We start from the raw sequence: 55,139 nt of genomic DNA, 5'->3' as shown, positions 1-55,139 counted from the left end.
GGGGAAGGGATCGCCTGCGAAGCGGTCGCGCTGCTGCGTAAGGCCGACAAATGATCGCCTTTGACCAACTGACCTGGCTGCACGGCAAGCCGCAGAGCAGCGGGCTGCTGAAAGCCAATCCGGAAGATTTCCTGGTGGTGGAAGACCTGGGCTTCGCCCCGGACGGCGAAGGCGAGCACGTGCTGGTGCGGATCCTCAAAAACGGCTGCAATACACGCTTTGTCGCCGATGCGCTGGCGAAATTCCTCAAAATCCATGCCCGTGAAGTGAGCTTCGCCGGGCAAAAAGATAAGCACGCCGTCACCGAGCAGTGGCTGTGCGCCCGGGTGCCCGGCAAAGAGATGCCGGATCTGAGCAAATTTCAGCTCGAGGGCTGCCAGGTACTGGAATATGCCCGCCATAAGCGTAAGCTGCGATTAGGCGCGCTGAAGGGCAACCAGTTTACCCTGATCCTGCGCGAGGTAAGCGATCGCCAGGAGGTGGAGACGCGTCTGCAGGCCATCGCTGAACGGGGCGTGCCGAACTATTTCGGCGCTCAGCGCTTTGGCATCGGCGGCAGCAATCTGCAGGGCGCGCTGCGCTGGGCGGAGAGCGGCGCGCCGGTGCGCGATCGCAATAAGCGCAGTTTTTGGTTGTCGGCGGCCCGCAGCGCGTTGTTTAATCAGCAAGTCAGTATTAGATTAAAAAAAACGGAATTTAATCAGGTTGTTGATGGCGATGCGCTACAATTAGCGGGGCGTGGGAGCTGGTTTGTCGTCACACCGGAAGAACTCGAGGTTTCGCAGGCGCGGGTGCATAACCGCGAACTGATGATCACGGCTGCGCTGCCGGGCAGCGGCGACTGGGGAAGCCAGCGCGACGCTCTGGCCGCCGAGCAGGCCGCCATCGCCGAGGAAACCTTGCTGCAGACACTGCTGGTGCGGGAGAAAGTCGAGGCGGCGCGCCGGGCGATGCTCCTCTATCCGCAGCAGCTGAGCTGGAACTGGTGGGATGATGTAACCGTTGAACTGCGTTTCTGGCTGCCGGCGGGCAGCTTCGCCACCAGCGTGGTCAGGGAGCTTATCAATACAACGGGTGACTATGCGAATATTGCTGAGTAACGATGACGGGATCCATGCGCCGGGGATACAGACCCTGGCGAAGGCCTTAAGGGAGTTTGCCGAGGTCCAGGTGGTTGCACCCGATCGTAACCGCAGCGGGGCTTCGAATTCGCTGACGCTGGAATCGTCACTGCGCACCTTTACCTATGAAAATGGCGATATCGCCGTCCAGATGGGGACGCCGACGGACTGCGTCTACCTTGGCGTGAACGCGCTGATGCGCCCGCGTCCGGACATCGTCGTTTCCGGAATCAACGCCGGGCCCAACCTGGGCGATGACGTCATTTACTCCGGCACCGTGGCGGCGGCGATGGAAGGCCGCCATCTGGGATTCCCCGCGCTGGCCGTGTCGCTCAATGGCTATCAACACTACGACACCGCCGCGGCGGTGACCTGCACTCTCCTGCGCGGACTCAGCCGTGAACCGCTGCGCACCGGGCGGATCCTCAACGTCAATGTCCCGGACCTGCCCCTTGACCAGATCAAAGGTATCCGCGTGACCCGCTGCGGCAACCGCCATCCTGCCGACCAGGTGATCCCGCAAAAGGATCCGCGCGGCAATACCCTTTACTGGATTGGCCCGCCGGGCGATAAGCGCGACGCCGGGCCGGGCACCGATTTTGCGGCAGTGGATGAAGGCTATGTTTCCGTTACGCCATTGCACGTCGATTTAACCGCCCATCAGGCGCATGAGGTGGTCACCGATTGGCTGGAACGTGTCGGGGTTGACAGGCAATGGTAAGTAAACGTGTTGAAAGTTTGTTGAATCAACTGCGCACGCAGGGCATCGTCGATGAACGTGTCCTCGAGGCGATCGCGCGCGTCCCGCGCGAAAAATTTGTTGATGAAGCCTTTGAACATAAAGCGTGGGAAAACACCGCGCTGCCGATTGGCCAGGGGCAAACCATCTCCCAGCCGTACATGGTGGCGCGGATGACCGAGCTGCTGGCGCTGACGCCGGAGTCGCGGGTGCTTGAGATCGGCACCGGTTCCGGTTACCAGACCGCCATCCTGGCGCACCTGGTGCATCACGTTTGCTCGGTAGAGCGAATTAAGAGTTTACAGTGGCAGGCGCGTCGTCGCCTGAAACAACTTGATTTACATAATGTTTCAACCCGTCATGGCGATGGGTGGCAAGGTTGGCAGGCGCGGGCGCCGTTTGATGCCATTATTGTGACGGCGGCGCCGCCGGAAATACCGACCGCGCTGCTGGCGCAGCTGGATGACGACGGCGTGCTGGTACTGCCGGTCGGCGAGGAGCATCAGTTTCTCAAACGGATCCGTCGCCGGGGCAACGAATTTATCATTGATACCGTCGAGGCCGTTCGCTTTGTTCCCCTGGTGAAAGGGGAGCTGGCCTGAGACCCGGATTATTCCAGGTTTTTTTTGCCTGACTTTAGGCGTAGGGTGGACACATTTTTCAGTGTCCTGGCCGGGCGTCGCCCGGTAAGCAAGATATTGGCAGTTAACATATTCCTGGGGGATAAATGAGCGCGGGAAGCACCAAATTTACCGTCAGCCGTATTGCGGCTCTTTCACTGGTTTCACTCTGGCTGGCCGGATGTACCAACACCAATAATCCGCCTGCGCCGGTTAGCTCTGCCGGCGGTGCCGCCTCTTCCAGCACCAATTCCGGCATGTTGATTACGCCGCCATCCTCCGGCGTCCAGTCTGCTCCTCAGGCGCAGCCGATCCAGCCGGTGCAGACCCAGACCATTCAGCCGCAGCCAATGGCGCAGGAGCCGGTGCAGACGGTGAATGGCAAGATCGTTTACAACCGCAAATATGGCGATATTCCGAAAGGTAGCTATACCGGCGGCAGTACCTATACGGTCAAACGCGGCGACACCCTGTTCTATATCGCCTGGGTCACCGGCAACGATTTCCGTGACCTGGCGCAACGCAACAATGTCCCGGCCCCGTACGCCCTGAACGTCGGTCAGGTGCTGCAGGTCGGCAACGCTTCAGGCCAGCCGATCACCGGCGAAAACGCCGTTTCTCAGGCCAGCGCAAGGGCGAGCGGCGGTGCGACGGCCACCACAACTTCTGCACAAAAATCGACCGCGGTGGTTGCTTCACAACCGACTATTACGTATTCTGAATCCTCAGGTGAACAAAGTGCTACCAAGATGTTGCCTAATAATAAACCAGCGACCACGACCTCGACGGTTGTCGCGCCGGTGACGGCACCTACAACGGTGAGCACAACCCAGCCGACTGCAAGCAGTACGTCAACCAGTTCGCCGATCTCATCATGGCGCTGGCCGACTGATGGCAAAGTTATCGAGAACTTTAGTGGCGCGGAAGGCGGCAATAAAGGTATCGACATTGCAGGCAGTAAGGGACAGGCTATTGTCGCGACCGCCGATGGGCGCGTCGTCTATGCCGGTAACGCACTGCGCGGCTACGGTAATCTTATTATCATCAAACACAACGATGATTACCTGAGTGCCTACGCTCATAACGATACCATGCTGGTTCGGGAGCAACAGGAAGTCAAAGCGGGGCAGAAAATCGCTACCATGGGTAGCACCGGAACCAGCTCAACAAGATTACATTTTGAAATTCGTTACAAGGGGAAATCCGTCAACCCGCTGCAGTACTTACCGCAGCGATAATTTGGCAAAGTACGGATAAGCGAAGCATTAGCTAACAGGCGCCAGGGCGGTGTCTATGCGCCTCTCGCTGAGAGGAGTAGGGGAAATCGTCCTGGCGTCTTTTGTTGATGCGCCGTGGAAGGTGCTTTGCTCAGGGATCACGGGTAGGAGCCACCTTTATGAGTCAGAATACGCTGAAAGTTCATGATTTAAATGAAGACGCGGAATTTGATGAGAACGGAATTGAGGTTTTCGACGAGAAGGCCTTAGTAGAAGAGGAACCCAGTGATAGCGATCTGGCTGAGGAAGAGCTGCTGTCGCAAGGCGCAACGCAACGCGTGCTTGACGCCACTCAGCTTTATCTTGGAGAGATTGGTTATTCCCCACTGCTGACCGCGGAAGAGGAAGTCTATTTCGCGCGTCGCGCACTGCGTGGTGATGTCGCTTCACGCCGTCGCATGATTGAAAGCAACCTGCGTCTGGTGGTGAAGATTGCCCGTCGTTACAGCAATCGTGGTCTGGCGCTGCTGGATCTGATTGAAGAAGGTAACCTCGGCCTGATCCGCGCCGTTGAGAAGTTTGACCCGGAACGTGGGTTCCGTTTTTCGACCTATGCGACCTGGTGGATCCGTCAGACCATTGAACGGGCGATCATGAACCAAACCCGTACGATCCGTTTGCCGATCCACATTGTCAAAGAGCTGAACGTCTATCTGCGTACCGCGCGCGAGTTGTCCCACAAGCTGGACCACGAGCCGAGCGCGGAAGAGATTGCCGAACAGCTGGACAAACCGGTCGATGACGTCAGCCGTATGCTGCGTCTGAACGAGCGCATCACCTCGGTGGATACCCCGCTGGGTGGCGATTCAGAAAAAGCGCTGCTGGATATTCTGGCCGATGAGAAAGAGAACGGCCCGGAAGACACCACGCAGGACGATGATATGAAACAAAGCATCGTTAAATGGCTGTTCGAACTGAACGCCAAGCAGCGTGAGGTTCTGGCGCGTCGTTTCGGTCTGCTGGGTTATGAAGCCGCCACCCTGGAAGATGTGGGCCGTGAAATTGGCCTCACTCGCGAGCGTGTGCGTCAGATCCAGGTGGAAGGTCTGCGTCGCCTGCGGGAAATTCTGCAGGGGCAAGGACTGAATATCGAAGCGCTCTTCCGCGAATAAGATCTTTTCTCTCAAAAAGGCCCCCTCGAAAGACGGGGCCTTTTTCTTTGCGCTAGCCGAGGCGGGTTTCCTGCAGATGGCGCCAGACAATTTTCCCTTCCGCTTGCTGAAAAATCGCCGTCGACCAGCGTACGTTCTCACTGCCATCCGCCAGCGTTTGGCGTTCACGGTACAGCACGGCGGCGCCGTCGTGCCACTCGCTGATGATTTTCGCCTGATCCACCACAATGTGTAATTTCGGACGGCTTGCTCCCGCCTGGTGGAAAAAACGGCTCACCGTCGGGTAGTCCATCTTCTCGCCGCTCAGAGGGATCATGGTGAATTCGGCGGCAAAGCGGCTCATCAGCGCCTCAGCGCTTCCTTCCCCGTGGCTTAACCAGCGTTCGATAAGGACATGGGCGTCGACGACTTCCTGCAGATAAGGGTTCATGACTTCTCCAGAGTAGTGTGCAGGCGATGGATAATCGCCCGATTATTCAGCCGCAGGCAAAACAGCAGCGGCAACAGGGTTATGGCGGCGGCGCAGCTAAACGCGCCCTGCCAGGCGTAGGCCGGCGGGAATACCCTCAACAGCAGGGCGAGCAGCGCGCTGCCGGCAAAGAAGCTGAGCTGGCGGTTAAGGTTCCACAGCGCGCTGGCGTCAGGCATCTCTTCGCCAGGCGTATGCAGGAAAGCGCTGCTTTGCGCGGTGCTGCTGCATAAGCTGCCTCCGCCGCCCATCAGCGTAAAGGCCAGAATCAACAGCGCCAGCGGGCTGTGTGCATCGACCTGCAGCAGCAGCAGGATCCCCGCCGCCTGTAGCAGGCAGCCGACCATCACCAGCGGCCGCGGCCCGAAGCGGTTGAAATACCTGCCGGTAAAGGTGATGGCGGCAAACGAGGCCAGCGACCACGGCACCATCAGGGCGCCAGTGGCCCCCGGCGCCATCCCGGTGACGCGTTGCAGGTAGAACATTCCCACCACGTTGACGGCAATAAACATCCCCGGTACGCAGAGATAGATCAGCATGGCGAAGCGCAGGAGAGGATCGGCCAGCAATGACAGCGGGAGAAAGCGGGTCGGCCGGACGGGAGCGGGGCTGTCGTTTAGCCATCGCGCCGCCAGCATAAAGGTAAGCAGGGCGACAGGCAGGCTGGCGAAAAAGACCCAGCGCCAGCTGAACGCCTGGACGAGCAGACCACCGATCGCCGGCGAGCAGGCGGGCGCCAGCAGGCCGACCAGCATCACCGCCGCCGACAGCTTCGCCCGCTCCTGCGGCTGAAACAGCGGCCACGTCAGCGCCTGGCCGAGGGGGATTAACAGCCCGCCGCCCATCCCCTGCAGCGTACGCCAGAAAATCAGCTCACCCAGGCTATGGGCCAGCCCCGATGCCAGCGCGCCGAGGCTGAACAGCCCCAGCGAGAGTAAAAACAGCCGTTTTGGCCCACAGCGCTGGCTGAGCCAGGCGCTGAACGGTACGACGGCCGTCAGGCCAAGAATATAGGCATTGCTGACCCACGCCAGCTGCGAGACGGACACCGCCAGCTCGTGGCTGATAGCCGGGAAGGCAATGCTGGCGATAAACATATTGATTAGGTCGAGAAAAAAGCCGAACAGAAAAACGGTGGCAACGCGGTGGCGATAGGTCATGATTCACTCCCTCAGACAGGCGGCTACTGTAAACCCGGCGCCGCGGGGGATAAACGGGGCGAATCGGGATATACTGTCTGAATATTTTTGACAATCATCCGGACGACGATGCTAAACCTTCAGCGCGTGACCATGTTTATCGCCGTGGTGGACGCCGGCAGCTTTACCCAGGCCGCCGCGGCGCTGGGGCAGACCAAGGCGGTGGTCAGCTTTAACGTACGGCAACTGGAAAATGAGCTGGGGGTGACGCTGCTGCTGCGCTCGACGCGCCGTCTGCGGCTCACTGACGCCGGGGCGCTGTTCTATCAGCGTGGGGTGGCGCTGCTCAAAGCGGCGGAAAATCTGCAGGATGAGGTCCGGGCCAGCCATAGCGGTTTAAGCGGAGAGCTGCGGATCACCACCACGCCGGAGTATGGCGCGCAGGTCATCATCCCGGCGCTGGCGGCGTTTTCCCGTCATCATCCGGCGCTACGGGTGCGGCACGTCTCGTCCTCCCATCATGCGGATCTTATCTCCGAACGATTTGACGTGGCGATACGCCTCGGTACGCTGGCCGATTCCCGCTATCGGGCGACGCGGATAGCCAGTTTCGCGATCCTGCCCGTTGCCTCCCCGGCCTGGCTGGCGAGCCATCCGGTGCTGACGCTGTCCGATCTGGCGCAAGCTGACTGGATTATTCACGAGCGTCTGCCGGCCCCGCTGCGCTGGCAGCTGCGAACGGATGAACAGGCAGAGGTGGATTTTACGATAGTCAACGCGCCACGGTTTTCAGCCGACAGCGCCACGGCGCTGATGAGCTTTGCTCTAGCCGGATGCGGCATCGCTTTGCTGCCAGCCTGGCTGGTGGCCGGTAAACTGGCGCAGCGGGAGCTGGTGGCTGTCCTGCCGGAATACCATTTCCCGCCGCAGGGAGTGTATGCCCTTTATCCCGATGCGCAGCATATGCCTACCCGGGTGCGGACGTTTATCGACTTCCTGCGCGAGCAGCTCGGCTAGGCGCTTGCTCAGGGAACCATCATTTTACGCACCAGCCGGGAGAACTGTTCGCGTTCATCATCGCTCAGGCGGCCAAGAAACTCGTCATCGACCTCATTGCCTTGCGGAATGGAACGGTTAAGCAGCGCCTCGCCTTCGTCGGTCAGATAGACAAAACGGCGGCGTTTATCGGCCGGATCGTGCTCCCGGCGCACCAGGCCGCGCGCTTCCATCCGGCTGAGCATCTCCGCCAGCGTGGCCTTCGTACTGACCGCCGCTTCAATCAGCACCACCTGTTCGATACCCGGTTGCTCCGCAACCGAGCGCATCACCGCATACTGAGGCTTAGTCAGGTCCGGTAACGCCTGCTGCCAGCGGGCGGTATGTTGTTGAAAAAGCTGGCGCAGCAGGTGGAATGCTTCGTTTCGTAACTCCATGGATACTCCGTAACAAAACTGTCACCTCTATGATAGCCGTTCGTACGCCTTTTTATACCTTTTCCCTGTTTGATTAAAAATGCGCACGTATACGAACGATCTTGTCATTCGGCTCAGGAGAGGGTAATTTAAGCATAAAGTTCGTGTACGAACAAATTGAATGAGGTCTGGAATGAAACTGATTGTTGGGATGACGGGGGCCACCGGGGCTCCGCTTGGGGTGGCATTACTGCAGGCGCTGCGCGATATGCCGGAGGTGGAAACCCATCTGGTGATGTCGAAGTGGGCCAAAACCACCATCGAGCTGGAAACGCCCTGGACGGCACGGGAAGTGGCCGCGCTGGCGGACTTTTCCCACAGCCCGGCCGACCAGGCCGCCACCATCTCATCAGGTTCATTTCGTACCGACGGCATGATCGTGATTCCCTGCAGTATGAAAACGCTGGCAGGCATTCGCGCAGGCTATGCCGAGGGGCTGGTGGGACGCGCGGCGGACGTGGTGCTTAAAGAGGGGCGCAAGCTGGTGCTGGTCCCGCGGGAAATGCCGCTCAGCACGATCCATCTGGAGAACATGCTGGCGCTGTCCCGTATGGGCGTGGCGATGGTGCCGCCGATGCCGGCTTACTATAACCACCCGGAGACGGTTGACGATATCACCAACCACATTGTGACCCGGGTGCTGGATCAGTTTGGCCTCGACTATCACAAAGCGCGCCGCTGGAACGGCTTGCGCACGGCAGAACAATTAGCACAGGAGATCGAATAATGGCTTTTGATGATTTGCGCAGCTTTTTGCAGGCGCTGGATGACCAGGGACAACTGCTGAAAATCAGTGAGGAGGTGAACGCTGAGCCAGACCTGGCGGCGGCAGCCAATGCCACCGGACGCATCGGCGACGGCGCCCCGGCGCTGTGGTTCGATAATATTCGCGGCTTTACCGACGCCCGGGTGACGATGAACACCATCGGCTCGTGGCAGAACCATGCCATCTCGCTGGGCCTGCCGCCCAACACGCCGGTGAAAAAGCAGATTGATGAATTCATCCGCCGTTGGGATAACTTCCCGGTGACGCCAGAGCGCCGCGCCAACCCGGCATGGGCGGAAAACACCGTGGATGGCGATGATATCAACCTGTTCGATATTCTGCCGCTGTTCCGCCTCAACGATGGCGACGGCGGGTTCTACCTCGACAAAGCCTGTGTCGTTTCGCGCGATCCGCTTGACCCTGACAACTTCGGTAAGCAAAACGTCGGTATCTACCGTATGGAAGTGAAAGGCAAGCGCAAGCTCGGCCTGCAGCCGGTGCCGATGCACGATATCGCCCTGCATCTGCATAAAGCGGAAGAGCGCGGGGAAGACCTGCCGATCGCCATTACCCTCGGTAACGACCCGATTATCACCCTGATGGGCGCCACGCCGCTGAAATACGATCAGTCAGAATATGAAATGGCCGGCGCGCTGCGCGAGAGCCCGTATCCCATCGCCACCGCGCCGCTGACCGGCTTTGACGTGCCCTGGGGTTCGGAAGTGATCCTCGAAGGGGTGATTGAAGGCCGTAAGCGTGAGATAGAGGGGCCGTTCGGTGAGTTTACCGGCCACTACTCCGGCGGTCGTAACATGACGGTAGTGCGCATCGACAAAGTCTCGTATCGCAGCAAACCGATTTTTGAATCGCTCTATCTCGGTATGCCGTGGACCGAAATCGACTATCTGATGGGCCCGGCCACCTGCGTGCCGCTGTATCAGCAGCTGAAGGCAGAGTTCCCGGAAGTGCAGGCGGTCAACGCTATGTACACCCACGGTCTGCTGGCGATTATCTCCACCAAAAAACGCTACGGCGGTTTTGCCCGCGCGGTGGGTTTGCGGGCGATGACCACTCCCCACGGCCTTGGGTATGTGAAGATGGTGATCATGGTTGATGAAGACGTCGACCCGTTCAACCTGCCGCAGGTGATGTGGGCGCTCTCCTCGAAGGTTAACCCGGCGGGAGACCTGGTGCAGTTGCCGAACATGTCGGTCCTTGAACTTGACCCAGGCTCCAGCCCGGCGGGCATCACCGACAAGCTAATTATCGACGCCACCACCCCGGTTGCGCCGGACCTTCGCGGCCACTACAGCCAGCCGGTGCAGGATCTGCCGGAAACCAAAGCCTGGGCTGAAAAACTGACCGCTATGCTGGCCAACCGTAAGTAAGGAGAAGAAGATGATTTGTCCACGTTGCGCCGATGAAAAGATTGACGTCATGGCGAAATCGCCGGTGAAAGGAGTCTGGACGGTGTATCAGTGCCAGCACTGTCTGTATACCTGGCGGGATACCGAGCCGCTGCGCCGCACCAGCCGTGAGCACTATCCCGAAGCGTTCCGGATGACGCAGAAAGATATTGATGAAGCGCCGCAGGTGCCGCACGTCCCGCCGCTATTGTCGGAAGATAAGCGTTAATGAAAAGAGCCCGCTAAGGGCTTATCCTGTTAAGGTTATTTTACCTGCCATTTTAAAATTGGGTCGTGCGCAAACTGCCTGCGACCATCACGCCGACTGGGATAATCTCTCCGTCGGCTTTTTTATATTTCGCAAAATGATAAAAGTTATTTACTCATTAAATCCAGAAATTATGTAAAGGGGTAATATAATGGGGCGACTTTGCGAGTCGGCTTCCAGATTAATATAAAATCCGTCTGATTAATTCCTTGTAGATAAATTTCACGCCATGACGAGTATAGAATAGCGGCGGGTGCTTGAGGCTGTCTGGCCTTGAGCAAGACCAGGCCCCCAGACAGACGAAAGCCCCAGGAGATATTTCTATCAACTGAGGCTGACGGATGAACCTGAACAATTCAGATGTTAGTCTCTTCTTTGCAGGGAGGCAAGACATGCTAACAAAATATGCCCTTGTGGCAATCGTCGTACTGTGTATTACGGTACTGGGATTTACGCTTTTGGTGCGCAGCTCGCTGTGCGAACTCAGTATTAAAGAGCGTAGTATGGAGTTTAAAGCTGTTCTCGCTTACGAATCGAAGAAATAGCATCCGCGCGGGGGAAACCCCGCGTATTGGTTGTCAGGACGCATCCTCTCGCACCCATTTTGCATTTGTTAAAACGGCAGCACCGCAGGGCGCTGCCGTTTTTTCACGTTAAAAGAGACCTACACCAGGCTCTTCAGGCGATAGATCCACTCCAGCGCCTGACGCGGGGTCAGGGAGTCCGGATCAAGATTCTCCAGCGCCTCAACCGCAGGCGAGGTCTCTTCCGGAGCGGCGAGCAGCGACATCTGCGTGCCGTCGACCTGGGTCGCCGCCGCGTTGGGCGAGATACTCTCCAGCTCGCGCAGTTTCTGCCGCGCGCGCTTGATCACCTCTTTCGGCACCCCGGCCAGCGCGGCGACCGCCAGGCCGTAGCTCTTGCTGGCCGCGCCATCCTGCACGCTGTGCATAAAGGCGATGGTGTCGCCATGCTCCAGCGCGTCGAGATGGACGTTGGCGACGCCTTCCATTTTCTCCGGCAGCTGAGTGAGCTCGAAGTAGTGGGTGGCGAACAGCGTCAGCGCCTTGATTTTGTTGGCCAGATTTTCCGCACAGGCCCATGCCAGCGACAGACCGTCGTAGGTGGACGTGCCGCGGCCAATCTCATCCATCAGCACCAGGCTGTGTTCGGTGGCGTTGTGCAGGATATTGGCGGTTTCAGTCATCTCCACCATAAAGGTCGAGCGGCCGCTGGCCAGGTCATCCGCCGCGCCGACGCGGGTAAAGATGCGATCGATGGGGCCTATCTCCACCTTCTGCGCCGGGACGTAGCTGCCGATATAGGCCAGCAGCGCAATCAGCGCGGTCTGGCGCATATAGGTACTTTTACCGCCCATGTTCGGCCCGGTGATGATCAGCATCCGCCGCTGCGGCGCCAGCTGCAGCGGGTTGGCGATAAACGGCTCTTTCAGCACCTGCTCGACCACCGGATGGCGGCCTTCGCTGATGCGAATGCCCGGCTTATCGCTAAAGGTCGGGCAGCAGTAGTTGAGGGTTTCCGCGCGTTCCGCCAGGTTGACCAGCACGTCCAGCTCGGCCAGCGCGCTGGCGCTCGCCTGCAGGTCGGCAAGGTGCGGCAGCAGCAGGTCGAACAGTTCGTCATAAAGCTGCTTTTCCAGCGCCAGCGCTTTGCCCTTGGAGGTCAGCACCTTATCTTCGTATTCCTTCAGCTCAGGAATAATATAGCGTTCGGCGTTTTTCAGCGTCTGGCGACGCACGTAGTGGATCGGCGCGAGGTGGCTCTGGCCGCGGCTGATCTGGATGTAGTAGCCGTGGACGGCGTTGTAGCCGACCTTCAGGGTGTCGAGGCCCAGCCGCTCGCGCTCGCGGATCTCCAGCTTATCGAGATAATCGGTGGCGCCATCGGCCAGCGCCCGCCACTCGTCCAGCTCTGCGCTGTAGCCTGGAGCGATGACCCCGCCGTCGCGGACCAGCACCGGCGGGGCGTCGATCACCGCGCGCTCCAGCAGTTCGCGCAGTTCGCTAAACTCGCCCATTTTTTCGCGCAATTTTTGCACCGGCTGACTGTCAACGTCAGCCAGCTGCTCGCGCAGCAGGGGCAACTGCTGCAGGGCATGACGCATGCGGGCTAAATCGCGTGGACGGGCGGTACGCAGCGCCAGACGCGCCAGAATACGTTCCAAATCACCAACCTGGCGCAGCACCGGCTGCAGCTCGGTATAGCGCTCCTGCAGCGCGCCGATGGTCTGCTGGCGCTCCACCAGTACGGCGGTATCGCGGACCGGCATATGCAGCCAGCGCTTGAGCATCCGGCTGCCCATCGGCGTCACCGTACAGTCGAGTACCGAGGCCAGAGTGTTATCGGTGCCGCCGGCGAGATTCTGGGTGATCTCGAGGTTACGGCGGGTGGCTGCATCCATAATGATGCTGTCCTGCTGGCGCTCCATGGTGATGGAGCGAATATGCGGCAGCGAGGTGCGCTGGGTGTCTTTGACATACTGCAGGAGGCAGCCGGCGGCGCACAGGCCGCGGGGGGCGTTTTCCACGCCGAAGCCGACCAGATCGCGGGTGCCGAACTGCAGGTTAAGCTGCTGGCGCGCGGTGTCGATTTCAAATTCCCACAGCGGGCGACGGCGCAGACCGCGGCGGCCTTCGATCAGCGACGATTCGGCAAAATCTTCCGCGTACAGCAGCTCCGCCGGATTAGTACGCTGCAGCTCTGCCGCCATGGTTTCGCGGTCGGCCGGTTCGCTCAGGCGGAAGCGGCCGGAGCTGATGTCCAGCGTCGCGTAGCCAAAGCCTTTGCTGTCCTGCCAGATGGCGGCCAGCAGGTTGTCCTGACGCTCCTGCAGCAGCGCTTCATCGCTGATGGTGCCCGGCGTGACGATACGCACCACTTTACGCTCGACCGGCCCTTTGGTGGTGGCCGGGTCGCCTATCTGCTCGCAAATAGCTACCGACTCGCCCTGATTAACCAGTTTCGCAAGATAGTTTTCCACCGCGTGGTGGGGGATGCCGGCCATGGGAATGGGTTCGCCCGCGGAGGCGCCGCGTTTGGTCAGCGAGATATCGAGCAGCTGCGACGCGCGTTTCGCATCGTCATAAAACAGCTCGTAAAAATCCCCCATCCGGTAAAACAGCAGAATGTCAGGATGTTGCGCCTTCAGCTTGAGATACTGCTGCATCATCGGCGTGTGGGCGTCGAGATTGTCAATTGTGCTCATGGGGTGTTATCCAGATCCCTGATTTGAAATGGCTGCGATTTTGTTGTTTTCGTCGTTATCACATGGATGAGACATGATAACGGAGATGGGCAGGCGAGGGAAACTGACGAACGCGCGCGGCGCGATCCGGATTCCAGTTGCAGAGGGGGATGAGTCATCACAAGCCAGCATCAGGATGTGCAGTTACCGGTTCAAAAAAGCCCTATCCGATATTTCCCTGGATAAGCCTTAACGGCAGCAGTTAGCAACGATCCTTGATATACTGAAACCATCAGGTGAATGAAAAGGGAGATGCCATGAGTCACAACAAAAAAGATCAGGCCACATACGCCAGACCTTCCCGCGCTGACATCGTTCGTTCTGTTGCGACATCAACCGCGGTCGAGACAGGGCAACCCTCAGCCAGAGTTGAAGAGAGTCTTGAAGCCGCGCGCAAAAAATATGCGCATCTTCGTCTTGCCTAATCCCTTCTTAAGGCCATGCTGACCCAGTGTTTCATCGGTCGATAGTCCAGAGTCAAACCTGTATGGATAGCCGATATATACTGGGTTTTGTTTTGTTCCCAGCTTTGATAATTCAGCGGTTTATAGCCAGCCTGCACCGCCATCACATCAGCTAATAATCGTGATAAACGCCCGTTACCCTCTCTGAATGGATGGATGAGGATCAATTCAACATGTGTGACTGCGATAGCTTCTGTGAGCTGCAATTCACTCATGCCTGAACAAGGCGTATAATGAGCAAGGTATTTCTTATCAAAATCGTTTAGCAGTTTAGCCAGCTGTGCTGAAGGGGCGAACATAAAATCGCCTTTACTGATATTGACCGTTCTTTCCTGGCCTGCCCATGCATAGATATTGCCTAACCAGCGATAATGCCACTTTTTCAGGATGTTGACGCTGAGCAATCCGGTTGGAAAGTGTTCCTCAAAAACCGAGCGATAAAGTTGTTCCAGCAGTACCAGTTCTACGCTATCCATCTCATTTGCGTCAGCGATCCCGAGTTTATTAGCCAAAACCCGTTCACCTGAATTTTTCTCATACTGGCCTTCGCTGCCAGCAACTGTGTATCGGCTCATGGGGACCCTCAAAAGGGAACGCTGATAGATATGAAAGTATAATGCTCATCAGCTTTTGCGGTGTAATACCGAACGCGCGCGGCGCGATCCGGATTCCAGTTGCGCCGCGCGGGGGTTACGGCGCCAGATAGACCTGGGGGGCCGCGTTGTCCGGATGCTGGCCGAGGCGGACATCCGCCCCGTACCAGCGATGGATAACCGACTGCTGGATCACCTCCTGCGGCGTCCCCTGGGCGACCAGGCGGCCCTGGTGTAGCAGCAGGATGCGGTCGGCCCACAGGGCGGCGAGGTTAAGGTCATGCAGCACCACGCACACGTGCAGTTGCCCGCCGGCGGTGAGCCGTTTGAGCAAGCGCAGCAGATGCTGTTGATAGTAAAGGTCCAGCGCCGAGGTGGGCTCATCGAGAAACAGCCAGCCCTGCGGCGCGCCGTCGCGCCACAGCTGCGCCAGACAGCGGGCGAGCTGCACCCGCTGCTGCTCGCCGCCGGAGAGGCCGGGATAGCGGCGGCCGGCAAGGTCATCGCAGCCGGTGACGGCCATTACCGCCGCCAGCTCCGCCGGGTCCGCGGTCGGGCCCCACGGCGAGCGCCCCATGGCGATGACCGTTTCCACCGTCCAGTCGGCCTGCAGGGCCGTACGCTGTAGCATGACCGCCCGCCGGCGCGCCAGCGCCTCGGGTGACCACGCCTCCAGCGGCGTGCCCGCCAGACGGCGGGTGCCGCTATCCGGGGTCAGGTACCCGGTCAGCAGCCGCAGCAGGGTGGATTTGCCCGCGCCGTTCGGCCCGATAAGCGCCGTCATCTCGCCGCCGCGCAGCGCGACGGAGATGTTGTCGATAATCTGCCGCTGGCCGAGGCGAAGCGCCAGCCCCTGCGCGCAATATTCATTAGCCATGTTTGGGGTTCTCCCGACGAAAGACCAGCCACAGAAACCAGGGGGCGCCCAGCAGGCTGGTGAGCAGACCGACCGGCATCTCCGCCGGCGCCGCCACGGTGCGGGCCAGGGTGTCGGCCAGCAGAAGCAGGATCGCGCCGGCCAGCAGCGAGCCGGGGATCAGCCCGCGATGGTCCGGCCCCAGCCACAGGCGCATCAGGTGCGGCACCACCAGGCCAATAAAGCCGATGACGCCGCTGATGGCCACCGCCGCGGCCACCAGCACCGCGCTGCACAGCAGCAGCCAGCGCTGCAGCGCCCGCACGTTGACCCCAAGATAGTGCGCTTCTTCATCGCCGAGCTGCAGCAAATTCAGGCGGGAGGCCATCCACCACACCGCCAGCGCCGCCGGGATGATCAGGGTCGCAGCCACCAACAGGGTCGGCCACTCGGCCTGGCCCAGGCTGCCCATGCCCCACAGCGACAGCTGGCGCAGCTGGGCGTCGTTGCTCAGCCAGGCCAGCACGCCGACCAGCGCCCCGCACAGCGCGTTGATGGCGATCCCCACCAGCAGCAGGCGCGACAGCGACCCCTCCTCCGCCCGGCTGAGGATAAAAATCACCACCATCACCGCCAGGCTGCCGATAAACGCCGCCAGCATCGGCATATACAGAGCGATCAGCCCCGTTGCGGAGAGCGGGAGCACCAGCCAGCTGGCCACCGCCAGCGCGGCGCCGCTGCTGATGCCCAGCAGGCCCGGGTCGGCAAGCGGGTTGCGAAACAACCCCTGCATCACGCAGCCGGAGAGGGCCAGCGCCGCGCCTACCAGCAGGGCCAGCAGCACCCGCGGCAGACGGATGGTCAGCCAGATGTGGCGCAGCATCTCATCCCCGGCGGGCAGCAGGCTGGCCAGCGGCAAACGCATCGCGCCAAGGGTGGTGGCGAACAGCGTCAGCAGGACCAGCAGCAGCGTCATCAACAGCAAACGGCGGGCGAGGGCAGGGCGCATCAGGGCAGATGCTCCGCTTTTTCACGCAGCGCGATTATCGCCTGCGGGGTGCGCGGCCCGAAGCCGAGCAGGGCCATATCGTCGATCGTCAGCAGCTGCTTATGACGCCCCGCCGGGGTCTGCGCCAGGCCGGGCAGTTTCCACAGCCCGGCTTCGCCGCCCATCCCTTTGAGACCATCGGCGGAGATCACCACCAGATCCGCCTGGCTGGCGGCCACCCCCTCCTGCGACATCGCCCGATAGTGGTCGAAGCCCTGCATCGCGTTCTGCAGACCGGCGGCGCGAATGGCGCCATCGGCCGCGGTGCGTTGCCCGGCCACCAGGGTATTCATTCCGCCGTGGCTGAGAATAAACAGCACCCGCCTGGCAACCGGCTGCGTTGGAATGGCGGCGATCTGTTGCTGAAGCTGCTGGCGCAGCGCGTCGCCCGCCGGGGTTTTGCCTAACGCTTCGGCAATGACGGCCACTTTGCTATCGATCGCGGCCAGGCTTTCGCCGCCCGGCACGTTAACCACCTTCACGCCGCTCGCCTGCACCTTGTGTAAGACCAGCGAGGGCTGCGCCTGGGCGCTCGCTAACACCAGCTGCGGGCGTAACGCGAGGATCCCCTCGGCGTTCAGCTGCCGCAGGTAGCCGACATCCGGCAGCTTTTGCGCCGCCGGGGGCCAGCTGCTGGTGCTGTCCCGGGCGACCAGGCTCTGTTGCGCGCCAAGGGCATAGACGATCTCAGTGACATCGCCGCCGAGGGTGACGAGCCGCTCCACGGCGGCGTGGCTCAGCAACGGGAAGGCGATGAGAAGCAGTAACCAGCGCATCATGCGGGCAGTCCTTCGCGGGTCAGACGATCCACCTGCTGGCGCCATTGCGCCTGCTCGGGGTGGCCCTCGCTGCGCTGGCCATAGAGCTGGGCGATCTGGGTGCCGTCTTTGGCGAACAGCTCGACGCTGGTGACGTGTCCGTCTGAGGTCGGCTTGCGGGTCACCCACACTTCATCGAGGCTCTCTTCACGCAGATGCAGAGTAAAGGTGGGATTGAAGATATTCAGCCAGCCGCGCATCGGCGCCAGCTTTTCCAGGGCGCCGGTGAAGATCTGCACGCAGCCGCGATTGCCGACGAAGATCATGATTTCATTGCCTTCCTGGCGCACCGTCTCCAGTAGCGCTGGCAGCGCATGGCGATCAACGCGGCAGGCGAGGTCGTCGCTCACCAGGCGGAAGGCCTGCTGGCGGGAAAGCTGATATTTACGCAGCAGACCGAAGAACTGGTGTACGTCGGTCATCGCGCGCCAGTCGTTCTCCAGGGCGGCGCCGTCGGCGCTCTCGGCATATTTCACCGGCTCCAGCGGGCGCAGGGCCAGCGGCGCCGGGGCCGCCACCCGATGTTCTGCGATCAGGGTGTCCCAGGCCGCCATGTCGGTCTGCGTGGTCGCATAGACTTTCAGCAGGGCGTCGCCGTGGTGGTCGAAAAACTGAATGCTCTGGCGACCGTTATCGTTCAGATGGAAGGCGCTGGCCCACTGGCTGAGGAACAGACGCAGGTCGAGCGCGCGCGGGTTGAGCACCAGCCCGGCGTGGCCGCTGAGGTGCTGGTGCGTGAACTGGCCGACCTGCTCATGGACGGCATACTCGTTGCGGCAGATGCATTTGGTTTCACCGACGCGCTCCAGGGCGGCAATCAGCGCCCGGGCGTCATCGATCAGGCGCACGGCATCGTGACCGAGGCGGGCGGCGGTCAGCTCGGCTTCGCTGATCCCCATTTCCGCGGCGATATCGCGGGCATATTTCGCGGTGCTGGACGCTTTGGCGGCCTGGTAGCGCTGCCACAGATCGGGGTGGGCATTGGGCATAATCATATCCTTCTCAATGTTCAATATCCCCGGCCGGCGGGCCGGGGCAGGTGAGTTGTTCTTCGGGCAATCAGAAGTCGACGTTGACCCCAAGCTGCCAGGTGCGGCCCGGCATGACCGCCAGCGCTTTATCATTGGCGTCCTGGTTGGTGCCGGTCTCGATATTGCGGCTACTCAGGTAATCCCAGTATTTACGATCGGTGAGGTTGTAGACCCCGCCATTGAGGCGCACGTTTTTCGCTACCTGCCAGTACGCGGTCCAGTCCAGCATGCCGTAGCCCGGCACGCGCATATAGTCGCTGCTGGCATCGGCGATGGCGGACCCGCTGTTGCTGTAGCTTTCGCGGTTGGTGGCGGTCGCCTGTTTCCCCTTGACGAAGGTTGCCGTCAGGGCGGTGCCGTAGCGTTTCGCCGGATCGTCCCACGCCACGCCGACGATAGCTTTCATCGGCGCTACGCTGTCGAGGTCGACGTATTTATCGCCGCTGTAGCTGGATTTCGATTTCCCTTCGCTATAGCCGAAGGCGAGGGTGGCGCTCAGGCCGTTCACCTGCTCAAACCAGGTGCCAAAGTTAAATTTGGTGCTGATCTCACCGCCGTAGATATAGGCTTTATCGCGGTTTTCCGCCTGATAAATGGTGTAGATATTCGACGGCACGTTAGTGAACTGGCCCGGATTATTCGCCCGGGTATAGCGGGTATAGGCGATAAAGTTCTTATAGCTGTTGTAGAACAGCGCTGTGCGCAGGGTGATGCCTTCGGTAACTTCCCCCTTCAGCCCCCACTCGAGATTATCGCTGGTTTCCGTCTTCAGATCGGTATTGCCGATCAGGGCATACTGCTGGCTGCCGGCGTAGCTGGACCCAAGGTTCCAGGATCCATACAGCTGACTGGCGTTGGGGAACTGCGCGCCGCGCTGGTACTGCAGGTAGGTCATCAGGCGCGGCGTGAGGTCGTACTGGAAGGTCAACGACGGCAGAACCTGGGTATCGCTGTTTTTACCGTACAGATTCGCCACCGACGATTCGGTCAGCGCGCTGCTGTTGGCGGCAAGGTCGGACAGATTTTCCGGCTTCGTCGATTGATGCACCACGCGCACGCCGGGAATGATGGCGAAGTTGTGGCTATCAAGGTCGAAGTTGATCTTATCCTGGACAAAGCCGCCGAGAGTGTAGCTGCGGCTGTCCGCCTCCGGCTGCATGATCTCGCTGTAAACGCTGGGGATCGGCGACTGGCTGAACGGCCGCTGGGTTTTGCTGGTGCTGGCGTTAAAACCGGCGCTCAGATCGTGGCGGCCCAGGGTTTTCGCCAGCGCGGTCTGCAGGCCCCAGGTGTCAGTGTCGTAGTTGGAGTTCACCGTCTGCATTCTGCGGGTGACGCTATCCGGCATATACGTCCAGTCATGGGCTTCGGTATGCTGGTAATAGATTTTACTGGAGACGCTGTCGAGGTAGTCATTCATCGGCGTCCAGTCATCCTTCAGGCTCAGGCCCCAGCGTCGGGTCTGGCTGGTCTGGTTGGCGGTGCCAATGGTGCTGTTGCCGCTGGAGTCCCAGGTATCGTAGTGGGTGTGGTTGGTTTTGTGGTAATAGTCGAAGGTGCTGGTTAGCTTGTGCTCGTCGTTGGGCTGCCAGATCCCGGAGGCCAGAAAGGCATCGGAGTGCCAGTTCGCCGGGTAGGCGTCGACGGTGCCGCTGTTATTTTCGGTTTCCTGGCCGTCGCGGCGGCTGTAGACCAAAATGCCGCGCAGGAACTCGTCGCCGCCGGCGACGGTCACCCCGTTGTGCCAGCTGCGATCCGCGGAGTCGTAGCCGCTGCGATAGCCGAAGGCGCTGGTTTTGCCCGGGCGCAGGTAATCATCCGCCGATTTCGGGCGGAAGGAGACATTCCCTCCGATGGCGCTGTTGGCCGTTTCCGTCGAGGTGGCGCCAGACTGGATATCCACGCTGCCGTACATATACGGGTCGATATAATCGCGGCCGATGCCGAAGGTATTGAGCCCCGAGCGGCCGACGTAGCCGCGGCCGGTGGCGTTGGGCTGGGCGATACCGTCCACGTCGATACCGACGCGGTTGCTCTCCATGCCGCGAATGTTGTAGCCGGTGTAGCCCCCGCGGTCGAAGCCGCTTTTGCCGTTGCCGGAGCCGCCGCTGGCCCCGGTGGCGCTGATGAGCGGTTCATAGCGCATGATCGAGCCGAAATCGTTAGCGCCTTTGTCCTCCAGCTCCCGGGCGCTGATGCTGTGCTCGTTACCGGCTTTTTGCGCCGGCGCGGGAGCGGTGACGGTCATTTGTTCCGAGGTGTCATCCACCGCCTCGCCGCCGATGGCGGAAGTGCCTGCTGCGACGGCAGAAGTTTGATAAATTGCTGCAAGCAAAGAGGTCACCAGCAGGCGTTTTTTACACCCTGCTGCTGACGGAGTCGATTTGTACATAGTCGCCACGCCTTGATCGTTATTAGTATCGGCTCACGCGTTACTTCCAGAGTTGCAGGTTGCTCCGTCTTTTCCGTTGCGGATAGGGTCTTACTCCATTTGTTGATTGCGAATGGTAATGATAGGTATTATCGTTTGCAACAAAATATTCATGTATTCCTCATTTAAACTGCACTTTGTTTACACTGTGCCCTTTCAGCCTGAGCGAGATGACGATGAATTCAAAAGCGGCTATCACCATCACCTATTGTTCCCAGTGCAACTGGATGCTGCGCGCCAGCTGGATGGCGCAGGAGCTGTTACACACCTTCAGCACCGATATCGCCTCGGTGACGCTGGTGCCGGGCACCGGCGGGATCTTCACTATCGATATCGACGGCCAGCAGATCTGGGAGCGCAAGCAGGATGGCGGCTTTCCGGATGCGGCAGAGCTGAAACGCCGGGTGCGCGATGTCTGCTTCCCGGAAAAAGCATTGGGGCATGTTGATAAACCCGCTAACCCGACCTAATCGTTAGGAAAGCGGCTGCGTGGCCCGTTTAAAAGGTGTATTATTCATGCATCTTTGTGTGGGGAGGAAAGTTGACGGTGGGCAAACGCATCGAACGTGAAAAGCAGACGATCGGTCGGATGATTGGGCTTTATCAGCGCCGCTGTCCGGATGCCCGCGACGACGGCGAACACTATCAGGCGCTGAACGCCTACGCCGACAAGCGGCTTGATAAGTGCGTGTTTGGCGACAATAAACCGGCCTGCAAGCAGTGTCCGGTACACTGCTATCAGCCGGCGAAGCGCGAAGAGATGAAGCAGATTATGCGCTGGGCCGGGCCACGAATGCTCTGGCACCACCCGATCCTGACCCTTCGCCATCTGCTGGATGACAGGCGGCCAGCGCCGCCGCTGCCGGAAAAATATCGACCGAAAAAATAGCGGCCTTTCCCCGGCCTGGGCTGCGCGCAGCCGGGGGGCAAGCGTAGCTCCGGTAAGGCGTTAGCCGCCACCGGGGATGGGTGATGAAGCCTTCTGTTTCTGACTATCCCGGATCGTGCTTGTCACAAAGGCGACCACAAACAGCGCGGTGAACAGCACCACGATAGTCGGCGCCGGCGCGCTATCGAGATAAAACGCCAGCCACACCCCTCCCGCCGAGCAGCAGACCGCTACCGCCACCGCCAGCAGCAGGGCGTGGATAAAGCGCCGTACCAGCAGGAGCGCGATCGCCCCTGGGGCAATCAGCAGCGAAATCGACAGGATAATCCCTACCGACTGCAGCGTCGCGACGATGGTCAGGGCGATCATGCACAGCATGCCGTAGTGCAGCAGTCCGCCGCGCAGGCCGCTGGCTTTGGCCTGCGTCGGATCGAAGGCGTGCAGCAAAAAATCCCGCCATTTCAGCCCGATAATCAGCGCAATCATCAGCGCGATAGCCGCCGTTTGTCCAATATCGCTGAGGGAGATCCCCAGCATGTCGCCGAACAGAATATGGTCGAGATGGACGTCGGACTGGATCGCTACGTACAGCACCAGCCCGGCGCCAAACATGCCGGAGAAGACAATTCCCATGATGGTATCGCGTTTGAGGCGGCTGTTGTCGTCGAGAAACCCGGTCGTCACGGCGCAGAGCAGCCCGGCGATAAACGCGCCGATGGCGAAGGGGATGCCGATAATGTAGGCCAGCACCACGCCGGGAAAGACCGCGTGGCTCATGGCGTCGCCCATCAGCGCCCAGCCTTTGAGCACCAGAAAGACCGACAGCAGCGCGCAGGGCACGGCAACGACCATCGATACTGTTATCGCGTTGACCATAAAAGGAAACTGGAACGGGGCCAGGATCAGATTCAGCATGCGGCCTCCCCGGCGCGGCGGCGGTTGGCCAGCAGGCCATGCTTCGGCGCGAAGATAAAGGTGATGAGGAACAGCAGCGTTTGCGCCACCACGATAATGCCGCCGGTGGCGCCGTCGAGGTAGTAACTGAGCCAGGCGCCGAAGAAGCTGGTCAGGCTGCCGATGGCGACGGCGATGGCCAGCAGGCGCGGGAAGCGGTCGGTTAACAGCCAGGCGGTGGCGCCGGGGGTGACCACCAGGCAGATAACCAGAAAGGCGCCGACGGTCTGCAGCGCCGCTACGGTGCAGGCCGCCAGCAGGGTAAAGAACAGCAGCTTCAGGCCGCGGGTGTTCAGACCAATCGAGCGGGCGTGGTGCTCATCGAAGAAGGTCACCATCAGATCTTTCCACTTCAACAGCAGGATCGCCATCGAGATAAAGCCGATCGCCGCCAGCTGGATAATATCCTCCGGGGCGATGGCCAGAATATTGCCGAGGATAATGGTCTGGATATTCACCGACGTCGGGTTCAGCGACACCATAAACAGCCCGATCCCGAAGAAGGAGGAGAATATCAGGCCGATAATCGCATCCTCTTTCAGCCGCGACCGCTGCTGCAAAAACAGCATACTGCCCGCCGCCAGGCCGCCGGAGAGAAACGCGCCGAGGGCAAACGGCAGGCCGAGCATATAGGCCCCGGCGACGCCGGGCACAATCGAGTGGGAAAGGGCGTCGCCAATCAGCGACCAGCCCTTCAGCATCAGGTAGCAGGAGAGAAAGGCGCAGACGCCGCCCACCAGCGCCGCCACCCACATCGCATTGAGCATATAGTGATAGCCAAACGGCTCCAGCAGCCAGCTCATCGTGGGCCTCCCGCCGCGCGCCGGCTGATAAACGGCCGCTCGTCATCGGTGATAATCTGCGCTTCCGCACCGGTGAGCGCGACGTGGCGCAGTACGCCGCTGAAAGCCCGCTCCAGATTCTCGGCGGTGAAGGTGGTTTCTGTCGGGCCGCTGGCCAGCACGGTGCCTTTTACCATCACCGTGTAATCGCAAAATTCACTTACGGACCCGAGATTATGGGTGGAAACCAGCATGGTACAGCCCTCATCGCGGAGCTCGCGCAGCAGGCTGATGATCCGCGCTTCGGTCTGCACATCGACGCCGGTAAAAGGCTCATCCAGCAGGATCACCTGGCCCTGCTGAGCGATGGCGCGGGCAAGGAAGACGCGCTTTTTCTGCCCGCCGGAGAGCTCGCCAATTTGCCGATGGCGGTACTCGCTCATGCCCACGCGGGCCAGCGCGGCATCGACAATCTCGCGATCGCGCGGCTTTGCCCGCCGCAGCCAGCCCATATGGCCGTAGCGGCCCATCATCACCACATCCTCCACCAGCACCGGGAAGGACCAGTCCACCTCTTCCGACTGCGGGACATAGGCGACCAGGTTCTGGCGCAGCGCGCGGTTGACCGGCTGGCCGAGGATGGCGATCTCGCCGTGACCGACGCGCACAAAGCCCATCAGCGCTTTAAACAGTGTGGATTTACCCGAGCCGTTAACCCCCACCAGCGCGGCAATGGAGCCGCGCGGTACGCTGAACGAGGCGTCGCGCAGGGCGGTGTGGCCGTTGCGCCAGGTGACGGTGAGCTGGTCGACATACAGACCCGCTTGCGCAGTATTCATGGCTGTTTCCTCATCCCGTCCTGGATACCGTTGACGATGGTTTCGGTGGTGACGCGCAGCAGGTCGAGCCAGGTCGGCACCGGGCCGTCGGCGGCGCTCAGCGAATCGACATACAGCACGCCGCCGTAGTGGGCGCCGGCTTCGCGCGCCACCTGACGCGCCGGTTTATCGGAGATGGTGCTTTCGCTGAAGATGGTCGGGATCTGTTCTTTCTTCATGGTGTCGATAACCTTGCGCACCTGTTGCGGAGTGCCCTGCTGGTCGGCGTTAATCGGCCACAGATACAGTTCGCGCAGGCCATAGTCGCGGGCCAGATAGGAGAAGGCTCCCTCGCTGGTGACCAGCCAGCGCTTATCCGCCGGCAGCTGCGCCAGTCTGGCCTGCAGCGGCGCCATCGTCTGGCGGATCTTCTCTTTATAGGTCTCGGCGTTGCGGCGATAGGTGTCGGCGTGAGGCGGATCGTATTTCACCAGCGCATCGCGAATATTATCGACATAGATCAGGGCGTTATCTGCCGACATCCAGGCATGAGGATTGGGCTTCCCGCTATAGGGGCCTGCGCTGATGCCCATCGGCTGGATCCCCTCGCTGACCACCACCTCCGGGACGCCCTGCAGGTGCTGATAAAAGCGGGCAAACCACCGTTCGAGATTGAGACCGTTGCTGAGGATCAGCTGCGCCCCCTGCGCGCGTTTGATATCGCCGGGGGTAGGCTGGTAGTCGTGGATCTCCGCGCCCGGTTTGGTGATGGAGCTGACGACGGCGGCATCGCCGGCCACGTTCTGCGCCATATCGGCGATAACCGTGAAGGTGGTGATAACCCTGAATTTCTCCTGCGCCGAGGCCGGCGCCGCGGCCAGCAGGGCCAGCGCGCTGGCCAGCAGCAATGATTTCAGCGGTGTCAGGTGCAGCATAGGATCCCTCGCAATGATGTGGTTAATTTCCCAGCGTTTATAGCCATTGCTATGTTATATAGCACAAGCTATTTACAAATGAAAATAATTCTTATTTGCATGCGTGGGTAATGATTAGAGCGAGAACGATTTTGTCAGGGGATTTAAATTAACCCGGGCTGCATTGTGCTGGCCCGGGTCACATGCGGTATTCGGTTTACCGGCTCGCAAGCCGGGCGCCTTCGGGGGAAAGTGCTGCGTGTGTGCTGGGTGGCGGCGACGCCTTGCCCGGCCAGCAACACCTGCGATGATAAATAAATAGCAGGCGAGGCTACACCAGTTCGTCTTTATTAATACCCAGCCGCTTCATGCGCGACAGGAGCGTGGTGCGCTTCAGCCCCAGCCGCTGGGCGGCGCCCTTCGGCCCGGCCACCACGCCGTTGCTCTCCTTCAGCACCCGGACGATCAGCTGATATTCATCTTCGCCTTCCTCAGGCAGGACCTCTGGCGACCGCGGAGGCTCGACGATATCCCGCTCCGGCAGGGAGAGCTGCAGCACGTTGCCGCGGGTCAGCAGCACCGCCCGTTCGATGACGTTTTCCAGCTCGCGCACGTTGCCCGGCCACTCCATGCGCGTCAGGGTACGCAGGGTCTCCGCCGGAATGCTGTCGATATTGCGTCCCATGCGGCGGGCGATTTTGAAGGTAAAGGCCTTCACCAGCAGCGGGATATCGTCGGGGCGCTCGCGCAGCGGCGGCAGGTGGATCGGGAACACGTTGAGCCGGTAGTAGAGGTCGCTGCGAAATTCCCTGTCGATAACCATCTGCTTGAGATCGCGGTTGGTGGCGGCGATCAGTCGGACGTCGGTCTGGATCAGCTTGTTGCTTCCCAGGCGCTCGAACTCCTGCTCCTGGAGAACGCGCAGCAGTTTGGGCTGCAGCTCCAGCGGCATATCGCCCACTTCATCAAGGAACAGGGAGCTTTTGTCCGCCAGTTCGAAGCGGCCGATACGCTGGGCGCTGGCCCCGGTGAAGGCTCCGCGTTCGTGGCCGAACAGATCGCTCTCCAGCAGTCCGGCGGGCATCGCGGCGCAGTTCATCTTCACCATCCGCCGACTGTTTCGTCCGCTGAGGTTATGAATGGCGCGGGCGATAAGCTCTTTGCCGGTGCCGGTTTCGCCGAGGATCAGCACGGTGCTGTCGCTGTGGGCCACCATCTCGACCTGCTTGAGCACATTGTTCATCGCCTCGCTGCGGCCGATGATCTCCCCGAATTCGCTCTCGACATTGTTGAGCTGCTCGGTGAGGGCGAGGTTCTCATCCACCAGTCGCTCTTTCAGGCGCTGAATTTCACGGTAGGCGAGGGCGTTATCGATAGCGATCGACACCCGCTCGGCGATCTGGCGCAGCAGCTTGAGATTGGTAGTGGTAAACACCTGTTCGTCGCATTGCGCCAGCTTCAGCACCCCGAGGAGGGTGTTGCCGGACATCAGCGGCAGCAGGCACAGGGTCTGGATCTTGTTGCCCCACATTTCGAAGAGCATCTTCTCGTACGGCGCGAGGGTGTCATGCTCGTGCAGATTAAGCAGCAGCATCTCTTTGCTTTTGAACACGCGCTCGGTGAGGGTGCCCGCTTCATCTACCTCGCTCTGGTCGTGAACCGGATGGCTGGCATCGAGATAGTGTGTGGAATAGATGTTGAGCTTCCCTTTGCGGTTGCTGCGCAGCACCACGCTGATGGCGTCGATCCGGAAGTAGCGATGGATCTCTTTCGCCACCTCGCTGACCAGCTCGTCGATATCCAGACGTGAGAGGACCGCGTTGGTGATCGCCACCAGAATGCGGAAGTTGTCGCGCTCGTGGCACAGCAGATCGTAATCGACGTTATTGCTGACCCGGTTCTGAATCTGCTCGCTGACGACGGCGACGATCTGCGCGAAGGTATGCAGCCGCTGGAACTCTTTCTCGCTCCATGGCCGGTTGTCACGGCGCAGAAATTCGCAACCGCCGAAGATCCGCCCGTCGGCCGCAAGCGGCAGCAGCGAGTAGTACCCGAACGAGCGATAGATCCCGCTGCGGATAAGCTGCGGCCAGGTGTCGGCAAAGGTCTCATGATCGCAATGCAGGGCATCCGGCCGGGAGAGTAAGCGGCGCACCGGTCCGTGGGCGAGCACGGTTTCATCTTCATAGCTCACCGGCTGGCCTGCCTCATCGCAGGCGTATCTGGCCGCACGGTGGTTGCCTGCATTCCACAGGATAATGGCCGCTTCGTCGGCCAGTGCGGACTGTTGCACCAGGCGGGTCAGGGTTTCGCTCAGCGCAGCCAGATCGGGCTGCTGTAATAAAAGCCGGGTGATATCAAACAGACCCTGCTGGCCGAGATCGCTCATCGGTGTATACGACATGGCTTACATCCAAAACGCGCCGGCAACGCGGCGCATAAGAAAATGATGGTACAAATAATAGTATGTTAATAAAGCGGTTATTGCCGCTTTAACCCATCCGTGGGCGCCCGCTGGTTTGGGCGGGATAATCATGCTGGCTTTTCCCGGCTCGCGCTGCGCTTAGCCAGGCTACATGTGCGCGCCGTGTTGTAGCCTGGATAAGGCGCCAGCCGCTATCCGGGACCCGACGCCGTGGTTAACAAATTCTCGGCAGCGGCTCGGCGTGGGGAAGATCGAGCGTCCGCTTCACGCCGTACAGCCCGACGGAACGCACGCCCGGGCGGGCGACCACCTCGCCGATTATCGCCGCCTCGCGTCCCAGGGCGTGAGACCGTATATGCGCCAGCACGTTTTTCGCTTCTTCGCGGGCGACGGCGATCACCAGCTTGCCTTCATTGGCGAAGTTCAGGGCGTCCAGCCCGAGCAGCTCGCAGACTCCGCGCACGGTGTCGTTGACCGGCAGCTTCGCCTCGTGCAGTTCAATGCCGCAGCCGCTGGCGGCGGCGAACTCATGGGCGACGGCGTTGACGCCGCCGCGGGTGGCGTCGCGCAGGGCTTTGACGCCGCGCAGCGGCCGCAGGGTTTGGATCAGCGGCGTCAGCACCGCGCAGTCGCTGGACAGCGCGCCGTCGAGCCCCATCTGCTCGCGCAGATTAAGGATGGTGGCGCCATGATCCCCCAGCGTGCCGCTGACCAGCAGCACATCGCCGGCGCTGATCTGCTGCGTCCCCCAGCGAACGTCTGCCGGGATGGCGCCGATGCCGGCGGTGTTAATAAACAGCTTATCCGCCGCGCCGCGCGGTACCACTTTGGTGTCGCCGGTGACGATGGCGATCCCTGCCGCCCGGGCGGTATCGGCCATGCTGGCGACCACCGCTTCCAGGGTAGCCATCTCCAGCCCCTCTTCGAGAATAAACCCGCAGGAAAGATAGCGGGGGATGGCGCCGCTGACCGCCACATCGTTGGCGGTACCGCAGACGGCCAGCTTGCCGATATTGCCGCCGGGAAAGAACAGCGGGTCAATCACATAGCTGTCGGTGGAGAAGGCGAGACGATCCCCCTGGGCGGCAAGCGCCGCCAGATCGAGACGCGCCTGATCTTCCTGCTCCGCCAGCCAGGGGTTGGCGAAAGCCTGCATAAACAGGTCGCCGATCAGCTGCTGCATTGCCTGACCGCCGCTACCGTGGGCTAACTGGACGCTTTTCATGCTTCATATTCCTGACTGCGATATTGATACCAGGCGGCGCAGGCCCCTTCCGAGGAGACCATCAGCGCGCCAAAGGCGCTTTGCGGATTGCAGGTGCTGGCGAAGAGCGGGCACTGGTGCGGTTTACAGCGGCCGGTCAACACCTCGCCGCAGCGGGCGCGCGGGTCGTCGCACACGCGCTGCGGCGCCGGGCGGAAATGGGCCTCGGCATCGAAGCGCTGATAGGCCGGCGTGAGGTGCACGCCGGAGTCGCTGATGACCCCCAGACCGCGCCATTCGCTGTCGCCATCAAGGCGAAACACGTCGGCCATCGCCGCCTGCGCCAGCGGGTTGCCGGCATCCGGCACTACGCGGCGGTACTGATTTTCCACCTCGCTACGCTGCGCTATTGTCTGCTCAACCAGCATCACCGCGCCTTGCAGTAGATCAAGAGGTTCGAAACCGGCGACCACTAACGGGCGATGATAGTCGCTGGCGATAAAGCCGTAGGCTTCGGTGCCGATCACCATACTGACGTGGCCGGGGGCGAGAAAGGCGTTGATACCGTTGTCAGGCTGGTCCAGCAGACTGCGCAGGGTCGGCAGCAGGGTGATGTGCTGGCAGAAAAAGAAGAAGTTATCGACGTTGCGCTCCCGCGCCTGACGCAGGGTGAGGGCGGTGGCGGGCATGGTGGTTTCGAAACCGAGACCGAAAAAGACCACTTCACGCTGCGGGTTTTGCTGCGCCAGCCGCAGGGCGTCCATCGGCGAATAAACGATGCGGACATCGGCGCCGCGGGCTTTCGCCTGCAGCAGTGAGCCGTTTTTGCCCGGAACGCGCATGGCGTCGCCGAAGGTACAGAAGATAACCCCCGGACGACTGGCAATCTCAATGCAGGCGTCGATGCGCCCCATCGGCAGGACGCACACCGGGCAGCCGGGCCCATGAATAAATTCGATATTCTCCGGCAACAGCTGGTCGAGACCGAACTTAAAAATGGCATGGGTATGACCGCCGCAGACCTCCATGATGCGCAGCGGTCGCGCGGCGGTGTGCGGCAGCAGATGGGCACGCTGCTGAAGATGGGCCACCAACTGCATGACCTGCTCAGGGGCGCGGTATTCGTCAACGTAACGCATTATCGCTCCTCGCCGTACAGCAGGGCGCCGACGTCCGGCTCTACGTCAAACATATTTTGCAGCGCTTCGAGAGTGTCGCGGGCTTCGGCTTCATTAATCACGCTCATGGCGAAGCCGACGTGCACCAGCACCCACTGGCCGAGACGCGGCTGGCCCTGCTCGTCAACGGCGCCCACCAGCGTCAGGTCGACGTCGCGCTGAATGCCGCAGACTTCCACCTTCGCCAGCACGCCGTCGATGGCGCAAATTTGTCCCGGAATGCCTATGCACATCGCTGCGTCTCCAGCCAGGTGAGCCACTGATCCATGCCTTCGCCGCTGGTGGCGGAGAGGAGGATAATGTCAATATGCGGATTGACCTCGCGGGCGCAGGCCAGGCACTTCTCGACGTCGAAATTGAGATACGGCAGCAGGTCGACCTTGTTGAGCAGCATCAGGCTGGCGGCGGCGAACATATGCGGATACTTCAGCGGCTTGTCTTCGCCTTCCGTGACCGACAGCACCGCCACCTTATGGCGTTCGCCGAGATCAAAGCTCGCCGGGCAGACCAGGTTACCGACGTTTTCAATAAACAGAATGCCGTGGTCAGCCAGCGGCAGGCGCGGGGCGGCGTCGGCGATCATCTGGGCGTCGAGATGGCAGCCTTTCCCGGTGTTGACCTGAATCGCCGGGGTGCCGGTGGCGCGAATGCGGGCGGCGTCATTGACCGTTTGCTGGTCGCCTTCAATCACTGCGCAGTCGGCACGCCCTTTCAGCCGGGTGAGGGTTTCGGTGAGCAGGGTGGTTTTGCCGGAGCCGGGGCTGGAAACCAGATTCAGCACCAGCTGCTGCTTCGCCGCAAAGCGCGCGCGGTTGCGCGCCGCCAGACGGTTGTTTTTATCCAGCACGTCGATTTCCACTTCCAGCATGCGCCGCTGGCTCTGGCCCGGGGCGTGAGTCCCCGCTTCGCCATGGCCGTAATGCAGATCGCCCTCTGTCGTGCGGGTGGGGGCGAAGTGGTCGGTTTTTACGCCGGTGATGGTCATCGTCTGGCGTGGGGCGGGCGCGAAGGGGGCGCTGCGGAACGCGGAATGCGGGTTTCGTTCGTCTCCTTCAATATAGAGGTTGCCTTCTCCACAGCCGCATGTTGTACACATAATTTACTCCAATTCTAAACGCTGAATCTGTAAGCCGTCATCCGCCACGATCTGTAGCTGGTCGTTATTGCAGTGCGGGCAGCGGCGGACGTGCTGCGAGACAAGATGGACGTACTGCTGACAGCGTTCGCACCAGCATTCAGCCTGTTGTTCGGCGATATGCAGTTCGCACCCCTCCGCCAGCGTGCCGCGGCAGACCAGCTCAAAGCAGAAGGTCAGGGCGCTGGCTTCCACGCAGGAAAATGCTCCCACCTTAAGCCACACGCCGGTCACCCGCCGCGCGCCGGCCTGCTGCGCCTGTTGTTCAATAATTTCCAGCGCCCGCTGGCTGAGGGTGATTTCGTGCATAGTCGCCTCCGTATCGCGATGCGCCTTTTATGCAATAACGGTGCCAGAAAGGACTCGTGGCGGCAGGAAATGTCGATGACGACGCGCCGGGGCTGTCATCGACATGTCGCGTCGGCAGGGAATAAATATAAAAATATAATTAAATCAAATAAATAAAATGTGGCACGGAAAATGCTTAGACGGTGCATCTCATGCTACGGAGAAACCGATATGACTATTTGGGAAATAAGTGAAAAGGCGGATTACATCGCCGACCGTCACCGGCAGCAGCAGGAGCAGTGGCATATCTACTGTAACTCGCTGGTTCAGGGGATCACCCTGTCGAAAGCCCGCCTGCATCACGCGATGAGCTGCGCGCCGGACAAAGAGCTGTGCTTCGTGCTGTTCGGCCATTTTCAGGTGTTCGTCGCCCTGGCGGAAGGCTTCAACAGCCACACCATCGAATACTACGTCGAAAACAAAGGCGGCGGTGATAAGTATCTGATTGCTCAGGCCACGCTCGCCGCGGATGGCACGGTGGACGGGCGGATCAGCAACCGCTCCCGCGACCAGGTGCTGGAGCATTATCTGGCGATTATCGCCACCGTCTATGACCGTCTGTACGACGCCATGGAGCAAGACCAACCGGTGGACTTAAGCCATCTGGCCCTGACCCACTGATCGCAAGGTGTCGACACGTGTCGAAAATGACACCTGCGCAACCTGATTTCGTCAAAAGTGACTTTCACCCGAGGATGACCCGGTGAACCGTTTTGTAATTGCTGACTCCACTGTCTGTATCGGCTGCCGCACCTGCGAAGCCGCCTGCTCTGAGACGCATCGCCAGCACGGCCTGCAGGCTATGCCGCGGCTGCAGGTGATGCGTAATGAAAAAGAATCGGCACCGCAGATGTGCCACCACTGCGAAGACGCCCCCTGCGCCGCTGTCTGCCCGGTAAACGCCATCCAGCGCGTCGATGGCGCCGTCCAGCTCAACGAAAGCCTGTGCGTAAGCTGCAAACTGTGCGGCATCGCCTGCCCGTTTGGCGCGATCGAATTTTCCGGCAGCCGTCCGCTGGATATTCCGGCCAATGCCAATACCCGGCTGGCGCCCCCCGCGCCGCCGGCGCCGGCCCGCGTCAGCTCGCTGCTCGACTGGGTGCCGGGCGTGCGCGCCATTGCCGTGAAATGCGACCTCTGCCACTTCGATGACCAGGGCCCGGCCTGCGTGCGGACCTGTCCGACCAAAGCGCTGATGCTGGTGGATAGCCGTGATATCGCCCAGGCCAGCAAGCGTAAACGCCAGCTGACCTTTAATACCGACCTTGGCGACTTGTCGTTGTTCCAGGCGCAACAGGGGGAGAGGGAATGAGTGTAATTGGATTAGTCAATCAGGCGGTGACGTGGTACGCCGCCAGCGCCGTGCTGGCCTTTGTGTTTGCCATGCGTAAACCGCTCAGCGGCGCCATTGCCGGGATTGGCGGCGCGGTGGCCAGCGCTATGCTGGTGGTTGCCGGCGGCGCCGCGCTGCTGATGCCGGATCGGATCCACGGCGGCATGCTGCAGTTTCTCCATCTGACAATGCGGGTGGGCGGCGTCAATGCCCTGTGGCTGCTGGCCATCGGCCTGTCGGCGCTGCCGGTGTCGCTGTTTAACATTAGCTGGCATCGCCACCCGCAGGTGAAGGCCAACGGCCTGCTGGTCAACCTGCTGCTGGCCGCCGCCACCTGCGCGGTGGTGGTGACCAACATTGGTTCGCTGGTGGTGATGGCGGAGATCATGGCGCTCTGCGCGGCGTTTCTCACCGGCTGCGCCGCCTCCGGTAAGCTGTGGTTTGCGCTGGGTCGTCTCGGCACGCTGTTGCTGGCATGGACCTGCTGGCTGGTGTGGTCGACCTACGGCACCCTCGAGCTGGCGCAGATCAATCTCCAGGCGGTGGATATGATGCAGAACCCGCTGCTGTGGCTGCCGGGGCTGGCGGGATTCGCCCTGCTGGCGGGGGCGATCCCGCTGCACGGCTGGGCGCCGCAGGCTCACGCCGGGGCCAGCGCGCCGCCCGCCGCGCTGTTTTCCACTGTGGTCATGAAGGTCGGTCTGTACGGCATGTTAACCGTTTCGCTGGCCGGCGGCGTGCCGCCGCTGTGGTGGGGCGTGATGCTGCTGGTGCTGGGAATGATCACCGCCTTCATCGGCGGGCTGTATGCGTTGATGGAGCATAACATTCAGCGCCTGCTGGCCTATCACACCCTGGAGAATATCGGCATCATCCTGCTGGGGCTGGGCGCCTTCGTTACCGGCGTGGCCACCCGCAACAGCACGCTGATGGTGCTGGGTTTCATCGGCGGCATGTATCACCTGATTAACCACAGCCTGTTCAAAACTACGCTGTTCCTCGGCGCCGGGGCGGTGTGGTTCCGCACCGGCCATCGCGATATCGAGAAGCTGGGCGGCATCGGTAAAAAAATGCCGCTGATCTCCCTCGCCATGCTGGTGGGGCTGATGGCGATGGCGGCCTTGCCGCCGCTGAACGGCTTCGCCGGCGAGTGGGTCATCTACCAGTCCTTCTTCAAAATGAGCACCAGCGACCTGTTTATTGGCCGTCTGCTGGGGCCGCTGCTGGCGGTGGGCCTGGCGATCACCGGCGCGCTGGCGGTGATGTGTATGGCCAAAGTCTATGGTGTCACCTTCCTCGGCGCGCCGCGGAGCAAAGAGGCGGAAAACGCCACCTGCGCCCCCTGGCTGATGACCCTGAGCGTGGTCATGGCGGCGGTCTTCTGCCTCGTTGGCGGCATCGCCGCGCCGTGGCTGCTGCCGCTGGTGAGCGGCGCCTTCCCGCTGCAGGCCCAGGTGTCGAGCGTGGTGTCGCAGCCGATGATCGCGCTGCTGCTTATCGCCTGCCCGCTGCTGCCGTTCCTGCTGATGATCTTCTTTAAAGGCGATCGCCTGGCGGCGCGCTCGCGCGGCGCGGCCTGGGTCTGCGGCTACGATCACGAACAGTCGATGGTGGTCACCGCCCACGGTTTCGCCATGCCGGTGAAAGAGGCCTTTGCGCCGCTGCTGAAGCTGCGTCACTGGCTGAACCCGGTGCGTCTGGTGCCGGGCTGGCAATCGGCCTCGGCGCCGGCGCTGCTGCGCGGAATGGCGCTGGTTGAGCTGGCGGTGCTGGTGGTGATTGTCATTTCCCGAGGAGCCTGAGAATGAGTCTGTTAATTGCATTGCTACAGGCGCTGGCGCTGTTTGCCGTCGCGCCGCTGTTATCCGGGATCGTCCGCGTCGCCCGCGCGCGGCTGCATAACCGCCGCGGACCGGGCGTGCTGCAGGAGTATCGGGATATCCTGAAATTGCTGGGCCGCCAGAGCGTCGGTCCCGACGCCTCGGGCTGGGTGTTCCGCCTGACGCCGTACGTCATGGTGGGCGTGATGCTGACCATCGCCACCGCCTTGCCGGTGGTGACGGTGGACTCTCCGCTGCCGGTGCTTGGGGATCTCATCACCCTGATCTACCTGTTCGCCATCGCCCGTTTCTTCTTCGCGATTTCCGGTCTGGACACCGGCAGCCCGTTTACCGCGCTGGGCAGCAGCCGCGAAGCGATGCTCGGCGTGCTGGTGGAGCCGATCCTGCTGCTGGGCCTGTGGGTCGCCGCGCAGGTGGCGGGCTCCACCCATATCAGCAGTATCACCGACACCCTTTATCACTGGCCGGCAGCGCGCAGCATTCCACTGATTCTGGCGCTGTGCGCCTGCGCCTTCGCCACCTTTATCGAGATGGGCAAATTGCCGTTCGATCTGGCGGAAGCGGAGCAGGAGCTGCAGGAGGGGCCGCTTTCCGAGTACAGCGGCAGCGGCTTTGGCATCCTGAAGTGGGGCATCAGCCTCAAACAGCTGGTGGTGCTGCAGATGTTTGTCGGGGTCTTTTTCCCGTGGGGCCAGATGACCAGCTTCAGCGTCGGCGGCCTGCTGCTGGCGCTGGTGGTGGCCGTCGTCAAGCTGGTGGTTGGGGTGTTGATCATCGCGCTGTTTGAAAACAGCATGGCGCGTCTGCGCTTCTGTGCCACCTCCCGCGTCACCTGGGCCGGGTTTGGTTTCGCCTTTTTAGCTTTCGTCTCCTTGCTGGTGGCGTGATTAAGAGAGTTTGAGCATGTCTGAAGAAAAAATCGGTCAACACTATCTTGCGGCGCTGCACCAGGCCTTTCCGGGCGTGGTGCTGGACGAAGCCTGGCAGACCAAAGATCAGTTAACCATCACCGTGAAGGTCAATTACCTGCCGGAAGTCGTGGAGTTTCTCTACTACCAGCAGGGCGGCTGGCTGTCGGTGCTGTTCGGCAACGATGAACGTAAGCTGAACGGCCACTACGCGGTCTATTATGTGCTGTCGATGGAGCAGGGCACCAAATGCTGGATCACCGTGCGTGTGGAAGTGGATGCCAACAAACCGGAATACCCATCGGTGACGCCGCGCGTGCCGGCGGCGGTGTGGGGCGAGCGCGAAGTGCGCGATATGTACGGCCTCGTGCCGGTTGGCCTGCCGGACGAACGCCGTCTGGTGCTGCCGGACGACTGGCCGGACGAACTCTATCCGTTGCGTAAAGACAGCATGGACTATCGCCAGCGTCCGGCGCCGACCACCGACGCCGAAACCTACGAGTTCATCAACGAGCTGGGCAGCAAGAAAAACAACGTGGTGCCGATCGGCCCGCTGCACGTCACTTCCGATGAGCCCGGCCACTTCCGCCTGTTCGTTGACGGCGAGAATATTATCGATGCCGATTACCGTCTGTTCTATGTCCATCGCGGGATGGAGAAGCTGGCGGAAACCCGCATGGGTTATAACGAAGTCACCTTCCTGTCGGACCGGGTGTGCGGCATCTGCGGCTTCGCCCACAGCACCGCTTATACCACCTCGGTGGAGAATGCGATGGGCATCATGGTGCCGGAACGGGCGCAGATGATCCGCGCCATTCTGCTGGAGGTGGAACGCCTGCATTCGCACCTCCTGAACCTCGGTCTGGCCTGCCACTTCACCGGCTTCGACTCCGGCTTTATGCAGTTCTTCCGCGTGCGCGAAACCTCGATGAAGATGGCCGAGATCCTCACCGGCGCGCGGAAAACCTACGGTCTGAACCTGATCGGCGGGATCCGCCGCGACCTGCTGAAAGAGGACATGATCCAGACTCGCCAGCTGGCGCAGCAGATGCGTCGTGACGTGCAGGAGCTGGTGGATATGCTGCTCAGCACCCCGAACATGGAGCAGCGTACTGTCGGCATTGGCCGTCTGGACCCGAAAATCGCCCGCGACTTCAGCAACGTCGGCCCGATGGTGCGCGCCAGCGGCCACGCCCGCGACACCCGCGCCGATCACCCGTTCGTCGGCTACGGCCTGCTGCCGATGGAAGTCCACAGCGAACAGGGCTGCGACGTCATCTCCCGCCTCAAGGTGCGGATCAACGAGGTTTATACCGCGCTGAACATGATTGATTACGGTCTTGATAACCTGCCGGGCGGTCCGCTGATGGTGGAGGGCTTCACCTATATTCCGCACCGCTTCGCGCTGGGCTTCTCAGAAGCGCCGCGCGGGGATGATATTCACTGGAGCATGACCGGCGACAACCAGAAGCTGTACCGCTGGCGCTGCCGGGCGGCGACCTACGCCAACTGGCCGACTCTGCGCTATATGCTGCGCGGCAATACCGTTTCCGATGCGCCGCTGATCATCGGCAGCCTTGACCCGTGCTACTCCTGTACCGACCGCATGACCGTGGTCGATGTCCGCAAGAAGAAGAGCAAAGTGGTGCCGTACAAAGAGCTGGAGCGCTATAGCATCGAGCGTAAAAACTCGCCGCTGAAATAAGGAATCGCCATGTTTACCTTTATTAAAAAAGTGATTAAGACCGGCACCGCGACGCACGCCTATCCGCTGGAGCCGATGCCGGTAGATAAAAACTTCCGCGGCAAGCCGGAGCATAACCCGCAGCAGTGTATCGGCTGCGCGGCCTGCGTGAACGCCTGCCCGTCGAACGCCCTGACGGTAGAGACCGATCTGGCCACAAACCAGCTGGCGTGGCAGTTCAACCTCGGACGCTGCATCTTCTGCGGCCGCTGTGAAGAGGTCTGCCCGACGGCGGCGATTAAGCTGTCGCCGGAGTATGAGCTGGCGGTGTGGAAGAAAGAGGATTTTCTCCAGCAGTCGCGCTTCGCTATCTGCCACTGCCGGGAGTGCCAGCGGCCGTTCGCGGTGCAGAAGGAGATCGACTACGCCATCGCGCTGCTCAAGCATAACGGCGACACCCGCGCCGAGCTGCACCGCGAAAGCTTCGAAACCTGCCCGGAATGCAAGCGCCAGAAATGCCTGGTGCCGTCCGATCGTATTGAACTGACCCGCCACATGAGAGAGGCCAGCTGATGAGCACTTTACTTGGCCCACGCGATGAAAACGGCATTCCGGTGCCGATGACGGTGGATGAATCCATCGCCAGCATGAAGGCCTCGCTGCTGAAGAAAATCAAACGTTCCGCCTACGTTTATCGCGTCGACTGCGGCGGCTGTAACGGCTGTGAAATCGAAATTTTCGCTACCCTTTCACCGCTGTTCGACGCGGAACGCTTCGGGATTAAGGTGGTGCCTTCGCCGCGCCATGCCGATATCCTGCTGTTTACCGGGGCGGTGACCCGCGCGATGCGCTCCCCGGCGCTGCGCGCCTGGCAGTCGGCGCCGGATCCAAAGATTTGCATCTCCTACGGCGCCTGCGGCAACAGCGGCGGCATCTTCCACGACCTGTACTGCGTCTGGGGCGGTACCGATAAAATCGTACCGGTCGATGTCTATATCCCGGGCTGCCCGCCGACGCCCGCCGCCACCCTGTACGGCTTCGCCATGGCCCTCGGCCTGCTGGAGCAGAAAATTCACGCCCGCCTGCCGGGCGAGCTTGACGAACAGCCGACCGAGCTGCTGCACGCCGATATGGTGCAACCCCTGAGGGTGCGCATCGATCGCGAAGCGCGCCGTCTGGCGGGCTATCGCTATGGTCGGCAGATTGCCGACGACTATATGCGTCTGCTCGGCCAGGGCGACAGCCAGGTGCTGCGCTGGCTGGAGGCGGAGAAAGATCCGCGTCTGACCGAGATCGTCACCCATCTCAACCAGGTGGTCGAGGGGGCGCGTATCCGATGAGCGAGACGGTGGTGTTCAGTCAGCTGAGCCGTAAATTTATTGATGAGAACGACGCCACGCCGGATCAGGCGCAGCAGGTGGTCTATTACAGCCTGGCGATTGGCCACCACCTCGGCGTTATCGACTGTCTTGAGGCGGCGCTGAGCTGCCCGTGGGACGCGTATCTGGCATGGATCGCCACCCTTGAGGCCGGCAGCGTCGCGCGGCGCAAAATGGAGGGGGTGCCGAAGTATGGCGAAATCGTCATCGACAGCAGCCATGTGGCAATGCTGGCCAACGCCTTTGATAAAGCGCAGTCCGCGCAGACCCCGCAGCAGCAGGCGTGGAGCAAAACAATGCTCAGCATGCTGCATGATATTCACCAGGAAAGCGCCATCTACCTGATGGTGAGGAGATTACGTGACTGACGTTTTACTCTGTGTCGGCAACAGTATGATGGGCGACGACGGCGCCGGCCCGCTGCTGGCGGAGATGTGCGCGGCGAACCCGGCCGGCCAGTGGGTGGTCATCGACGGCGGCAGCGCGCCGGAAAACGACATCGTGGCGATCCGCGAATTACGCCCCGAACGCCTGCTGATCGTCGATGCCACCGATATGGGCCTAAACCCCGGCGACATTCGCGTCATCGACCCCGACGACATCGCCGAGATGTTTATGATGACCACCCATAACATGCCGCTCAACTATCTGGTCGATCAGCTGAAAGAAGACGTCGGCGAAGTGATCTTCCTCGGCATTCAGCCGGATATTGTCGGTTTTTATTATCCGATGACCCAGCCGGTGAAAGCCGCCGTTGCCCGGGTGTACCAGCAGCTGGCAGGCTGGCAGGGCCACGGCGGCTTTGCCCGGCTGGAAGCCGCAGACGATTAACCCAGCGGTGCTCAGGGCTCCCCGACGGCGCGCGACTGACCGGCCGGGAGCCCCGTTACCGGCGGCGCCAGCTCAAGATTCTCTATCACTAATTTACCGGGCGACACCGAGACTCTGACCTGCGTGCCGACCGGGAATCCCGCCTGCTCCAGCCAGTCGCCGTTCAGGCTCAGCGCCGCATGGCGGGTGTAGCGCCGCGTCTCCCGCGTTTTGCGGTTCTCATGGCGTTTTCTGACATATCCCACGGTTAACTGGCGAATGGCCCTGGCGATCCCTCCGGCTGCGGTGGTGTGCTGTGCGTTCATGATGTGCTCCTTGCTGAAGATACCCCTGAAAATATACTGGATAAAATACCAGTTGGTGTGAACGGGAGGCAAACCAGAAACTGGAATCAGGCTCGAGAAAAAAACATGTAATAGATGAAACAGAAAGCAGCGCCCGTCCCCCGGTTAGCGCGGAGAGACGGGCGAGCGCGGGAGACGCGCTTAGTCGAGGTCGGCGCCGTTGCTGGCTATCACCTTCTGGTACCAGAAGAACGACTTTTTACGCTTGCGCGCCAGCGTGCCGTTGCCGGCATCGTCGCGATCGACATAGACAAAGCCGTAGCGCTTGCTCATCTCGCCGGTTGACGCCGAAACCAGATCGATGCAGCCCCAGCTGGTGTAGCCCAGCACCGGAATACCGTCGCCGATGGCGTCGCGCATCGCCTTGATGTGCTCGCGCAGGTAGCTGATGCGATAGTCGTCATTGATCTCCCCCCTGGCGTCAATCTCGTCCCGGGCGCCGAGCCCGTTTTCCACCAGGAACAGCGGTTTCTGATAGCGGTCGTACATCATGTTCATGGTGATGCGCAGGCCCAGCGGGTCGATGCCCCAGCCCCATTCGCTGGCCGGAATGTGCGGGTTCTTCAGCGACTTGACGATGTTGGCGGCATTGGTGTTGCTGGCGTTCATCTCCGCCGAGGCGCAGCGCGAGGCGTAGTAGCTAAAGGAGACGAAATCGACGGTGTTTTTGAGGATCTCATCATCGCCCGGCAGCTTCGCAATGGTGACCCCCTTTTCCCGGAATACCCGCGCGGCCCATACCGGGTAGGCGCCGCGCGCCTGGACGTCAATAAAGAACAGGTTTTCGCGGTCCTTCTCCAGCGCCATCCATACATCTTCCGGCTTGCAGGAGTAAGGGTAGAAATTACCGCCCGCCAGCATGCAGCCGACCTGATTCTGCGGGTTTATCTCGTGGGCGATTTTTGTCGCCAGCGCGCTGGCCACCAGCTCGTGATGCGCCGCCTGGTACTTCACCTGCTCCTGATTTTCTCCCTCTTCAAACACCAGCCCGGCGCCGGAGTAGGGGCTGTGCAGCATGATGTTGATTTCATTGAAGGTGAGCCAGTATTTCACCAGACCGTCAAAAGCTTCAAAGCAGGTGCGGGCGTAGTGGCTGAAGAAATCGACCATTTTGCGGTTGCGCCAGGAGCCGTACTCCATCACCAGATGCATCGGCACGTCAAAATGGCACAGCGTCACCAGCGGCTCGATACCGTGCTTTTTGCACTCCTCGAACAGCGAACGATAGAAGGCGATGCCCTGCGGATTCGGCTGCTGCTCGTCGCCGCGCGGGAACAGGCGGCTCCAGGCGATTGAGGTGCGAAAGACGCTGAACCCCATCTCCGCCATCAGGGCGATATCTTCCTTGTAGCGGTGGTAGAAATCGATCGCCTCGTGGCTGGGGTAGAATTCGTCTTCGCGAAGCGTGAAGCGCTTCTCCAGGCCTAATTTTACCGGCAGACGGTGGGCGCCGTGGGGGAGGGTATCCACGGTGGCCATCCCTTTCCCCCCTTCGCGCCATGCGCCTTCTGACTGGTTGGCGGCCAGTGCGCCGCCCCATAAAAATCCCTGTGGGAAACTCGCCATGCGTTACCTCGTTATTAATGGTGTGTTCAGGCGTGGGTTGCCTGGGCCTGGGCCTGGCGCGCTCGGGCGTCGGCGGCGGCCTGTTCAACGGGAATATCTTCAAAGCCGAGGATCAGCGTCAGGGCAAACGACAGCACTACCGACAGCGCCATCACGCCAAACACCCAGACGATGGTCATTGGATTGGCTGGATCGAAAAACTGCACGCTGGTGAACAGCCCCGGCGCCGCCATCGAGTGGCTGGCCAGTCCGGCGATGCCCGCCACCGCGCCGCAGATAAAGCCGCTGATTAAGCTGGCGATCAGCGGGCGTTTCAGGCGCACCGCCACGCCGTACAGCGCCGGTTCGGAAATACCGGCCAGAATCGCCGATGCCGCGGCGGCCAGCGCCGTCTGGCGCAATTCCGGGTTTTTCGTTTTCCACGCCACCGCCAGCGACGAGCCGCCGAGCGACAGGTTGGCGCCGATCTCTGACGGCATTACCATGCCCTCTTTGCCGGTTTCGGCGATGGTCTGAATGATGGTCGGCGTAAAGACCCGGTGCATGCCGGTCATCACCAGCAGCGGCCACAGCCCGCCCATAATCGCCACCGACAGCCAGCCGAGATAGCTGTGGATCGTATAGACCAGTGCGGAAATGGCGCTGCCGATCCAGATGCCGAGCGGGCCAATCAGCAGGATCGCCAGCGGGGCGGCGATCAGCACGATCAGCATCGGCTTAAGGAAGTTTTTCGTCACCGCCGGGGTAATGCGATCCACCCAGCGTTCGATATACGACAGACACCAGGTCATCACCAGCGCCGGGATCACCGTGTAGGTGTATTTCACCGCGGTCACCGGAATAAGGGCAAATTCGACGTGTTCGCCCTGGGCGGCTTTGGCCATTAATTCGATAAACCCGGGATGCACCAGCACCCCGGCGATAGCGATGGCCAGCGACATATTGGTTTTGAATTTCACCGCCGCGGAGGCGGCCACCATCAGCGGCAGGAAGAAAAACGCGCCGTCGCCGATAAGCGTCAGGAGGGTCAGCGTCGGCGAGCCTTTCGGCAACGCGCCGCTCATCTCAAGGATCATCGCCAGCAGCTTGACCATCGATCCGCCGATAATCGCCGGGATCAGCGGCGACATGGTGCCGATCAGCGCGTCGAGGATCCCGGCGCCGATGCGTTTCAGGGTGACCGGCGCTTTGCCCTGCGGCTCGACCGGGCGCAGGTCGCCAGGCAGCAGATTCACTACCTCGCGATAGGCCTGAGAGACCGTGTTGCCGATGATCACCTGGCACTGATTATCGCTGCGCACGACGCCGAGCACCCCGGTCAGGCCTTTCAGGGTAGGGCTATCGACCTGTTCGTTGTCTTTGACCACGAAGCGCAGACGCGTCATGCAGTGGGTCACGGCGACGACGTTATCGACTCCGCCTAATGCCGCGACTATCTGTTGCGCCAGGGCTGCATAATTTTTCGACATCGGATTTTATCCTGTTTATCAATAGGGTACTGATCTGTTACCGCGCCGCATCGTCGGGCGATACCATGCTTTATAGGAAACCGGTTCCACAAAATCATGGTGAGTTTCATTTGATTGCACAAGAAATAAAAAAAGATGATCTCATTTTTGTGATTTTGATCGCGAAGCGTCGCGGCGAGCAGGATCGCGGTGGTGAGCAGGGGGTGCTGTAAAAGCCAGAAACGTGCAGTACACTGCCTGCAACTTTTGCAACAGGAAGAATCACATGGCAACGATGCTGGAGGTCGCAAAGCGCGCGGGGGTATCGAAGGCGACCGTGTCGCGGGTGCTGTCGGGCAACGGCTATGTCAGCCAGGAGACCAAAGACCGGGTGTTTAAGGCGGTGGCGGAGAGCGGCTACCGACCGAATCTGCTGGCGCGCAACCTGGCGACCAAAACCACGCAAACCCTTGGCCTGGTGGTGACCAACACCCTCTACCACGGCGTCTATTTCAGCGAGCTGCTGTACCACGTGGCGCGGATGACGGAGGATAAAGGGCGGCAGCTGATCCTCGCCGATGGCAAGCACAGCGCGCAAGAGGAGCGGGAAGCGATCCAGTATCTGCTGGATCTGCGCTGCGATGCGATCATCATCTACCCGCGCTTTCTCACCGTCGACGAGATGGACGAGATCGTTGAGAACCACTCGCAGCCGATCATGGTGCTGAACCGCCGGCTGCGCCGCCACGCCAGCCACTGTGTCTGGTCCGATCAAAAAGCGTCGGCGATGCGGGTGGTGGAGCGGCTGATTGCCCTGGGTCACCGAGATATCGCCTTTATTACCGGCTCCCTTGACTCGCCCACCGGCGTCGAGCGCCTTGCCGGCTATAAAGACGCGCTGGCTGGCCACGGCATTCCCCTCAACGAGGCGCTCATCGCCGAAGGGCGCTGGACGCCGGAAACCGGCGCGGCGGCGGTGGAGAGCCTGCGTCAGCGCGGGGTGACCTACAGCGCGCTGGTGGCGAGCAATGACGATATGGCCATCGGGGCGATGAAGCAGCTTCACCAGCTGGGCGTTAAGGTGCCGGAGCAGGTCTCGGTGGTGGGGTTTGACGATATTGTGCTGGCGCCGTACATGGTGCCGTCGCTCGCCAGCGTCCGGGTGCCGGTGACGGAGATGATTAAAGAGAGCATTAATCGCCTGATATTTATGCTCGATGGCGGGGAATTCAATGTTCAGCAGAGTTTCCCCGGGGCGCTGATCGAGCGTGAGTCGCTGGTGTCAGGTCCCTGCGCCTGACGTCGTCAGCTGTCATCGTCACTACTGACGATGACAGCGCGCTAAGCATTAAATTTTACTTATTATCAATAAGATAAAAACTGGAACGTATTATGCATACTCCGGCGCCTAACCCTCTTACTGCTGGAGAAATGGATGAACCGTTTCATTATCGCCGATGCGAGCAAATGCATCGGCTGTCGCACTTGCGAAGTAGCCTGCGTGGTCTCCCATCAGGAACATCAGGACTGCGCCTCCCTGACGCCGCACACCTTTCAGCCGCGTATTCACGTCATCAAAGGGGTCAATGTCTCCACGGCCACCGCCTGCCGTCAGTGTGAGGACGCCCCGTGCGCCAACGTCTGCCCGAACGGCGCCATCAGCCGCGATAAAGGCTTTGTTCATGTGATGCAGGAGCGCTGCATCGGCTGCAAAACCTGCGTCGTCGCCTGCCCGTACGGGGCGATGGAGGTAGTGGTGCGGCCGGTGATCCGCCATAGCGGCGCCGGACTGAACGTCGTGGCGGAAAAAGCCGAAGCCAACAAGTGCGATCTCTGCTTCCACCGCGACAGCGGCCCGGCCTGCATGGAGGTCTGCCCGACGCATGCCCTGGTCTGCGTAGACCGCAACAAGCTGGAGCAGATGAACCAGGAAAAACGTCGCCGCACGGCGCTGGCCTGGTAAGCTCAGGCATGAACGGGGTGCAAATCCGCATTCGCGGTAAAGTGCAGGGGGTGGGGTTCCGCCCCTTTGTCTGGCAGCTGGCTCAGGGGCAGGCGCGCTGCGGCGATGTCTGTAACGACGGCGACGGCGTGCTGGTGCGGCTGGCCGGGGACGATGATGGTTTTACTGCCGCCCTCGCTGCCCACTGCCCGCCGCTGGCGCGGATCGACAGCGCCGACTGCACCCCTTATCGCTGGGCGGCTCCGCCGCAGGATTTCACCATCCGCGAGAGCGGGGCGGGACGGATGCGCACCCAGATCGTGCCCGATGCCGCGACCTGCCCGGCGTGCCTCGCGGAGATGAATGATCCCCGGGCGCGCCGCTACCGCTACCCCTTTATCAACTGCACCCACTGCGGGCCGCGGTTAACCATTATTCGCGCGATGCCTTACGACCGGCCATTTACCGCGATGGCGCCGTTTCCGCTCTGCCCGCCCTGCGAGGCGGAATACCGCGATCCTGCCGATCGCCGGTTTCACGCCCAGCCGGTGGCCTGCCCCGACTGCGGGCCGCGACTGGAATGGCGGGCGCAAGGGGAAACGCTGGACGGCGAGGCGGCGCTGCAGTCGGCTATCGCCCGGCTGGCGGCGGGCGACATCGTGGCGATAAAAGGCGTCGGCGGCTTTCATCTGGCCTGCGACGCCGGCAACCCCGCTGCCGTTGCCACGCTGCGGGCGAGGAAACACCGTCCGGCGAAACCGCTGGCGGTGATGCTGCCCTCTGCGGCGGGGTTACCTGCCGACGCCGCGGCGCTGATGGGCTCCCCGGCGGCGCCCATCGTACTGATTAGCAAAGCGCAGGTCTCCGGCCTGTGCGACGAGATTGCGCCAGGGCTTGCGGAAGTTGGGGTGATGCTGCCGTCTAATCCGCTGCAGCATTTGCTTCTGCAGGCGCTGGCGCGCCCTATCGTGATGACCTCCGGCAACCTTAGCGGCCGCCCGCCGGCGTTAAGTAATACTCAGGCGCTCAACGACTTAGTCGACATCGCCGACGGCTTTTTGCTCCATAACCGCGACATCGTGCAGCGGATGGATGATTCGCTGGTGCGCTCGAGCGGAGAAATGCTGCGCCGCGCCCGGGGCTATGTCCCGGATGCGCTGCCGCTGCCGCCGGGTCTGGAGAAGGTTCCGCCGCTGCTGGCGCTGGGCGCGGACATGAAAAACACCTTCTGCCTGGCGCGCGGGGGCGAAGCGGTTCTCAGCCAGCACTTTGGCGATCTTGGCGAGGAGGGCGTCGAGCAGCAGTGGCGCAGCGCGCTACAGCTGATGCAGAACATCTACGCCTTTATGCCGCAGCGGGTAGTGGTTGACGCCCATCCCGGCTATCGCTCGACGCAGTGGGCGGCGACTCTGCCGCTGCCGGTAGAGACAGTGCTACATCACCATGCTCACGCTGCGGCGTGCCTGGCGGAGCACCGCTGGCCGCTCGACGGCGGAGACGTCATCGCCCTGATCCTCGACGGAATCGGCATGGGGGAGAACGGCGCGCTATGGGGCGGGGAGTGCCTGCAAGTTAACTATCGCCAGTGCGAACATCTCGGCGGGCTGCCGGCCGTCGCGCTGCCGGGAGGCGACCTGGCGGCGCGTCAGCCGTGGCGTAATCTGCTGGCTCAGTGCCTGGCCTTTATCCCCGACTGGCAGGATTACCCGCAGACCGGTACGCTGCGCCAGCGCAACTGGCCGCTGCTGGCGCAGGCCATCGATCGCGGCATTAACGCGCCGCGCGCCTCGTCCTGCGGACGGCTGTTTGATGCCGTCGCCTGCGCGCTGGACTGCGCCCCGGAGAGCCTGAGCTATGAGGGCGAGGCGGCCTGTAGGCTGGAGGCGCTGGCCGCCAGCTGCTCCGGCGTCTGCCATCCGGTCACGCTGCCGTGGCGCGGCAATGCGCTGGACTTAGCCACCTTCTGGCGACAGTGGCTGCGCTGGCAGGCGACCCCGGCGCAAAAAGCCTGGGCATTCCATGACGCCCTGGCCAGCGGACTGGCGGCGATGGCCCGCGACTGCGCCATCGCCCGCGGCATCGACACGATGGTCTGCAGCGGCGGAGTGCTGCATAACCGCCTGCTGGCGGCGCGATTGACCTTTTATCTGGCGGATTTTACTCTGCTGTTTGCGCAGCAGTTGCCGGCCGGCGACGGCGCAATCGCCTATGGTCAGGCGGTGATCGCCGCCGCCCGCGGACAGGCTCAAGGAACACAACAATGATAATGACAGTTTTACGCCAGCAGCCGCGCGCTGCGGGACTGGTGCTGGGGTTGATCGCGGCGAACCTACTGGCCTGGTGCTGGGCGCTGCAGGCCTTTGGCGACAGCGGCGCGCTGATGGCCGCCAGCCTGCTGGCCTGGGGCTACGGTCTGCGCCACGCGGTGGACGCCGACCATATCGCGGCGATTGATAACGTCACCCGCAAGATGATGCAGCAGGGGCGGCGGCCTTTCGCCGTCGGGGCCTGGTTCTCGCTGGGCCACTCGTCGATTGTGGTGCTGGCCTCGGCGGCGATTGCCGCGACCGCCACGGCCTTCAGCGCGCAGATGAGCTGGCTGCACGACACCGGCAGCGTCATCGGCACCGCGGTGTCGGCGCTGTTTCTGCTGGCGATGGCCTTTATCAACCTGGTGATATTGCGCAGCGTCTGGCGCAGCTTTCGGGCGTGGAAGCGCGGTGAGCCGGTGAGCGACGAGATCGTCAGCGGCGGCGGGGTGATGAGCTGGCTGTTTGGCAAAACCTTTCGTCTGGTCAGCCGCAGCTGGCAGATGTACCTGGTCGGTTTCCTGTTCGGCCTCGGGTTTGATACCGCCACCGAAATCGGCGTGCTGGGCATCTCCGCCGCCGGCGCGTCGAGCGGGATTTCCGTCTGGTCGATTATGGTCTTCCCGGCGCTGTTCGCCAGCGGCATGGCGCTGGTGGACACCCTCGATAACGTGCTGATGGTCGGCGCCTACGGCTGGGCGTTCAGCAAGCCGCAGCGCAAGCTTTACTACAACATGACCATCACCGGCACTTCGGTGGTGGTGGCGCTGTTTATCGGCGGCCTGGAAGCGCTGGGTCTGCTGATGGATAAGTTTGCGCTCAGCGGCGGAATATGGCGCTGGGTCGGGGTGTTAAACGACAACCTCGGCGACGCCGGGTTTGTGGTGGTCGGGCTGTTTGTCGCCTGTTGGGCGCTGTCGGTGCTCAACTATCGCTGGCGCGGCTACGATAATCTGGCGCGTTAGGTTCAGCATTTTCCCGGCTTGCGCTGCGCTAAGCCGGGCGACAACAACTGTCCGGCGGCGCTACGTGGGCCTGCGTGGCGTATGCTGCCCGCACTGTTTTACGCAGGAGCCTGCTGCTCGTGGTGAGGCATTGTATCGGTGTCGCTCAGGCTGATTTTTAACTTCTTGAAAACATATTAATTTCTGTTAGCCCCTCCCTTCCCCCGCTTTTAACGACCTTATACATCTGTGATTCACCTCTTATTTACATCATTTAAACCAATCGTTAACTGGATAAAAACACGGCGGCCTCGTTATAGTAGTTTTGTAAAATAAAACACTGTTGTACAGGGTAAAACAAAACGAGGTGTTCATGGAGATCGTTACCGCGCCGCACCTTGCGGTCAGAAACGAGTGGCTTGCGTTACATCGTGAAGCGCCATTACAACCCGAGCTGCCCATCATTGATGCGCATCATCATCTTTGGGATCGGCAAACCGGCCGCTATCTCACCCATGAGTTCAGCGACGATATCCAGACCTCAGGGCATCGCGTTGTCTCATCGGTCTATGTGCAATGCCGCTCTATGTTGCGTCGCGACGGGCCGGAGACGCTTAAACCGCTTGGTGAAATCGAGTTTGCCAGCGGTATCGCCGCGATGTTCGCCAGCGGACATTATGCAAACGCGCTCGGATGCGAAGCCATCATCGGCGGGCTCAGTTTACTGGCGGGGGACGCGATGCAGCCTGCCATTGAGCGCGCGATAGCGTTATCCGGCGGGCGGCTGCGTGGGATGCGCAATCCGTTGGCCTGGCATCCCGATCCGCGGGTTACCTCCAGCCCGGTTACGCCACCGGCAGGCCTGGCGCAGAGCGCTCCGTTCCGCCGGGGCGCTGCCTGTCTCGCGAGGCATGCATTGTCGCTCGATGTATGGGTTTACCACACGCAGCTGGAGGAGATTGCCGATCTGGCGCGGGAAATACCAACGTTACAGATTGTGATCGATCACTGCGGCGGGCCGGTCGGCGTTGGACCCTGTTCAGAACGGGATCCGGACATGTTTCAGCAGTGGCGAAACGGTATGCGACGTCTGGCGGAACTGCCGAACGTATGCGTAAAAATTAGCGGCTTTGGGATGACGGTCAGGGGATTTCACTTCGCAGCGGCAGAGACGCCGCCGGATTCGCAAATGCTGGCACAGGCATGGATGCCGTGGTTTGAGACCATCGTTTCTCTTTTCGGTGCCGAACGCTGCATGTTCGCCAGCAACTTTCCCGTCGATAAAGGCATGTTCAGCTACGGCGTTTTCTGGAACGCCTGCAAACGCCTGGCGCAACAGGCGTCCCCTGACGAACAGGCGCAGTTGTTCTGGCGTACCGCCGCAACCTGTTATCGGTTAACCTCTGTGGAGAATATCAATGACCAGTAAAAGCGAGCTAAATCAATTTACTGCGACTAAAGCGACGCCTGACGCATTGCCACAACGCGTCGCTGAGAGGCGGACGCTGGCGCTGGGCGGCCTTGGCTGGACATTTGAAAGCTACGACTCCTTTCTGCTTTCATTGCTGTTGCCAGTGCTGGGCGTGGTGTTCGGTATTAATAAAGCCGAGCTTGGGCTGTTTATCAGCGTCACGGCCGGGGGGCAGATTATTGGCGGGATCCTGTTTGGTTTTATCGCCGACAAAATTGGGCGTGTGAAAACGGCGCTGATCTGTATCGCCATCTATTCACTCTTTTCCGGCCTGTTAGCCTTTACGCACGATCAACAACATTTCGCGCTTTTACGTTTTTGCGGCGCGCTGGGTATGGGCGGAATGTGGACCTCGGGCGCGGCGCTGATTGCTGAAACCTGGCGACCTGAACGGCGCGCGCGCGGCGGCGCGTTGATGCAAATGGGCTTACCTGTTGGCGCGATTCTGGCTATCAGCCTGACGGCAATCGTCAGCTCGGTTAACGGCGGCCTGGAGCAGGGTGCATGGCGCTATCTGTTTATGATCGGCGCGCTGCCGGTATTCATTATGAGTGTGGTCGCCTGGTTCACACCGGAATCGCAGGTTTGGCTTGCTCGTCAACAGGCGAAGGCGACGAGTCGTCAACCTGCCGTAAAGCTGGGTAAACAGAATCTGCGAGGTCTGCTGTTGGCCTTTGTCTTTATCTTTTTTATTCAGTATCTGTTCTGGGGCGTATTTACCTGGACACCCACCTATCTGCGGGAAGTCAAACATCTGGATTTTTTGCACAGCCTGAAGTTTGTACTTGCGCTGCAGGCTGGAGCCATCGCGGGTTTTCTGGTGTTTTCGGTGCTGGCGGATAAGTGGGGACGCCGTCCGATGTTCCTGATTTATCTGTTAACCGGCGCCATTGCCGTCGCGCTGTACCTTGTGACCACGCAACCCTTCATTCTGATGGTGGCGATTTTCATGGCCGGTTTCGGGGTTAACGGTATTTTTGCGGGCTCGGGACCCTTCCTGGCGGAAATCATCGGAGACACCTCATCCCGGGGCTTCCTGATGGGGCTCGCCTATAACGGAGGCCGTCTGGGCGGATTTATTGCGCCGTTACTGATTGGCGCTGTCGCCAACGCTGGCGGTTTCACCGCGGGACTGGCGACGACCGTGGTTGCTTTCCTTGCGGCGATGCTGGTGGTGTGGCGAGCGCCGGAAACCAGAGGCATCAAGCTAAAGTAACTTATTTCATCTCTACATCGTTTTCCTGATAAACATAATGAAACCCTGCGAGGAAACCATGACCGATCAATTACCGCCCCGCGCGAGCGATAACGACGCGCTGGAAAAAGAAACCATGCGACGGGTTATCTGGCGCATCCTGCCTTTCCTGGTGGTGAGCTACCTGGTATCGATTATTGACCGCGGCAACATAGGCATGGCGGCGCTGCAGATGAATCAGGATCTGGGCCTGAGTAAGGCGGCTTTCGGCTTCGCCAGCAGCTTGTATTTTGTGGCCTACTTTATCTTTGAAGTACCCAGCAACCTGGCGATGCAGAAGGTGGGGGCACGATTGTGGATCCCGCGCATTATGATCAGCTGGGGAGTGGTATCGATGTGTATGGCGCTGGTGCAAAATACCACCTCCCTTTACATCGTACGCTTTTTGCTAGGGGCTGCCGAAGCGGGCTTTTTCCCGGGCGTGGTGCTCTATCTGACCTGGTGGATCCCGTCGCGCTACCGGGCGCGGATCATCGCCTCGTTTATGGTGGCCATTCCGCTGGCTAACTTTATCGGCTCCCCGCTTTCCGGGTTGATACTGATGATGGATGGGTGGTTAGGCCTGCGCGGCTGGCATCTGTTATTCATTATTGAAGGGCTGCCGGCGGTCCTGCTGGGGATAGCCGCGTTTTTCATCTTGCGGGACCGTCCACACCAGGCTGGCTGGTTAAACGATCGTCAGAAAGCATGGCTGGAAAACACGCTTCAGGCGGAGCGCCAACAGCAGAAACAGATCGGCCACACCTCCACCTGGCAACTGTTGAAGCATCGTCAAATCTGGCTCATGGCGCTGATTTACGCCGGCGCCTCTTCTGCCGGCACGACCCTTAGCGTCTGGTCTCCCCAGCTGCTGAAGTCGTTCCATCTGGATAACCTGACCACCGGGCTGCTTAATGCCATCCCCTATGGTCTGGCCTCGGTGCTGATGATTGTCTGGGGGCGCAGTTCGGATCGAAGTAATGAACGCCGCTGGCACACGGCGCTCACCCTCTTTATGATCGCGGGCGGCGTGTTTGCGGCGTTTATCAATCTGTCGCTGCCGGCCACCATTGCGATCCTCAGCACCATTTTGATTGGCGCTTATGCGATGAAGGGGCCCTTCTGGGCGCTGGCGTCGGGCTGGATGAGCAGCACCTCAGCCGCCGCCGGGCTGGCGGCCATCGGGGCGATCGCCAACCTGATTGGCGGCGCGGTGATGGTGAATGCCTACGGCATGATTAGCGAACGGACAGGAAGCCATACGCTGGCGATGCTCCCGCTGGCAGGCTTGTGTCTGGCAGGCGGCATTGCGGTGCTGGCCATGGGGCGCCGTTACTCGCAGACGGCCAGGCAGGAAAAACAGGTGACCCATTAATAAGCAAAGGCGGGATTTTTCCCGCCTTCTCAGCAAAGCTTACTCTTTCACACCGTAAAACGTTTCGCAGAATGTCTTACTGGCGCCTAGCTTGAGCGACAGGCGGTTGGCCGTCTCCTGCATGAGCTGGCTGATGCCGCTCGCTTTACGATCTTCCGTCAGACGCGATGCCGGCCCGGTCAGGGCCAGCGCCGCGATCAGTTTATCGTGGACGCCAAACACTGGCATGGCGAAGGCCGCGGTGTGCGGGTCGCGCGCGCCGGAGGTATAGAACGGCAGCGTCGGTTCGTCTTCCGGCAACGATTCACCCAATCCCCAGCGGCGTAAAACCTTACTGATAGCGGAACCATCCAGCGGGAACTGGCTGCCAGGCAGGTTGCTGTGGCGCAATCCCTGGGAGGCTTCGGCGCGGAACAGGCACAGGCGTTGCCCCCCCTCAATCACATACCAGCTTGCGCTTTCGCTGGAGGCCTGTGACAGCGCCTGCAATTCCGGCTGTACCACTCTGGCAAGTTCAAATGATTGCTCATAGAGCTTGCCAAGATAGAGCAGACGGTGGCCGAGCGTATAGGTGCCATCGTCGTGCCGGATGATGTAGTTCATTCGCTCAAGCGAATTCATCAGGCGATAAACGGTTGTTTTGTGATATCCCGAAAGCTGGGCCAGCTCCGTTAACGTCAGACTGTCATTACCGGGACGGAAGCAATCAAGTAAAGCCAGCGCCTTTTCAACGGCAATTACGCCTTCATTCCCCATCATGTTCTCCTTTTTGCCGAACAAAATTGTACCTGAATTTTGTGAGTAACTTCGTGTTTACATCACAAACAACTTCGCAACACTGGCGAAAAGCGAAGCAATGCACGTATAGTTGTTTTATATAGTACACATGAGTTGTATCTAGTAAAACAAATGGAGAGTCACCATGCCTGCTTCGCAACAGAAACTCATCAATTTTGCTATTGCGCGTGTTACCGCGGAAGAAGTCCGTCAGGCCGCCGAATTTCAGGCCGCCATTCTGGCTGACGTGGCCGGACGCCGTGGCACATTACATGGCCGCATCAAGCCGCTGGCGCCGCATATGGCGGTCGCCGGGCCGGCGATTACCGTCGAGGTCCGCCCGGGGGATAACCTGGCTATTCACGCCGCGATGGCCGTCGCTAAACCTGGCGATGTATTAGTGATCGACGGGAAAGGCGATCTCTCCTGCGCGCTGCTGGGGGAGATCATGGCCACGCAGGCGCAGGCCAGCGGTATCGCCGGGATCGTTATCGATGGCGCCGTTCGCGATGCGGAGACCTTAAGCAAACAACGCTTCCCGGTGTTCGCTGCCGGCCTGAACCCGTGCGGCCCGACCAAGTTCATTCCAGGCCGGGTCAATCATGCCATTTCGGTCGGCGGCGCCGCGGTGCAGGCGGGGGACTTAGTGGTCGGGGATATTGACGGCGTGGTCGTTATCCCACGCGAGGAAGTCCGCACCATCATCGAACTGGCGAAAGGCAAACTGGAGATGGAAGCAAAACGTCTGGTTGCTATCCGCGATGGCGATCTGCGTCCGCACTGGCTGGAGAGCGCCCTGCGTCAGGCGGGGATGCTGAGCGAAGGGGAGACGCTGCCATGAGTGCTAAAAACGTGGTACTGATTACCGGCAGCGATTTGGCTGACGCGGCGCTGGGGATGCTGGAAGATTACGAACTTGTCTTTGCCGGCCGCCAGCCTACAGAGGCCCAGCTGATCGCTTTGTGCCAGCAGCACAATCCCGTCGCGATCCTGGTGCGCTATGGCCACATCACTGCCGCCGTTATGGATGCCGCCCCGGCATTGAAGGTGATTGCCAAACATGGCAGCGGCATTGATGTCATTGACGCCGAGGCGGCTGCCGCGCGCGGCATTCTGGTTCGCGCAGCGATCGGGGCGAATGCCGCCGCGGTGTCCGAACATACCTGGGCATTAATTTTGGCCTGTGCTAAGTCGGTCATTCCGCTCGACCGCCGCCTGCGTGAAGGGCACTGGGATAAATCCACGCATAAATCGCTTGAGCTTGAGGGCAGAACGCTGGGACTCATCGGCCTGGGCGCCATTGGCAGCCGGGTGGCGAAGATTGCCTGTGCCTTTGGTATGAAGGTTCTGGCTTACGATCCCTATGCGAAAGCGGTCCCGCCGGGATGTGAACGTGTTGCTGAACTTAACGATCTGCTCAGGCAGGCCGATGTGCTGTCCCTTCATTGCCCCTTGACGCAACAAAACAGGGGAATGATCAATGCCGCCACGCTGGCGCAGTGTAAGCCGGGCGCCATCCTGGTCAATACCGCGCGCGGCGGGTTGATTGACGATGCGGCGCTGGCCGCGGCATTAAAAGCGGGGACCTTGCGCTGGGCGGCGCTCGACAGCTTTAACAGTGAACCATTAACCACGCCCCACATCTGGCAGGCGATCGATAATGTGATTCTGTCTCCGCATGTGGGCGGCGTAAGCGATGCCTCTTACGTGAAAATGGGGACCGCTGCCGCGGCCAATATTCTGCAGGCGCTGCAGGAGTCGGCTCAGACAGAAACAACGTATTAAGTGTTAATCGAACCTGCGCTTCCGGTTAATTATTTTGCCCTGATGAGCTTACGGGCGGCATCCGCAGGCCGGGTAAGGCGCAGCCGCCACCCGGCAAACTAACCGTGCAACAGGGTCGCCTGGGAGGTGAGCAATGCTTGCCCGGCGGCGCTGCGCTTGCGCGGGCCTACCGTATCTGAGCTTACGGGCTACATCCGTAGGCCGGGTAAGCGTAGCGCCACCCGGCAAACTGGCGGCGCAACAGGGATGCGTGTATTGCAGATACGGTTATTGGATTGCCATTTTCTCACTCCGGCAAAAAGCGTCTGTCGCGTGTGATTTCAGCGTACATTGCGCTCCCGGCTAATCGTCTGCGTTATGCCTGGCATGGCGCAGGGAGCGCACAGGGGGCGGCCAGTCGCCGCCGCCCCCTGTACCCCCGGGCTC

The 55,139-nt window shown here is 60.8% G+C and carries 57 protein-coding genes (1 of these 57 running past the window's edge); 33 read left to right on the top strand and 24 right to left on the bottom strand.

Annotated features, from left to right (window positions below; translation table 11 throughout):
* The 6 genes from ispF to rpoS form a co-directional block, all read left to right on the top strand.
* Positions 1–54: the 3' end of a 2-C-methyl-D-erythritol 2,4-cyclodiphosphate synthase gene (ispF, locus tag K5R89_RS10745; RefSeq protein ID WP_004181093.1), read on the top strand. The gene continues 426 nt to the left of window position 1, outside the view; 54 of the gene's 480 nt are visible here — the last part of the coding sequence; its start codon lies off the left edge, out of view; its stop codon occupies positions 52–54.
* Complete coding sequence (truD, locus tag K5R89_RS10740; RefSeq protein ID WP_032453903.1) at positions 51–1,100, top strand: tRNA pseudouridine(13) synthase TruD; 1,050 nt, start codon at positions 51–53, stop codon at positions 1,098–1,100. The genes ispF and truD overlap by 4 nt, the downstream gene beginning before the upstream one ends.
* Positions 1,081–1,842 (top strand): 5'/3'-nucleotidase SurE, encoded by a 762-nt coding sequence (gene surE, locus K5R89_RS10735; RefSeq protein ID WP_004205600.1) that lies wholly within the window; start codon positions 1,081–1,083, stop codon positions 1,840–1,842. The genes truD and surE overlap by 20 nt, the downstream gene beginning before the upstream one ends.
* Positions 1,836–2,462, top strand: a complete 627-nt coding sequence (locus K5R89_RS10730; RefSeq protein WP_023290820.1) for a protein-L-isoaspartate(D-aspartate) O-methyltransferase — start codon at positions 1,836–1,838, stop codon at positions 2,460–2,462. Before surE ends, K5R89_RS10730 begins: the two co-directional genes overlap by 7 nt.
* A gap of 125 nt (positions 2,463–2,587) precedes the next feature.
* On the top strand, positions 2,588–3,718 hold the full coding sequence (nlpD, locus tag K5R89_RS10725; protein ID WP_023290819.1) for a murein hydrolase activator NlpD: 1,131 nt from the start codon (positions 2,588–2,590) through the stop codon (positions 3,716–3,718).
* Positions 3,719–3,876: 158 nt separating this feature from the next.
* The gene (rpoS, locus tag K5R89_RS10720; RefSeq protein ID WP_002915106.1) at positions 3,877–4,869 is read left to right on the top strand and encodes an RNA polymerase sigma factor RpoS; all 993 of its coding nucleotides are present in this window, start codon (positions 3,877–3,879) and stop codon (positions 4,867–4,869) included.
* 52 nt (positions 4,870–4,921) lie between these two features.
* Here rpoS and K5R89_RS10715 read toward each other — a convergent pair whose 3' ends face one another.
* Both K5R89_RS10715 and K5R89_RS10710 read right to left on the bottom strand, forming a co-directional pair.
* Positions 4,922–5,299 (bottom strand): cytoplasmic protein, encoded by a 378-nt coding sequence (locus K5R89_RS10715; RefSeq protein WP_049014501.1) that lies wholly within the window; start codon positions 5,297–5,299, stop codon positions 4,922–4,924.
* Entirely contained in the window at positions 5,296–6,498 is a 1,203-nt protein-coding gene (locus K5R89_RS10710) for an MFS transporter (protein WP_110243428.1), read from the bottom strand. The genes K5R89_RS10715 and K5R89_RS10710 overlap by 4 nt, the downstream gene beginning before the upstream one ends.
* Before the next feature lie 108 nt (positions 6,499–6,606).
* On the opposite strand from K5R89_RS10710, the gene K5R89_RS10705 reads away from it, so the two are divergent.
* Positions 6,607–7,494 carry a LysR family transcriptional regulator gene (locus tag K5R89_RS10705; protein ID WP_032453901.1) on the top strand — a complete coding sequence of 296 codons (888 nt, stop codon included), beginning with the start codon at positions 6,607–6,609 and terminating at the stop codon, positions 7,492–7,494.
* 8 nt (positions 7,495–7,502) lie between these two features.
* Here the strand turns inward: K5R89_RS10705 and K5R89_RS10700 are convergent, their stop codons facing one another.
* The gene (locus K5R89_RS10700) at positions 7,503–7,910 is read right to left on the bottom strand and encodes a MarR family winged helix-turn-helix transcriptional regulator (protein ID WP_023290815.1); all 408 of its coding nucleotides are present in this window, start codon (positions 7,908–7,910) and stop codon (positions 7,503–7,505) included.
* A 172-nt stretch (positions 7,911–8,082) separates the two neighbouring features.
* On the opposite strand from K5R89_RS10700, the gene K5R89_RS10695 reads away from it, so the two are divergent.
* From K5R89_RS10695 to K5R89_RS10680, 4 genes are all read left to right on the top strand, one after another.
* Positions 8,083–8,676, top strand: coding sequence for a non-oxidative hydroxyarylic acid decarboxylases subunit B (locus K5R89_RS10695; RefSeq protein WP_023290814.1), 594 nt, complete (start codon positions 8,083–8,085; stop codon positions 8,674–8,676).
* Complete coding sequence (locus K5R89_RS10690; protein ID WP_004205612.1) at positions 8,676–10,103, top strand: non-oxidative hydroxyarylic acid decarboxylases subunit C; 1,428 nt, start codon at positions 8,676–8,678, stop codon at positions 10,101–10,103. Before K5R89_RS10695 ends, K5R89_RS10690 begins: the two co-directional genes overlap by 1 nt.
* A gap of 10 nt (positions 10,104–10,113) precedes the next feature.
* Positions 10,114–10,350, top strand: a complete 237-nt coding sequence (locus tag K5R89_RS10685) for a non-oxidative hydroxyarylic acid decarboxylases subunit D (protein WP_032453899.1) — start codon at positions 10,114–10,116, stop codon at positions 10,348–10,350.
* A 431-nt stretch (positions 10,351–10,781) separates the two neighbouring features.
* Entirely contained in the window at positions 10,782–10,934 is a 153-nt protein-coding gene (locus K5R89_RS10680; protein WP_009651623.1) for a Hok/Gef family protein, read from the top strand.
* A 119-nt stretch (positions 10,935–11,053) separates the two neighbouring features.
* Here K5R89_RS10680 and mutS read toward each other — a convergent pair whose 3' ends face one another.
* Positions 11,054–13,615: a DNA mismatch repair protein MutS gene (gene mutS / locus K5R89_RS10675; protein WP_043520744.1), complete on the bottom strand. Its 2,562-nt coding sequence runs from the start codon at positions 13,613–13,615 to the stop codon at positions 11,054–11,056.
* A gap of 296 nt (positions 13,616–13,911) precedes the next feature.
* On the opposite strand from mutS, the gene K5R89_RS10670 reads away from it, so the two are divergent.
* Entirely contained in the window at positions 13,912–14,079 is a 168-nt protein-coding gene (locus tag K5R89_RS10670; RefSeq protein ID WP_162838135.1) for a hypothetical protein, read from the top strand.
* Here K5R89_RS10670 and K5R89_RS10665 read toward each other — a convergent pair.
* The 6 genes from K5R89_RS10665 to K5R89_RS10640 all read right to left on the bottom strand — a co-directional run bounded on the left by K5R89_RS10665 (position 14,076) and on the right by K5R89_RS10640 (position 20,856).
* Positions 14,076–14,693: a Fic family protein gene (locus K5R89_RS10665; protein ID WP_065812342.1), complete on the bottom strand. Its 618-nt coding sequence runs from the start codon at positions 14,691–14,693 to the stop codon at positions 14,076–14,078. The genes K5R89_RS10670 and K5R89_RS10665 overlap by 4 nt on opposite strands.
* 115 nt (positions 14,694–14,808) lie before the next feature.
* Positions 14,809–15,588, bottom strand: a complete 780-nt coding sequence (locus K5R89_RS10660) for a heme ABC transporter ATP-binding protein (RefSeq protein ID WP_072420510.1) — start codon at positions 15,586–15,588, stop codon at positions 14,809–14,811.
* Complete coding sequence (locus tag K5R89_RS10655) at positions 15,581–16,576, bottom strand: iron ABC transporter permease (protein ID WP_049014492.1); 996 nt, start codon at positions 16,574–16,576, stop codon at positions 15,581–15,583. The genes K5R89_RS10660 and K5R89_RS10655 overlap by 8 nt, the downstream gene beginning before the upstream one ends.
* The gene (locus K5R89_RS10650; protein WP_101976232.1) at positions 16,576–17,394 is read right to left on the bottom strand and encodes a hemin ABC transporter substrate-binding protein; all 819 of its coding nucleotides are present in this window, start codon (positions 17,392–17,394) and stop codon (positions 16,576–16,578) included. Before K5R89_RS10650 ends, K5R89_RS10655 begins: the two co-directional genes overlap by 1 nt.
* Positions 17,391–18,422, bottom strand: coding sequence for a hemin-degrading factor (locus tag K5R89_RS10645; protein WP_064155038.1), 1,032 nt, complete (start codon positions 18,420–18,422; stop codon positions 17,391–17,393). Before K5R89_RS10645 ends, K5R89_RS10650 begins: the two co-directional genes overlap by 4 nt.
* A gap of 70 nt (positions 18,423–18,492) precedes the next feature.
* Positions 18,493–20,856 (bottom strand): TonB-dependent receptor, encoded by a 2,364-nt coding sequence (locus K5R89_RS10640; protein ID WP_217259447.1) that lies wholly within the window; start codon positions 20,854–20,856, stop codon positions 18,493–18,495.
* Between the two features lie 215 nt (positions 20,857–21,071).
* On the opposite strand from K5R89_RS10640, the gene K5R89_RS10635 reads away from it, so the two are divergent.
* A complete protein-coding gene (locus K5R89_RS10635) occupies positions 21,072–21,365 on the top strand; it encodes a SelT/SelW/SelH family protein (RefSeq protein ID WP_004205627.1) in 294 nt (97 codons plus the stop codon).
* Positions 21,366–21,442: 77 nt separating this feature from the next.
* The gene (locus tag K5R89_RS10630; protein ID WP_217259446.1) at positions 21,443–21,784 is read left to right on the top strand and encodes a nitrous oxide-stimulated promoter family protein; all 342 of its coding nucleotides are present in this window, start codon (positions 21,443–21,445) and stop codon (positions 21,782–21,784) included.
* Positions 21,785–21,844: 60 nt separating this feature from the next.
* On the opposite strand, the gene K5R89_RS10625 is transcribed toward K5R89_RS10630, so the two are convergent.
* The 10 genes from K5R89_RS10625 to hypA all read right to left on the bottom strand — a co-directional run bounded on the left by K5R89_RS10625 (position 21,845) and on the right by hypA (position 31,503).
* Positions 21,845–22,699, bottom strand: coding sequence for a metal ABC transporter permease (locus K5R89_RS10625; RefSeq protein ID WP_044524514.1), 855 nt, complete (start codon positions 22,697–22,699; stop codon positions 21,845–21,847).
* Entirely contained in the window at positions 22,693–23,541 is an 849-nt protein-coding gene (sitC, locus tag K5R89_RS10620) for an iron/manganese ABC transporter permease subunit SitC (protein WP_023290804.1), read from the bottom strand. The genes K5R89_RS10625 and sitC overlap by 7 nt, the downstream gene beginning before the upstream one ends.
* A complete protein-coding gene (locus tag K5R89_RS10615; protein WP_044524512.1) occupies positions 23,538–24,359 on the bottom strand; it encodes a manganese/iron ABC transporter ATP-binding protein in 822 nt (273 codons plus the stop codon). The genes sitC and K5R89_RS10615 overlap by 4 nt, the downstream gene beginning before the upstream one ends.
* Positions 24,356–25,273 carry a metal ABC transporter substrate-binding protein gene (locus K5R89_RS10610; RefSeq protein ID WP_072420507.1) on the bottom strand — a complete coding sequence of 306 codons (918 nt, stop codon included), beginning with the start codon at positions 25,271–25,273 and terminating at the stop codon, positions 24,356–24,358. The genes K5R89_RS10615 and K5R89_RS10610 overlap by 4 nt, the downstream gene beginning before the upstream one ends.
* Before the next feature lie 310 nt (positions 25,274–25,583).
* Positions 25,584–27,656, bottom strand: a complete 2,073-nt coding sequence (flhA, locus tag K5R89_RS10605; protein WP_044524510.1) for a formate hydrogenlyase transcriptional activator FlhA — start codon at positions 27,654–27,656, stop codon at positions 25,584–25,586.
* A gap of 235 nt (positions 27,657–27,891) precedes the next feature.
* Entirely contained in the window at positions 27,892–28,902 is a 1,011-nt protein-coding gene (gene hypE, locus K5R89_RS10600; protein ID WP_044524509.1) for a hydrogenase expression/formation protein HypE, read from the bottom strand.
* Positions 28,899–30,020: a hydrogenase formation protein HypD gene (gene hypD, locus K5R89_RS10595; protein ID WP_044524508.1), complete on the bottom strand. Its 1,122-nt coding sequence runs from the start codon at positions 30,018–30,020 to the stop codon at positions 28,899–28,901. The genes hypE and hypD overlap by 4 nt, the downstream gene beginning before the upstream one ends.
* A complete protein-coding gene (locus K5R89_RS10590) occupies positions 30,020–30,292 on the bottom strand; it encodes a HypC/HybG/HupF family hydrogenase formation chaperone (protein ID WP_002914934.1) in 273 nt (90 codons plus the stop codon). Before K5R89_RS10590 ends, hypD begins: the two co-directional genes overlap by 1 nt.
* Positions 30,283–31,155: a hydrogenase nickel incorporation protein HypB gene (gene hypB / locus K5R89_RS10585; protein ID WP_023290798.1), complete on the bottom strand. Its 873-nt coding sequence runs from the start codon at positions 31,153–31,155 to the stop codon at positions 30,283–30,285. The genes K5R89_RS10590 and hypB overlap by 10 nt, the downstream gene beginning before the upstream one ends.
* Positions 31,156–31,158: 3 nt before the next feature.
* On the bottom strand, positions 31,159–31,503 hold the full coding sequence (hypA, locus tag K5R89_RS10580) for a hydrogenase maturation nickel metallochaperone HypA (RefSeq protein WP_004205644.1): 345 nt from the start codon (positions 31,501–31,503) through the stop codon (positions 31,159–31,161).
* 210 nt (positions 31,504–31,713) lie between these two features.
* Here hypA and hycA point away from each other — a divergent pair, with 210 nt between their 5' ends.
* The 9 genes from hycA (at position 31,714) to hycI (ending at position 39,518) form a co-directional block, all read left to right on the top strand.
* On the top strand, positions 31,714–32,163 hold the full coding sequence (gene hycA, locus K5R89_RS10575; RefSeq protein ID WP_004205645.1) for a formate hydrogenlyase regulator HycA: 450 nt from the start codon (positions 31,714–31,716) through the stop codon (positions 32,161–32,163).
* A gap of 82 nt (positions 32,164–32,245) precedes the next feature.
* Positions 32,246–32,854 carry a 4Fe-4S dicluster domain-containing protein gene (locus tag K5R89_RS10570; protein ID WP_023290796.1) on the top strand — a complete coding sequence of 203 codons (609 nt, stop codon included), beginning with the start codon at positions 32,246–32,248 and terminating at the stop codon, positions 32,852–32,854.
* The gene (hycC, locus tag K5R89_RS10565; protein ID WP_221853863.1) at positions 32,851–34,677 is read left to right on the top strand and encodes a formate hydrogenlyase subunit 3; all 1,827 of its coding nucleotides are present in this window, start codon (positions 32,851–32,853) and stop codon (positions 34,675–34,677) included. Before K5R89_RS10570 ends, hycC begins: the two co-directional genes overlap by 4 nt.
* A gap of 2 nt (positions 34,678–34,679) precedes the next feature.
* Entirely contained in the window at positions 34,680–35,603 is a 924-nt protein-coding gene (locus K5R89_RS10560) for a respiratory chain complex I subunit 1 family protein (protein ID WP_023290794.1), read from the top strand.
* Positions 35,604–35,619: 16 nt separating this feature from the next.
* Positions 35,620–37,329: a formate hydrogenlyase subunit HycE gene (hycE, locus tag K5R89_RS10555; RefSeq protein ID WP_087826523.1), complete on the top strand. Its 1,710-nt coding sequence runs from the start codon at positions 35,620–35,622 to the stop codon at positions 37,327–37,329.
* Between the two features lie 9 nt (positions 37,330–37,338).
* Positions 37,339–37,881 (top strand): formate hydrogenlyase complex iron-sulfur subunit, encoded by a 543-nt coding sequence (locus K5R89_RS10550; protein WP_023290793.1) that lies wholly within the window; start codon positions 37,339–37,341, stop codon positions 37,879–37,881.
* Positions 37,881–38,648 carry an NADH-quinone oxidoreductase subunit B family protein gene (locus K5R89_RS10545; RefSeq protein ID WP_002914891.1) on the top strand — a complete coding sequence of 256 codons (768 nt, stop codon included), beginning with the start codon at positions 37,881–37,883 and terminating at the stop codon, positions 38,646–38,648. Before K5R89_RS10550 ends, K5R89_RS10545 begins: the two co-directional genes overlap by 1 nt.
* A complete protein-coding gene (locus tag K5R89_RS10540) occupies positions 38,645–39,055 on the top strand; it encodes a formate hydrogenlyase maturation HycH family protein (RefSeq protein ID WP_023290792.1) in 411 nt (136 codons plus the stop codon). Before K5R89_RS10545 ends, K5R89_RS10540 begins: the two co-directional genes overlap by 4 nt.
* Positions 39,048–39,518 (top strand): hydrogenase maturation peptidase HycI, encoded by a 471-nt coding sequence (hycI, locus tag K5R89_RS10535; protein WP_023290791.1) that lies wholly within the window; start codon positions 39,048–39,050, stop codon positions 39,516–39,518. The genes K5R89_RS10540 and hycI overlap by 8 nt, the downstream gene beginning before the upstream one ends.
* A gap of 11 nt (positions 39,519–39,529) precedes the next feature.
* Here the strand turns inward: hycI and K5R89_RS10530 are convergent, their stop codons facing one another.
* The 3 genes from K5R89_RS10530 to ascF form a co-directional block, all read right to left on the bottom strand.
* Positions 39,530–39,823, bottom strand: a complete 294-nt coding sequence (locus K5R89_RS10530; protein ID WP_023290790.1) for a SymE family type I addiction module toxin — start codon at positions 39,821–39,823, stop codon at positions 39,530–39,532.
* A gap of 180 nt (positions 39,824–40,003) precedes the next feature.
* Complete coding sequence (locus K5R89_RS10525; protein WP_048298106.1) at positions 40,004–41,428, bottom strand: 6-phospho-beta-glucosidase; 1,425 nt, start codon at positions 41,426–41,428, stop codon at positions 40,004–40,006.
* A gap of 26 nt (positions 41,429–41,454) precedes the next feature.
* Positions 41,455–42,897, bottom strand: coding sequence for a PTS cellobiose/arbutin/salicin transporter subunit IIBC (gene ascF, locus K5R89_RS10520; RefSeq protein ID WP_044524499.1), 1,443 nt, complete (start codon positions 42,895–42,897; stop codon positions 41,455–41,457).
* 65 nt (positions 42,898–42,962) lie between these two features.
* On the opposite strand from ascF, the gene K5R89_RS10515 reads away from it, so the two are divergent.
* From K5R89_RS10515 to K5R89_RS10480, 8 genes are all read left to right on the top strand, one after another.
* Positions 42,963–43,109: a hypothetical protein gene (locus tag K5R89_RS10515; protein ID WP_156835060.1), complete on the top strand. Its 147-nt coding sequence runs from the start codon at positions 42,963–42,965 to the stop codon at positions 43,107–43,109.
* Between the two features lie 53 nt (positions 43,110–43,162).
* Entirely contained in the window at positions 43,163–44,176 is a 1,014-nt protein-coding gene (locus tag K5R89_RS10510) for a LacI family DNA-binding transcriptional regulator (RefSeq protein ID WP_044524497.1), read from the top strand.
* Between the two features lie 135 nt (positions 44,177–44,311).
* Positions 44,312–44,839, top strand: a complete 528-nt coding sequence (gene hydN, locus K5R89_RS10505; protein ID WP_004205658.1) for an electron transport protein HydN — start codon at positions 44,312–44,314, stop codon at positions 44,837–44,839.
* A gap of 8 nt (positions 44,840–44,847) precedes the next feature.
* Positions 44,848–47,082, top strand: a complete 2,235-nt coding sequence (hypF, locus tag K5R89_RS10500; RefSeq protein WP_217259445.1) for a carbamoyltransferase HypF — start codon at positions 44,848–44,850, stop codon at positions 47,080–47,082.
* On the top strand, positions 47,079–48,092 hold the full coding sequence (locus tag K5R89_RS10495; protein ID WP_048298103.1) for a HoxN/HupN/NixA family nickel/cobalt transporter: 1,014 nt from the start codon (positions 47,079–47,081) through the stop codon (positions 48,090–48,092). Before hypF ends, K5R89_RS10495 begins: the two co-directional genes overlap by 4 nt.
* A 352-nt stretch (positions 48,093–48,444) precedes the next feature.
* On the top strand, positions 48,445–49,500 hold the full coding sequence (locus K5R89_RS10490) for an amidohydrolase (protein ID WP_032453872.1): 1,056 nt from the start codon (positions 48,445–48,447) through the stop codon (positions 49,498–49,500).
* Positions 49,490–50,758, top strand: a complete 1,269-nt coding sequence (locus K5R89_RS10485; protein ID WP_032453870.1) for an MFS transporter — start codon at positions 49,490–49,492, stop codon at positions 50,756–50,758. Before K5R89_RS10490 ends, K5R89_RS10485 begins: the two co-directional genes overlap by 11 nt.
* Positions 50,759–50,816: 58 nt before the next feature.
* On the top strand, positions 50,817–52,151 hold the full coding sequence (locus tag K5R89_RS10480) for an MFS transporter (protein ID WP_130952710.1): 1,335 nt from the start codon (positions 50,817–50,819) through the stop codon (positions 52,149–52,151).
* 39 nt (positions 52,152–52,190) lie between these two features.
* Here the strand turns inward: K5R89_RS10480 and K5R89_RS10475 are convergent, their stop codons facing one another.
* Positions 52,191–52,907, bottom strand: a complete 717-nt coding sequence (locus K5R89_RS10475) for an IclR family transcriptional regulator (RefSeq protein ID WP_023290781.1) — start codon at positions 52,905–52,907, stop codon at positions 52,191–52,193.
* A gap of 166 nt (positions 52,908–53,073) precedes the next feature.
* On the opposite strand from K5R89_RS10475, the gene K5R89_RS10470 reads away from it, so the two are divergent.
* Together K5R89_RS10470 and K5R89_RS10465 are read left to right on the top strand one after the other, a co-directional pair.
* The gene (locus K5R89_RS10470; protein WP_048298100.1) at positions 53,074–53,769 is read left to right on the top strand and encodes a diguanylate cyclase; all 696 of its coding nucleotides are present in this window, start codon (positions 53,074–53,076) and stop codon (positions 53,767–53,769) included.
* Positions 53,766–54,713, top strand: coding sequence for a hydroxyacid dehydrogenase (locus K5R89_RS10465; RefSeq protein WP_044524486.1), 948 nt, complete (start codon positions 53,766–53,768; stop codon positions 54,711–54,713). Before K5R89_RS10470 ends, K5R89_RS10465 begins: the two co-directional genes overlap by 4 nt.
* Positions 54,714–55,139: the final 426 nt, after the last annotated feature.

It is taken from the genome of Klebsiella sp. TF21-TM (genome assembly GCF_019753495.1).
Classification (GTDB): domain Bacteria; phylum Pseudomonadota; class Gammaproteobacteria; order Enterobacterales; family Enterobacteriaceae; genus Klebsiella; species Klebsiella quasipneumoniae.
This window is presented reverse-complemented; position numbering and strand designations above follow the sequence as displayed.

Bases quoted from the DNA above. Each gene is read 5' to 3' on its own strand.
- K5R89_RS10610 (WP_072420507.1), bottom strand. From the start codon at position 25,273: ATGCTGCACCTGACACCGCTGAAATCATTGCTGCTGGCCAGCGCGCTG.
- K5R89_RS10470 (WP_048298100.1), top strand. From the start codon at position 53,074: ATGCCTGCTTCGCAACAGAAACTCATCAATTTTGCTATTGCGCGTGTT.
- K5R89_RS10475 (WP_023290781.1), bottom strand. From the start codon at position 52,907: ATGGGGAATGAAGGCGTAATTGCCGTTGAAAAGGCGCTGGCTTTACTT.
- K5R89_RS10560 (WP_023290794.1), top strand. From the start codon at position 34,680: ATGAGTCTGTTAATTGCATTGCTACAGGCGCTGGCGCTGTTTGCCGTC.
- K5R89_RS10705 (WP_032453901.1), top strand. From the start codon at position 6,607: ATGCTAAACCTTCAGCGCGTGACCATGTTTATCGCCGTGGTGGACGCC.
- K5R89_RS10710 (WP_110243428.1), bottom strand. From the start codon at position 6,498: ATGACCTATCGCCACCGCGTTGCCACCGTTTTTCTGTTCGGCTTTTTT.
- K5R89_RS10645 (WP_064155038.1), bottom strand. From the start codon at position 18,422: ATGCCCAATGCCCACCCCGATCTGTGGCAGCGCTACCAGGCCGCCAAA.
- hypD (WP_044524508.1), bottom strand. From the start codon at position 30,020: ATGCGTTACGTTGACGAATACCGCGCCCCTGAGCAGGTCATGCAGTTG.
- K5R89_RS10490 (WP_032453872.1), top strand. From the start codon at position 48,445: ATGGAGATCGTTACCGCGCCGCACCTTGCGGTCAGAAACGAGTGGCTT.
- K5R89_RS10655 (WP_049014492.1), bottom strand. From the start codon at position 16,576: ATGCGCCCTGCCCTCGCCCGCCGTTTGCTGTTGATGACGCTGCTGCTG.
- K5R89_RS10495 (WP_048298103.1), top strand. From the start codon at position 47,079: ATGATAATGACAGTTTTACGCCAGCAGCCGCGCGCTGCGGGACTGGTG.
- K5R89_RS10700 (WP_023290815.1), bottom strand. From the start codon at position 7,910: ATGGAGTTACGAAACGAAGCATTCCACCTGCTGCGCCAGCTTTTTCAA.
- K5R89_RS10660 (WP_072420510.1), bottom strand. From the start codon at position 15,588: ATGGCTAATGAATATTGCGCGCAGGGGCTGGCGCTTCGCCTCGGCCAG.
- K5R89_RS10615 (WP_044524512.1), bottom strand. From the start codon at position 24,359: ATGAATACTGCGCAAGCGGGTCTGTATGTCGACCAGCTCACCGTCACC.
- K5R89_RS10530 (WP_023290790.1), bottom strand. From the start codon at position 39,823: ATGAACGCACAGCACACCACCGCAGCCGGAGGGATCGCCAGGGCCATT.
- K5R89_RS10540 (WP_023290792.1), top strand. From the start codon at position 38,645: ATGAGCGAGACGGTGGTGTTCAGTCAGCTGAGCCGTAAATTTATTGAT.
- rpoS (WP_002915106.1), top strand. From the start codon at position 3,877: ATGAGTCAGAATACGCTGAAAGTTCATGATTTAAATGAAGACGCGGAA.
- K5R89_RS10680 (WP_009651623.1), top strand. From the start codon at position 10,782: ATGCTAACAAAATATGCCCTTGTGGCAATCGTCGTACTGTGTATTACG.
- K5R89_RS10695 (WP_023290814.1), top strand. From the start codon at position 8,083: ATGAAACTGATTGTTGGGATGACGGGGGCCACCGGGGCTCCGCTTGGG.
- K5R89_RS10510 (WP_044524497.1), top strand. From the start codon at position 43,163: ATGGCAACGATGCTGGAGGTCGCAAAGCGCGCGGGGGTATCGAAGGCG.
- hycA (WP_004205645.1), top strand. From the start codon at position 31,714: ATGACTATTTGGGAAATAAGTGAAAAGGCGGATTACATCGCCGACCGT.
- K5R89_RS10550 (WP_023290793.1), top strand. From the start codon at position 37,339: ATGTTTACCTTTATTAAAAAAGTGATTAAGACCGGCACCGCGACGCAC.
- K5R89_RS10715 (WP_049014501.1), bottom strand. From the start codon at position 5,299: ATGAACCCTTATCTGCAGGAAGTCGTCGACGCCCATGTCCTTATCGAA.
- K5R89_RS10690 (WP_004205612.1), top strand. From the start codon at position 8,676: ATGGCTTTTGATGATTTGCGCAGCTTTTTGCAGGCGCTGGATGACCAG.
- flhA (WP_044524510.1), bottom strand. From the start codon at position 27,656: ATGTCGTATACACCGATGAGCGATCTCGGCCAGCAGGGTCTGTTTGAT.
- hycC (WP_221853863.1), top strand. From the start codon at position 32,851: ATGAGTGTAATTGGATTAGTCAATCAGGCGGTGACGTGGTACGCCGCC.
- K5R89_RS10665 (WP_065812342.1), bottom strand. From the start codon at position 14,693: ATGAGCCGATACACAGTTGCTGGCAGCGAAGGCCAGTATGAGAAAAAT.
- mutS (WP_043520744.1), bottom strand. From the start codon at position 13,615: ATGAGCACAATTGACAATCTCGACGCCCACACGCCGATGATGCAGCAG.
- hypA (WP_004205644.1), bottom strand. From the start codon at position 31,503: ATGCACGAAATCACCCTCAGCCAGCGGGCGCTGGAAATTATTGAACAA.
- K5R89_RS10465 (WP_044524486.1), top strand. From the start codon at position 53,766: ATGAGTGCTAAAAACGTGGTACTGATTACCGGCAGCGATTTGGCTGAC.
- K5R89_RS10485 (WP_032453870.1), top strand. From the start codon at position 49,490: ATGACCAGTAAAAGCGAGCTAAATCAATTTACTGCGACTAAAGCGACG.
- K5R89_RS10590 (WP_002914934.1), bottom strand. From the start codon at position 30,292: ATGTGCATAGGCATTCCGGGACAAATTTGCGCCATCGACGGCGTGCTG.
- truD (WP_032453903.1), top strand. From the start codon at position 51: ATGATCGCCTTTGACCAACTGACCTGGCTGCACGGCAAGCCGCAGAGC.
- hydN (WP_004205658.1), top strand. From the start codon at position 44,312: ATGAACCGTTTCATTATCGCCGATGCGAGCAAATGCATCGGCTGTCGC.
- hypB (WP_023290798.1), bottom strand. From the start codon at position 31,155: ATGTGTACAACATGCGGCTGTGGAGAAGGCAACCTCTATATTGAAGGA.
- K5R89_RS10525 (WP_048298106.1), bottom strand. From the start codon at position 41,428: ATGGCGAGTTTCCCACAGGGATTTTTATGGGGCGGCGCACTGGCCGCC.
- hycE (WP_087826523.1), top strand. From the start codon at position 35,620: ATGTCTGAAGAAAAAATCGGTCAACACTATCTTGCGGCGCTGCACCAG.
- K5R89_RS10670 (WP_162838135.1), top strand. From the start codon at position 13,912: ATGAGTCACAACAAAAAAGATCAGGCCACATACGCCAGACCTTCCCGC.
- K5R89_RS10635 (WP_004205627.1), top strand. From the start codon at position 21,072: ATGAATTCAAAAGCGGCTATCACCATCACCTATTGTTCCCAGTGCAAC.
- K5R89_RS10685 (WP_032453899.1), top strand. From the start codon at position 10,114: ATGATTTGTCCACGTTGCGCCGATGAAAAGATTGACGTCATGGCGAAA.
- hypF (WP_217259445.1), top strand. From the start codon at position 44,848: ATGAACGGGGTGCAAATCCGCATTCGCGGTAAAGTGCAGGGGGTGGGG.
- K5R89_RS10545 (WP_002914891.1), top strand. From the start codon at position 37,881: ATGAGCACTTTACTTGGCCCACGCGATGAAAACGGCATTCCGGTGCCG.
- nlpD (WP_023290819.1), top strand. From the start codon at position 2,588: ATGAGCGCGGGAAGCACCAAATTTACCGTCAGCCGTATTGCGGCTCTT.
- hypE (WP_044524509.1), bottom strand. From the start codon at position 28,902: ATGAAAAGCGTCCAGTTAGCCCACGGTAGCGGCGGTCAGGCAATGCAG.
- K5R89_RS10625 (WP_044524514.1), bottom strand. From the start codon at position 22,699: ATGCTGAATCTGATCCTGGCCCCGTTCCAGTTTCCTTTTATGGTCAAC.
- ascF (WP_044524499.1), bottom strand. From the start codon at position 42,897: ATGTCGAAAAATTATGCAGCCCTGGCGCAACAGATAGTCGCGGCATTA.
- K5R89_RS10480 (WP_130952710.1), top strand. From the start codon at position 50,817: ATGACCGATCAATTACCGCCCCGCGCGAGCGATAACGACGCGCTGGAA.
- K5R89_RS10730 (WP_023290820.1), top strand. From the start codon at position 1,836: ATGGTAAGTAAACGTGTTGAAAGTTTGTTGAATCAACTGCGCACGCAG.
- K5R89_RS10650 (WP_101976232.1), bottom strand. From the start codon at position 17,394: ATGATGCGCTGGTTACTGCTTCTCATCGCCTTCCCGTTGCTGAGCCAC.
- sitC (WP_023290804.1), bottom strand. From the start codon at position 23,541: ATGAGCTGGCTGCTGGAGCCGTTTGGCTATCACTATATGCTCAATGCG.
- surE (WP_004205600.1), top strand. From the start codon at position 1,081: ATGCGAATATTGCTGAGTAACGATGACGGGATCCATGCGCCGGGGATA.
- K5R89_RS10640 (WP_217259447.1), bottom strand. From the start codon at position 20,856: ATGTACAAATCGACTCCGTCAGCAGCAGGGTGTAAAAAACGCCTGCTG.
- K5R89_RS10515 (WP_156835060.1), top strand. From the start codon at position 42,963: ATGCTTTATAGGAAACCGGTTCCACAAAATCATGGTGAGTTTCATTTG.